The sequence below is a fragment of the Rhizobium sp. BK112 genome (assembly GCF_014193215.1).
Lineage (GTDB): Bacteria > Pseudomonadota > Alphaproteobacteria > Rhizobiales > Rhizobiaceae > Rhizobium > Rhizobium anhuiense.
The window spans coordinates 455946-506660 of record NZ_JACHYZ010000002.1; the positions used below are offsets into that span (position 1 = coordinate 455946).

Sequence of the window (50715 nt, forward strand, 5' to 3'; positions counted from 1 at the left end):
GGGCCGGGATCGATGACCGCGACGGAAGAGGAGCCGACGATATAGCTGTTGGTGCCGAAAAAGGTGAAAGGGCCGGGATTGTTCACTGTCACCCGCTCGACCCCTGAAACCACCGGCACGGCCTGCCCATAGGCCGGCTCGAAAGCGAGGTCGAATGCGGGACTGTCCATGAAGGAATGATCTCAGGCCGATGACGTCGCCAATTCCTAGCACGACGGCGGGTGCTGCGCAGCGCATAAATCTGCGCCGGGTTAAACTTAGTCATTGTGACAGGCGAAGAGCTTTGCTAATCAGGCGTCGATTTGAGCAAGCGGTTTCCGCTCAAGCTCTGGTGGGGCGTCGCCAAGCGGTAAGGCAACGGTTTTTGGTACCGTCATCCCTGGTTCGAATCCAGGCGCCCCAGCCAGTTTCATCTGTTCCCATGCAAGAAGCTTGAAGGTCTGCGGGACCTTCAAGCTATTTCTAAATTGCCTACAGGGTCACGCCTCGGCTGGCCAGATAATCGGTTGCTAGCGCGGATGTCTTTTTCATCGTCATAGCGCAGCTCTCTGCCAACGTGTTGTGACCGGAGCTGCTCTTGCGAGAGTTATATTGTTTCAGAATTTCGGAGCACGATCGAATGATTGCTACCAAGTCCCCCGTCTCCAAATCTCCTACTCGACGTTCTAGAAAAGGCAGGTAGTTCTGTGCAACACGATAAGGGTTATTGCTTAACGGTTCGTCAGTCATCTGTTTTACGCAAATAGCATGAGCTCTATTAAATGCAGTCATGTAGTCGGTATAGTCATTAGACTTTGTTCTGCTCTCCAAAAGAAAGCGGGCAAATTGATTGTTCAAATGCCTGTTTTCTCGAAAACCAGACCGTTTCGAAAATGCGTAAGCGACATCGAAAAGCCGTTGCGCTTCCGGAAACTGATTCAGCGATATTCGACACATCGCATACTGTAGCCAGAATAGGGGATGCTCACGAGAATGATTTAATTCCTTAATATCTTCAAAATACTTCACCATATGTATAAGGCGTTTGTCGGACGATATGGCGCTCTCGACGAAACGAAACCTTGAGAAATTCTTATAAATGTATTCATACTGCTGGTCATTATTATGGATAACGTCGAGGTGCCTCATCGTCTTTGTCATTATGTCAATTACGAACGATGTTTCGATTAGCTTTTTGATGACATAATCCGAAAAAACAGACGACCTAATCGATATCTGCCCGCCACGGACCAGCGAAAAATCTCGTAGTTTTGCGGCGTGATCAGCGATTGCTGTTCGGGCATCGAATTGCACAAGTTCGCTGATAAGCGACAAGTCAGATCGCACCTGGGCGAGATTGAGCAGCTGAGAAATGACCAAAACAGCGCGTATTCGGTCTCGTTCTTCAGGGGAGCCTTTGAAATCCAAGATTTGCTGAATGCGCGACTTTATGGTGGGTGAGTCTAAAACCTCCAATATTACGAATCGCAACTCTCCGGAACAATCTTTCTCAATGAATCGTTTCTTTTGCTCAAATGGTAGCGCTTGCCTCGTACCCCACAGGGCATACTTATCAAGAAAAGTAATACAAGAAGTTACCTCGCCAGACTTCAGTTGATCTAGGCTGAAGAGCTCAAGCGTGTTGTCAAAAGCGTGTCTAATTTCACCTTCTTGAAGTTCTGTCTGGGATGTTCTGGCCGTTGCGATAATATAAATATCCTTCCGGCCGAGAGATAGAAGAGCCTTTATGGTGTCAATATGAGAAAATGCGTCATCAATAAGCAGAACAATCCTTCCATCTACATTTTTTAGTATAGGAATTTCCTTCAATAATAAGGATGAATTAGACGTTGCCCGATAAACAGAAAAATTTCGCGAGGCCAATTTATAGCCAATCAAATCTAAGAAAGTCGTTTTGCCATTGCCGGCATTCGAATATACAAGGACGTTGGAGATATTGGACTTAGAGATATTTTCTACAATATAATCAGAATCTTCTCTGTTTAGAGTATATGAGTATTGCTTTTTTATAATGTCGGATGCGAAAAGCTCATAATCCAGGCTTCCTGCCATCATGAAATTTGCAACGTCAATGTCGCGTAGCGGTTTCGCTGGATTGCTTGGACTCGTCACTTTTTCCCAGGCTGAAAGATAGTCAACCTTGGGAAATAACGGGCTTTCGTCAATTTCGTCTATTAAGTCTGCTAAGCCGTCAATGCCAAATTCGATGATCGTTCCAAATTGCTGCAGCTTCTTTTCTAGCGAGCGGCTAGGTTTTCCTTTTAATACAAAAAATATTCTATCCTTCATTCCTTCAAACGTATTCAATACGCGAGCTACATCCAGGTCAAAAAGCGAATATCCAGCAAAAATAATACATGGAGAAGTAATTATGTCATTACGGAATCGTTCTCCCCAAGGTGATCTGGAGAAATCGTCTGCAAAATATTGAGAGTCTGTAAGCTTTATTTCCTTTTTGAACTCAACAAAGCTCGCAGATTGAATGTATCCGTTAATGTGTATAACGGGAAGCGTGCGATAATCAACGTCAGCGGGCTGTTTAAGAGGGGAGTAAATAGCATTTTGCTTTCCGCTTTTCCCCAGAGAAGTTTCCAGGACGTTATCGTAATTGGTAGTATAAATCTCCTTCCAGTTGAACTTGCATATTTTCTCCTGGGCCGACGTCACTGAGTGCACAACGTAAAAGGCCTTCAAGAGATTGTAGAGGCCATGTTCACCATGTTCGTCTTCATAGAGATCAGCCAGTGAGGAAAGATCGTTGCTGTCTTCTCCCAAGACGTCTTGAAAGTATTCAACTAATTTTTTGCCAGATGGAACATCGATCTCGTTGCCTTCAAGGTCGCGGCTCTTTGCCGTCGCCGAAAATCCCGCGCCGACAAAAAGGACACATTGCCGATTGCGATAGCTTCGCAATAAATTTTTAAGATTTTGAATGTGCTCCATTTCCTGAACCTTTAATTTGATATCCAGATAATAAGTTAGACCGACAATCTTGCTGTGAGCGTGGCCTCTTTTCAAGCCTGTGGTTGCGAATGAAGAGAAGCAAATCAATCCATACTGGTGTTGCGCGATATGTTCAAGTAGAGCATTATTGCTTATGTAGCGCATCCTGAAACGCAATGTCATTCACCCCCGGCTCGGCCTCTTGCTGCTGCCGATGACACCAATACTCACCGCTCCTTTCGCTGCTCCCGTATCGCTTGTCGCAAGCCAGGTCTGGGTGAGGTGCCCCATCTCCAGGTCATCGGGCGCGCCAGCGCCGCCCATTTTTGTCGGCACCCAGCCGGGGTCCACGGCGTTGCTCAGCACATCCGGCCAATGGCGGGCGACGGCGGCTGGACAGCGCTCTGGAAGCGACTACAAATTGCAACCAGTGTGATTCACATATGAGAGTGACGTGAGCGACATAAAGATATTTGAGGTTCGCGCGGGAGGTTTGACAGAACTGCCAGGTGCAGCTGTGCAGGTTGAGAAATCCCTCCAGGTTCTATTCGAGGCGAACCTTGAAACACTTCTCGGCATTCGCTTCCTGGCAAGTGAGCATTCTACCGGTCCCGTCCATGGTGGCCGGATCGATACGCTCGGGCTGGACGAGGACAACTCGCCAGTCATCATCGAATACAAGCGCGCAGTCAACGAGAATGTCATCAACCAGGGTCTCTTCTATCTCGACTGGTTGCTCGACCATCGCCGAGAGTTTCAGTGGCTGGTGATGGAGCGTTATGGAGCTGAGGCGGCCACGGCGGTCGACTGGTCGGCGCCTCGACTACTTTGCATTGCAGGCGACTTTACCCGTTACGATGAGCACGCGGTCAAGCAGATTGCTCGAAATATCGAGCTCATTCGATATCGTCGATTCGGCGAAGATCTCTTGATGATGGAGCTTGTTCACGCTCCGAAGACAGCCAGGGTGGTTGCACCGGAGGTTCGAAAAAGCGCGGGAGCGGAGAGTTCGTCAAAGGAAGAAGTGGATGAAGCCGATCCCTATTGGAGGAACCGGATGAGCTACCGCCTCTCTCAAGCTTCAGCAGAACTGAGGGATATCTACGACGCCGTGCAGCAATTCCTCGTGGGACTCGGCGACGACGTGCAGGTCAAGGAATTGCAGCAGTATACGGGCTTCAAGCGCATCAAGAATTTCGTTTGCTTGCAGGTCCACCCGCAGGACCGAATTGTAGTCGCCTACCTCAAGCTCGACCCTTCCACGATGGAACTTGAAGAAGGGTTCTCTCGCGATGTGACGAATATTGGCCATCACGGGACTGGCGATTTGAAGCTATCACTCAAGTTGATGGCGGATTTCGAGAGAGCACAGCCTCTGCTGCGGCGGGCGTATGAAGTGGGATAGCCTTGCACACCAGCTTCACCTCAATCGTCGGCTTTGACTCAGCCTGGACTGACAATCCAAGGGCTCCGGGAGCAATCTGTGTCATTCGACTAGATGGAGACGGCGCTCATCTGCATCTCGCGCCGCGGCTCGCCTCGTTTGCGCAGGCCCTGGATGTCATCGAGAGCGAGCGCAGCGATGCGCAGAAGTGCCTTATCGCACTAGATCAGCCAACAATCGTCCCGAACCTTACCGGCTCGCGTCCGGTCGACAAAGTGGCCGGATCTCTGATTTCCTGGATCGGAGGCGGCGTTCAGCCTGCGAGCCGGTCGAAGAAGGGTATGTTTGATGATGCCGCACCGATCTGGCGCTTCAAACAGACGTTGGGCGCGCAGGAGGAGCCGGAGTTGGCACGAGTGGCATCCAACGGTCTCTTCCTGATCGAGGTTTTTCCGGCGTTAGCACTGGCCGCTATTGAGGGTGCCTTTTGTTCAAGGCTTGCAGCTCCGAAATACAATCCTGTCAACCGGAGGCGCTTCAAGATTACCGATTGGCAGGCAGTGGCAGAAGCGGTCAGGCGTTTCGGCACGCTGAACTCGCTGCGGCACTTGGAGGACTGGTGTTCGGTAGCGGCGAGCTTTGAGGCGCCGAAGAAGGCCGACCAAGATAAGCTCGACGCACTAATCTGTGGCCTGATCGGGTTGCATTGGCTTGTTGCCCCGCGAGACCAATCGGTGATGATCGGCGACCTGGAGAGTGGCTATATGATTGCGCCTGCGACGCGAGGCGTGCATGAGAGATTGCGCGCTGCGGCGGGACAAAGGGGCGTGCCGATCGCGTGACTCTCGCGCATCTGCCATGGGTCTAAACGCGCTCTTCGAACAGCCGGACGCCAGTCAACTCCGCAAGCTTCTCGATCAACGCTTCCTGAAACCCAAGATCGCCAATCTCCGCCGCCGCATCCCGCCGCTGCCGATGATACCAATACCCGCCGCTGACCTTCGCGGCTTCGTCCTCGCTCGTCGCAAGCCACGTCTGCGTAAGATGCCCCATCTCAAGGTCATCGGGCGCGCCGGCGCCGCCCATCTTTGTCGGCACCCAGCCGGGATCGACCGCGTTGCTGAGAACATCCGGCCAATGGCGGGCGATGGCGGCGGCGAGGGTGGCGATGTAGAGCTTGCTTTCCGAGTAGGCCTGGCTGGCGTTCCACGGCCGCTTCTTCCAGTCGATATCGTCAAGGGCGTTGCTGCCGCTGCGATGCATGCCGCTGCTGAGATAGATCAGGCGATCAGGGCGGGTGATCCAGGCGGTGAGCAGATAGGGGGCAAGCACATTCACCGCCAGCGTCTTGGCGTGACCTTCCGACGTTTCGCCCCGGCTCCGCTCGAGGTAGATGCCGGCATTGTGGATGACGGCGTCCATGCGGCCGATGGCGTTGACCTGCTCGGCGATCGAGCGCGTTTCCGTGGCGCTGGCGAGATCGCCGATGACGATGCCGAGGGCGGTGGGCGAAATCTCGGCGAGGGCGGCGGCGCGCTCGCTGGAGCGGGCGTGCAGCACGACGTCGTGGCCCTCCTTCATCAGGGTGCGGGCGGCGGCGAGGCCGAGGCCATCGGTGGAACCGGTGATGAAGATGCGGCTCATGGGGTCTCCCTTCGCGGTGGTGTGGAGGGCAGAGAGTGCTTGGGTAGGGGTGCTTGGGTCAAGGTGGGATGGTGGACAAGTCCGCCAGCGAGTGGGTGCGGTTTTGCAGATTGGTTGCCACCTATTCCGTCATCCTCGGGCTTGACCCGAGGATCCATACGCAGCACTCGACGTACATGAGTTCACGCATAGGATGCCCCCTGCCGCTCCGTCTGTCGACGGCGAGCACAATGCTCGGGGCATGGATCCTCGGGTCAAGCCCGAGGATGACGGAGGAGGTGGTGGGGCTCGGCGAAAAACGGCGGCGCCATGGATCCCAGGCTCAAGGCCTGGGATGACGGAGTGTGTGGTGATGCGGCGGCCAAACCACGGTTTGTTGCCTCCGCCCCTCACTCCACCCAGCGCCACCTCACATACTCTCCCGCCGCCGTTCCGCCCCCGCCGCGATCGTCTGCACCAGCTCATCCACCTCCCGCGCCAGCCGCTCCAGCGGCAGGCCGACGAAGCGGCCTTCGAGGCTGATGCTGACGACGCCATGCACTGCGCCGAAGAGGGTGCGGGCGCGGATGGCGCGGTCTTCGGGGGGCATGTCGGGTTGCAGTTCGGCCAGTGGTTCGGCGATCACGTCCATGAGGAAGAGGTGTTCGTCGAGGTGCCATTGCGGCGTCGGGCTCGATTCCGGCGGGAAGTGCTCGAACAGCGCCTTCCAGAGGTTCCGGTGCTCGACGGCGAAGTTCAAGTAGCCCTGCGCCAGGTTGCGCAGCCGGTCGGTCGGCGGCCGGTCCTTGGTTTCATCAAGGGTGAGCCTCGCCTCCAGCGCTTTCAGCGTTCCCGAATTGACGTGGATGACGAGCTCGGCGAGGTCTGAAAACACCGTGTAGAGGCCGCCGAGCGCGCAGCCGGCATCCTGGGTGATGTCGCGGGCCCGGAGATTGGTGAGCCCGTCCCTGGCGATCCGCTCGCGCGCCGCCTCGATCAGCCGGGCCTTCAGGTCTTCGCGTTTTTCTTCTCGTCTGCCGGCCATTAACCATTCCACTTCGATTTTTTGAACGTCGTTCAAAATTTATCTTGAACGACGTTCATGATTCTGGCATAACACCTCTCGTGAACAACGTTCATAAACCGGAGGAAGGAAATGTTCAAACTGATTTCCATTTTGTTGCGGGGCAGGGCGCATGATGCCGAACAGGTTTTCGCCGACTGCCACGCCGTGCCGCTGCTTTCCCAGCAGATCCGCGATGCCGCCCAATCGATCCAGTCGGCCCGCCGCAGCGTCGCGGTCGCCATCGCCCAGAACGAGCAGGAGAAGGGGCAGCACGCAACGATCGTTGCCCGCATCGCCGATCTGGAGACCCGCGCCACCGCAGCCCTTGCCAAGGGCAATGAGGGCCTGGCCCGCGAGGCGGCCGAGGCGATCGCCTATCTCGAAGCCGAGCGCGATGCATCTGAGAAGGCGCAAGCGCAGTTCACCCAGGCGATCGACAAGCTGAAGGGGATCGTCCGGGCCTCCGAGGCGCGGCTGCAGGAGCTGCAGCGCGGCGAGCGGCTGGCCCGGGCGACGCAAGAGGCGCAGAAGCTCGATGTGTCAGTCGCCGGCCCGGGTTTTGCCACGCTTGACGATGCCGAGGAGACGCTGGCGCGGCTTCGCCTGCGCCAGAGCCAGAATGAGCTGACGGCCGCGGCGCTGAAGGACATGGAAGGCGCCATCCGCCCGGCCGGCATCATCGAAAAGCTTGCCAATGCCGGCTTCGGCGCGCCGCTGCGCTCATCCGCCGATGATGTGCTGGCGCGGCTGAAGAGCCGCATCACGCCTGCTGCCTGAAATTGCATCCATCCAACCATTCATCCATCGAACCATAGGGACCACTGATATGAACGACAGTTTCCAGAAACATTCCGCCAGCTGGGTCAGCTTCTCCTACATCTCCTTCGGCTCGGCCGCCTTCATGCTGGCGCTCGGCCTCTACATGATGCCGCTCGATCTCTGGGGCAAAGGCTATCTCGCCATGGGCATTCTGATGCTGGTGCAGACCACGGTGAACATCACCAAGACGCTGCGCGACAATGCCGAATCCGAGAAGCTGATCCGCAAGGTCGAGGATGCCCGCACCGAGAAACTCCTGGTCAAGTTCAATCGTAACGATGAAGATTGATCTTGGTTAACCACAGCGCAGAGTTGTTACCGCATTCAACTTTTGCGTAACAACTCTGTGGCCTTCTCTGCCAGTCGAAAGAGGGACGAGCCCGTGCAACACAATCTGATGACCTCCAGGAAATTCGCGCCGCTGTTCTGGACCCAGTTCCTGACGGCTTTCAACGACAATTTCCTCAAGAACACCCTGGTGTTCCTCATTCTCTTCAAGATGTCGGCCAGTGAAGGCGCCGCCCTGGTGACGCTTGCCGGCGTCATCCTCATCGTGCCCTTCCTGCTGCTCTCCGCACTCGGCGGCGAACTGGCCGACAAGCATGACAAGGCCAGGATTGCCGAGCTGCTGAAACGCTGCGAGATCGCGGTCGCCGCCCTTGCCGTTATCGGCCTGGCATTCTCTTCGATTTTTGTGTTGATGGCGGCGCTGTTCGGCTTCGGCATCGTCTCGGCGCTGTTCGGGCCGATCAAATACGGCATCCTGCCCGATCATCTCGAACGCCGCGACCTGCCGAAAGCCAATGCCTGGATCGAGGGCGGCACCTTCATCGCCATCCTCGCCGGCACGATCATCGCCGCGCTCGCCTTCTCGGGCGGCGACAATGTGCTGATCTTCGGCACGATGATGATGGGGCTTTCGGTGCTCTGCTGGCTGGCCAGCCGGATGATCCCGCCCACCGGCTCCAAGGCGCCGGATCTCGAAATCGACCGCAATGTCATCCGCTCCAGCTACACGCTCGTCAAGGAAATCCGCGAGGATAAACGCCTGTGGCGTTCGGCGCTGATGAACTGCTGGTTCTGGCTGGTCGGCGCCTTCGTTCTCTCCATCCTGCCGACCATGGTGACCGAGCTGCTCGGCGGCTCCGAGCTCGTCGTGCCGGCCTATCTCACCGTCTTTGCCATCGCCGTCGCTGTCGGCTCGGCCATTGCCGCCTGGATGTCGTCCGGCCGCATCGTGCTCTTGCCGGCCCCTGTCGGCACGGCGCTGCTCGGCCTCTTCAGCCTCGATCTCGCCTGGAACCTCTGGGGCCTGGCTTCCACAAGCCATGCAACGACGATCGTCGGTTTCTTCGCCGGCCAGAATACCATCCGCGTCGCCATCGATCTCGCCGGCATGGCCATATCAGGCGCCTTCATCGCCGTGCCCACTTTCGCCGCCTTGCAGACCTGGGCGCATGAGGACCGCCGCGCCCGCGTCATCGGCGCCGCCAATGTGCTGTCGGCGCTGTTCATCACCGTCGGCCTCGGCCTGGTCGCCGCGATCCAGGCGCTCGGCGCGTCCATTCCTCAGATCCTGATCGGCCTCGGCATCATCAATTTCGCCGTTGCCTGGCTGATGCTGAAGACGCTGCCGACCAATCCCTTCCGCGATTTCATCTCGATCCTGTTCCGCGCCTTCATGCGGCTGGAGGTCGAAGGGCTGGAGAATATCAAGAAGGCCGGCCGCGCGCCGATCATCGCGCTCAACCATGTCAGCCTGCTCGATGGCGCCCTGGCGCTTGCCATTACCGAGGAAGAGCCCACCTTTGCCGTCGACTACAAGATCGCCCAGGCCTGGTGGGTGCGCCCCTTCCTGAAGATGTGCAAATTCCTGCCGCTCGACCCGACCAAGCCGATGGCGACGCGCTCGCTGATCAAGGTGGTGCAGGATGGCAGCCCGATCGGCATCTTCCCCGAAGGCCGCCTGACGGTGACCGGCACGCTGATGAAGGTCTATGATGGCGCCGCCATGGTCGCCGACAAAACCGGCTCGATGGTCGTGCCGGTGAAGATCGACGGGCTGGAGAAGAGCTATCTCTCCTATCTCGACAATGGCAAGATCCGCCGCCGGCTGTTCCCCAAGGTCAAGGTCACCATTCTCGAGCCGGTGAAGCTCGAAGTGCCGCCGGAGCTGAAAGGCCGCAAGCGCCGCACGGCGGCCGGCGCCGCGCTCTACCAGGTGATGTCGAACCTGTTGTTCCGCACCGCCGATACCTCGTCGACCGTGCTCGACCGCGTCATTCAGGCAGGTGGCGAATTCGGCATGGGCAAGCTTGCCGTCGAAGATCCGGTCACCGGCCGGCTGACCTATGGCAAACTGCTCACGGGGGCGGCCGTGCTCGGCGCCAAGTTCCGCGCCCGTTTCCCGGAAACCAACCTCGGCGTCATGCTGCCGAATGCCAATGGTGCCGCCGCCACCCTTCTCGGCGTGATGACCGCGGGCAAGGTGCCGGCGATGCTGAACTTTACCGCCGGCGCCGCCAATATCCTCTCCGCCTGCAAGGCCGCCGAAGTCAGGCATGTGCTGACCTCGCGCGCCTTCGTCACCCAGGCCAAGCTCGGCCCTGTCATCGAAGAGATGGAAAAGCAGGTGACGATCGTCTGGCTCGATGATCTCCGGGCCGAAATCGGCCTCAAGGACAAGATCCTGGGTTATCTCAGGAAGGCACGGCCGCTGGTGAAGCGTAAGCCGGATGATCCGGCCGTCATCCTCTTCACCTCCGGCTCCGAGGGCACGCCGAAGGGCGTGGTGCTGACCCACCGCAACATTCTGTCGAATGCCGCCCAGGCCGCCGCCCGCATCGATTTCCACAGCGGCGACAAGGTGTTCAACATCCTGCCGGTGTTCCATTCCTTCGGGCTGACGGCCGGCACGGTGCTGCCGCTGATCTCGGGCGTGCCGGTCTATTTCTATCCGTCACCGCTGCATTACCGCATCGTGCCGGAGCTGATCTATGTCTCCAACGCCACGATCATCTTCGGCACCGATACCTTCCTCAACGGTTATTCCAGGACGGCGCATCCTTACGACTTCCGCTCGATCCGCTATATCTTCTCCGGCGCCGAGCCGGTGAAGGCCGCAACCCGCCAGACCTATATGGAAAAATTCGGCCTGCGCATCCTGGAAGGTTACGGCGTCACCGAGACCGCGCCTGTGATTTCGATCAACACGCCGATGTACAACAAGTCGGGCACGGTCGGCAAAATCCTGCCGGGCATGGAATGGAAGCTCGAACCGGTGCCCGGCATCGATGAGGGCGGCCGGCTGCATGTGCGCGGCGCCAATGTCATGGCCGGTTATCTCCGTGCCGAAAATCCCGGCGTGCTCGAGCCGCTCGCCGATGGCTGGCACGACACCGGCGACATCGTCACCATCGATGAGGACGGTTTCGTCAAGATCCGCGGCCGCGCCAAACGCTTCGCCAAGATCGGCGGCGAAATGATCTCGCTCGCCGCCGTCGAGACGCTGGCCGCCGAACTCTGGCCCGGCGCTCTCTCGGTCGTCTCCTCGCTGCCCGACGCCAAGAAAGGCGAGCGGCTGGTGCTCTTGACCGACGCCCCCACCGCCACCCGCGCCGAATTCCTCGCCTTCGCCAAATCCAAGGGCGCCATGGACATGATGGTCCCGGCCGAGGTCAATATCGGCAAGGTGCCGGTGCTGGGCTCCGGCAAGGTGGATTTCGTCGCGGCGCGGAAGCTGGCGGAAAGCGCGGTGCAGGCGGGGGAGGCGGCGTGAGGGCGTAGGGTTCGGGGGTCTCGCGTGGCCCCCGCTGGCCTGCCGGCCCTCGTGGCTCGACCTGGGATCCATGCGGCTGGCACTGGTGGACTGGGATGGCATCCAACTGGGGTAAATTTTGAAGCCGCGCGCTGGGTTGTGGATCCCAGGGTCAAGCCCTGGGATGACGGAGTTTGGGGAGGGCGATTGGCAAGAGGCGGGACGTCGGGATGAATTTCAGCAAGGTGCACGAGCCGTTTTGCATTGGCATGGCGTAAATCGGCAATCCGATAAATGCTGCACACTTCGCTATTTGTCGCACACGTTTCCCCCACCCTCCGTCATCCCAGGGCTTGACCCTGGGATCCATGCCCAGAGCACCCAGAAGACGCAGCCGGCATCACCACAACGTAAGATAAAGATCGTCCCACTCGGGATTCATGGCTTCGACCAGGTCGATCTTCCATTGCCGGTACCATCGCTTCAACGACTTCTCGCGCTGGATCGCACTGCCGATGTCCCAGTGTTCCTCATATCAGACGAGACGGGTGCATCCGTATTTCCAGGCAAAGCCCGGCGTCAGCCCCTCGCGATGCTCATAGATGCGGCGCTCCAGATCGGATGTTACGCCGATATAGAGCGTGCCATTTTTCTGGTTGGTGACGATGTAAACATATCCCGCCATTCCGGCAGAGTGCGTGGCTGTGGATCCCAGGGTCAAGCCCTGGGATGACGGAGTTTGGGGAGGGCAATTGGCAAGAGGCGGGACGTCTGGATGAATTTCAGCAAGGTGCACGAGCAGTTTTGCATTGGCATGGCGTAAATCGGCAATCCGATAAACGCTGCACACTTCGCTATTTGTCGCACACCTTTCCCCGCCCTCCGTCATCCCAGGGCTTGCCCCTGGGATCCGTGCGGCACGCGGCGCGGGCGGTGGCCTATGGCGTCGGCCCGCTTGCCGCGGTCGGCGCCGGATTCTTCAGCCTGAGAGCAAGAATGAGCGGCACGGCCAGCCCATAGACGGCGACGACCGAGAGCCAGATCGCGCCCGGCCATGCCTGGCGGACGAGGAAATAGACGCTGGAGAAGCCAAGCGGCGCCACGATCGAGGCGAGGCTGACGACCGAGGCCAGCACACCCTGGAACTGGCCTTGCCGGTTTTCATCCACCTGCCGGCTGGCGAGCGACTGCAGCGCCGGCACGCCGATGCCGCCGAGCGTGAAGACCGGCATGATCGAAAAGATCATCCAGCCCTGGCCGGCAAAGGCCATGACGGTGAGCGCCATCGCGGCGCCGGCGATGCCGGTCAGGATTGCCCCGCGTTCGCCGAGCAATTTGACCGCCGGTCCCGGAAGGAAGGCCTGGGTCAGCGTCTGGCAGATGCCGAAGGCGCCGAGGGAAAGGCCGATCGAAAGCCCGCTCCAATGGAAGGCGTCGCTGCCCCAGAGCGCCCAGCAGGTGCCGTAGGCCTCGCCGGTGGCGCTGAAGATGAAGAAGAGGGTGACGACAGGCAGCAGGCTTTTGACCTCCAGCACCGCGTGCAGCGGCTTCAGCGGATTGAGCGCCGAAAGCGCGATCTTCTCCCGGCTGCCGGGGCGCGATTCCGGCAGGACGAAGAAGGCGAGCAGCAGGTTCAAGCCATTGAGCACGGCGGCCGCCATGAAGGGCAGCCGCAGCCAGTAATCACCGAGGATGCCGCCGGCGACCGGGCCGATGATGAAGCCGAGGCCGAACATGGCGTTGAAAAGCCCGAAGCGGCGGGCGCGCTTCTCCTCGGGCGAAATGTCGGTGATATAGGCGGTCGCCACCGACACGTTGGCGCTCGTCAGGCCGGCGATGGCGCGGCCGAGAAACAGCATCGGCAGATCGGCCGCAAAGGCGAGGAACAGATAGTTGACGGCAGCGCCGGCGAGCGAAATCAGCAGCACCGGCCGGCGGCCGATCCGGTCGCTGAGGGCCCCGAGCACCGGCGCGAAAATGAACTGCATGACCGCATAGAGCGCGGTCAGCGTGCCGATATAGGCCGCGACGTTTTCGGCATGGGTGATATCGCGCAGCAGCGCGGGCAGGATCGGGAAGATCAGGCCGATGCCGACGGCATCGAGGACAATGGCGGTGAAAATGACGATAAGGGATCTGGTCATGGCGCGTTCCGGGTCGACGCAAGCGCACGAGCGCCGTTCGAGCGCCAATGGACTCACGATGAGGCCTGAGCTGATCAGGCGTTTGGTTTCTGGGAGGTGCTGGCCGATCCATGCTGCAAAGGCATGAATGGCGTGTGCTCGACCACCTGGACGACCATTCGTCCACCTGTTTACTCCGCCACTGAGCGGATCAAGGGAGGCAGCCGCTTTTCGCGACGGGCAATAGATACGCCGGAGGGCGGAATGCGACAAGCCCCTTTTTGCGCCGGATCCGGCTGCGGGCTGTCGGGATATTCGGAGCGGGGAGTCGATGGGCCATCCGCTGCAACGGCGGACCTGGCGGAATCTGCTCTTCGTGCAGAAGCCGGCTTGCGGCAGAAGCAGCCGCCGCGAACGAAAACAGGCGGCACTCGGGCCGCCTGTGAGCTGCTTCAGACGAAGCGTCCGTTACTTCTGTTCCGGCGCCAGGAACTCGGCGCAATAGGACGGGCCGTTGACGCCAGGGATATCGGCGACGGTGCGGATGTCGCGGATCGTGTAATCGGAGCTGGTGGTGATTTCCGCCTGGCAGCGCAGATAGGCGGTGCGGGCGGACGCGATCTGCTTGCCGCGCTTGCCGTCGGCGCCTTCGGCGTATTTCGCCGGAATGCGCACGGTCTTGTAGCCGCCGCGCCAGGTATAGACGGTGGTCGAGCCTTGCTCGCTGTCGCTGATCGGCGGCCCGTAGGCGGCAAAGAAGATGCCGGCCGATTTGCCGACCCAGCGGGCCTCGATCGGATTGCCGGCGGAAGGAATGGTCGTGCATCCGGCAAGCGCAATTGCAAGCCCGGCCGCGGTCATGGTGCGGAAATTCATCGTGTCGTCCTGATCTCTAGCGCATTGGCTGCGAAGCCCGCCCTCGTGAGCGGTTTCGCCTGTCCCGTCTGCCCTTTAGCGCGGAACCCGGCAAAAGAAAATTGCCCGTTTGAGACTTCCGTTCGATTTGCGGGAAGTGTGGCTTTTTGCTGCAGCCGCGCGAGCCCGCGCCTGTCACAACCCCGTCAAAAATTCCGCCGGTTTTTTGGAATTTGGTGCTTGTGCAACCAGATAGGCTGTTCTATAGAAGCGCCGCTGGTCACGGAGTGTAGCGCAGTCTGGTAGCGCACCACGTTCGGGACGTGGGGGTCGAGTGTTCGAATCACTCCACTCCGACCAGTCTGAACCATTGAAAAAGTTCATCATTTTCCCGAAACTTCGAATTCTCAGATACTTGCCATATCATGCAGCGGACCGATTGCGGACCGATTGCCCTGCGGACCGGTTAGAATGCGTTCGCCGCCTGCTTCTGAAAGTCCGGGCTGGCGTGTGCATAGGTCCGTTCGAATTCCTCGGCTGTCATGCCCAGGGATGCTGCTGCCTGCTCGGTTTCGACGCCGGCTTGCGCCAGCCAAGTCGCACGCGTGTGGCGCAGAACGTGCGGCGTGACATCCTCGCCGAGGCCGGCGATCGCCCGGATCGATCGGAAGCCCTTATGCGGCTTGACGATCTTCTCCCCTGAATAATGCACGGCGTAGCGCAGTGTCACCGGCCGGCCTTGTTCGTCGATCGCGGTGTCCGCCTTATGCCAGTAGCGCAGGAAGCGCAGAAGGCGAGGTGGGATCTTTACGGGCGTCTTGCGCTTGTTGTGCATGCTGCGCTCGCCCTGGGCCTTGCGGTAGATTACGCCGCTGTCCAGGTTGATGTGGCCGCCGGTCGTGCTCGGCATCCATTGCAGGCCGAGGGTCGCACTGAGGCGCGTGCCGGTGTAGAGGCCGATCATGATCAGCCGGACGAGATGCGGGTAACGCCAGCCGGTTCGCTTCCACTTAGTCGGTTCGCGGGTTTCGACGTCATAGACAACAGGAACCCAGCCCATTGCTGCGAGCAGCAGCTTTGCGATCTCGCGCCTCGTCAGCCAGCTCTGTCGCGGTTCGCCCTTCTCCGGCAAAGTCACTCTCGGCACCATGTCGAGGGTTTCCTCGGCGTGGTAGTGGTTGATCGCCGCTCTCAGGACTTCCAGATCCCGGCGGGCGCCGCCGAGATTGCCGCGATCGGCGGCATATTCACGGTAGGTCTGTCCCCGTAGTTCGGTCAGCAGCATGTCGCCGAAGAAATCGGTGACGCGGTCGAGCATGGCGAATGTTTCCTTCGGCCTGGCCGTCGACGGCGCCTTCTCCTCGGAATAGACGATGACGACGTCGGCTACCGTGACTTCAGCTGCACGACTGGAGCGCTGCGGCCGGTATTGACTGGTGATGTAGTCGGCAAGCATTCCCTGAGCTGCCTCAACCTCAGCTTCGCTGCATTCCGTGGGGACACGCTTGTCTCCGTCCTTGATGAACCATGTGCCAGTGTCTGGTCTGAGCCAGAGCCTTGCGGGGCGGCGCTTTTGCGGCATTTCTCAATCATCCTTTTGATCCCGTTCTTGGTGACAAAATCCTTGTTGGCAATCTGGAAGATTTCCAGATTGCCCTTCCTGGCCTCGGTGCGCAGGGAGGATTTCGTCAGCTCGCCACGAAACAACAGCTTCGCGGCCTTCGCAAGCGGGATTGGGTCATCGGGGCCGTAGTCGTCGATATCATCGGGCATGGTGATCACCTGAAAGAAACATGCCGACGAGGATCAGCGCGAAAAACACAAACCAGGTCCATGTCGGCGGCGCGAAGCGAAAGCCTCCGGTCATCCATTCTATTTCGAAGCCGCAGGGCTCTGTGAGAAAGTCGAGGAGGCGCTTGAGCAGGTGGGTCATTGTCCTCTTCTCCATCTCTCGAAATCGGAGCGCAGGGAGTTCCAGCGCGCCGCGGCGGCTGTGTCGGTGTCCAGCTCGTTCAGTGATTGAACGTTGAGGATCGAATGCATGCGGGTCTTGATGCGCTCGAAATCGGTTGCGTCGCGCAGCTCGTGGCAATCGATCAGGTATTGGCGGAAGGCCTGGTCGCTCTTGCACTTCATCGCGCATTCGGCGGCATAGCGCTTCGGTTTTGGCTGTTTGCCGGCAAGCTCGCGATAGGCGCGGCCACAGCGATCAAGCAATTCAAGCAGGAACCGCTGGCGCTCGCCGGCGCGGATCAGGAAATCCTGGAAGACAAAGGGCGCGTCTGCCGCGACCGCGGCGATCGCGCGCGGCTTGTCGTCGACCGGATCGCGTACGACGAGGGCGAGGCCAACGCCGTCTGCCTCGACCGCCCAGTCGGCGCCGACCGTGGCGAGGTCCTGCCGGATCTGCTCGAGCTTACGCTTTTCCGCCTCGGTTGCCATCAGGGAGCCTTCGCCTCCTGTGAGGGAGCGGGGGCGTTGCTTTTCTTTACAGGCCGCCACCAATCCGGACGATCTTCCTCACACCAATTCTCTTGAACGGGGCAACCACGCTTGCGGCAGTTTTCAGAGTATTCGGGAAGGACTGCGCCGCAGCGTTCGCACCAGTCGTATTCTCCCCAATATGAGGAGGCGAGGTGATCGCATCCCCTCGGCACCTCCAGACGTAGATCCTGGGGATCAAGAAAGCCCTCGAAAAGGTGAATGACGGCGCCTGCCTGTTTGGGAGACAGTTTTGCCGCATCGAAACTGATACCTGCCGTGGGCCTGCCTCGCATGACTTCGTAGAGTTCTTCCATGCGGGCTCGGTAGTAATCTCCGTTCCAGCGGCTTGGATGAACCGTCAAGGTTTTCAGCCCATGCCAGAACGCCTTCGCATCATCAGGGGTGATCTCTTCGCCATTCGTGACGGGGTCTTTTGCCCACTCTTCCAGGCGGTCGTAAAACCAGTGAACCCACCGGTTGTGGTCTTCGACGCCTTTGCAGAGGTCATCATCCTTCAGGTCTGAGGAAGGCCATCCGTGAGATTTCCAATGCACCTGGTTGTCACGATATTGCTCTCGCTCAAGTTTTAGACGGCGTTCGATGTCTTCGACATGTGCGATGACAGAAGCTTTAGTCCCCTTCGGCGCCATGACAGAGCGAGAGAGGCCTTGCGAAAAATTGAAAAAGACATGGTAGCTCATCAGTCGTACCCCCACGATTTCGCGATGGCGACGAAGCGATCATACTTCGGCCGATCGGGATGCAAGGGTCCGACAGCGCGGCCGGAAAGTTCGGAAACGGGTGTGCCTACCGGTTCGTCAGGATCGCGACTGCCGGCGAAGGAAATCGAGACATCGCCCTCGCAGGGTTCGTAGCCGCTCCAATCGTGCGGCGCATCATTGCCGCACTCGACGCAGAAATGACGGCGCTCGCAGCGGTCATATTCATAGTCGGGATGTTCGCAGCAGTTGATGCAGATCGCAGCGCCGGGATTGTATTCGTTCCATGTGCAGATTTCGGCACGATCGCCGCAGACACGGCAGGGCGGGCTGTAGTGTCCGAGCTGGATCATGAAGCCGGGCACATAGAAGATCGCGCCCATGCCGATCCGGACGACATCTGGTCGCCAGCGCCAATAGAGCATGCGTCGGATCTTAAGCATCGCCGCTGCCTTCCGTTGCGGTGGCAAGGTCGAGCACCAGGCGAGCCGATTGGTCAGCACGGTCCTTGATGGTCATGTCCGACGAGAAAAGCGCGAACTTGAGTTCCTCGACAACTTTGCGAAGCTGATTACGCTCGATCTTAAGCGTGTCAGCAGCTGCGCGTGCGGCGTCCCTGCTTCCTTCGGCATCGCGGCGTTGGCGCCACGCCTCGGCGCGATCCTTCTTCAACCGCCCGAGCTGTTCGAGGCGCGCATGCATGTCGCGATCGTGCTGCGCCTGCAGGTCAAAGACGCCGTTCTTTTTGTCGTCGTCCCGTCGGTTGAGTGCGACCGCGCCCCATCCCATGCCTTGGCGACGGATGTAAACGCAGGTGTTACCGAACCTGTCGTGGATGGCCTCAAGCTGACTGATTAGATCCTCGATCTGGATCATGTGATCGTCATCGCCACCAAGCCCATGGGGAGGGGGCGATGTGGTGGAATCCGCGAGCTGCTGCTTCGCCAGAGCGAGGCGGCGGTATGACATGATGACCTTCTCGTAGGACGCGATCCACGCTTCACGATCGGTCGTCGCCTTCTCCTGCATCTCTGCCAGAGCGAGTTCGGCAAGCCTGCGGATTTCTTCCTTTGACGGGAAGAGTTGTATGGAAGAGCCGGCGAGCGCTGCTTCAAGAATCCGCCGAACTTCGCCCTCGTTCGCTTCATTGCGATAACGCTGCTGGGCTTCGCAGCCAGCCTGGATCATGGCCTTGGTGATCTGGCTCATCGGCGATCCTCCGTTGCGCAGGTGGCCGGCACGACGTGAAAGGCGGAGCGCCGATCGCGCGCCTGATTGAGCCGGTCTCGCTGTTCGGGATCGCCCATCACCCACGGGTACAGTTCTCCGGCGTCGACACGATCCTGCGTTAGCCGCCTCGCGCGAGCGAGAGGGCTTTCGGGTCGCTGATCGACGCACGATTTGCACTGGCACGGCTGGCAGATGCAGGAGTTCTCCGGGCCGCAAATTTCGCAGGGCAGATCACCCATTGATCTTGCCCTCCGTTGCAGTGGCGGCCTTGAGCTTGAAGAAGTCGTCGGCCGCGACGGTTGCGCATCCGAGGCTGTGAGCGAGGCTCATGATGTTCTCAGATGATGGCTTGCCGGAATAGACGGTGAAGAGGTGCGCAGCCGCCGTCAGCAGCATCATGATAGCGTCGGCCGGGTCGGTCCCGGCTTGCTGGCAGATGGCCTTTGCTGCCGCTTCTATTGCCAAAACCCGGCCTTGCGGATCTCCGGGCAGATTGCCTTTGATCTCAATCTGCATCGGCGTCGCCCCTCAGCGGGATTGCTGCGACCACTATGCGATCCGGGGAGACCTTTTCGGCCAACTCCGACATCGGATCGATGCGTTCGTGCTCGGCGATGGTCATGAGCGGCACGGCGATTTCATCGCCATAGCGATCTTTCCATTTTGCCAGCCAGTCGAAAACATTTTCGGGATTTACCTGCTCCGATTCTTCGATGACCGGTTCCAGGTGCGGGTGCATCGCAAGAATCACCGGAACGGCTTCGCGGCTCAGGCGCGGGATTTGATGAGTGAAGACGGTCTCCCCAGTCATCCAATTCAAAACTTCGTAAACGCCGGCGATGTGGTTTTCGGAAACGAGAACGCCGGTCACGACGGATAGGACGGCGCCAGTCGGAAAGCTCTTCGTTTTGCGGTCAGTCATTCTTGATCTCCTTGGTGGCGGCGCGGTCGATGCGCTCGATTTCGGCAATGAGGAGGGCGGCCGATCTCACCAAATCGCGCCTGCGCGTCTTTGGTGTCCACCAGCCCCAAGACCAAGATTTCGGCCATATGAATTGGATCACGGCCAACAGGCGGTCATCCTTGCCGCGCTGGCTTTCATCTACTGCGCCCGACGTAGCGTAGCAGGCAGCGGCAAATGCCATCTCTCCAGCGGTGTGCGTGTCATCGTGTTCGAAAGTGAAGCCTTCGGCCTCTACCTGCCGGCGACGTTCGGCAGCAACATCTAGCAAAGCCTCCGACGCGCTGCGGCGGTTCCACTGGCGGATGGCCTCATTCGCGCCAGGCTCTTCCTCGTTTTCGCTTTCTTGGCAAGCTACCGGGCCTCGGGCCGAGCATGCGTTGCAGAACACGTAGGCCGAAGAAAAGTCTGCGCGCTCGACGAAGGCGTCGAGCTTGCCGCAGTATGCGCATGGTTCGGTGATCTCTTCGGTCGTCGGAATGAGGTCGTTATCGTCCTCTTCGAGGTCGTCGGAACGGTCGTTCATCGGACTATCTCCCGTGCATTCTGAAATATGATCGGCTGCTGGTCGCGCGCGATGCGGTGGACGCCGCGGGCCATCGGGTGTTTGGGAAAGCCGTCCTTCGTCAGGCCGAGGCAGACGAGGTCGACGAGCTGCTGGCGGGCGCGGTGCATGAACCACTTGTCGCGGCCGAGGTAATCGCCGCCGTTGCCCCATGCGGCCAGGACGGGCGTGTTCTGATAACGGGCGATGATGAAGGCGCCGTCGATGAACTCGTTGCAGCGCGGACCGATCGAGTCCTTGGCGCGCATCATCTCCTTCGGCGATGGCGAGCGAAAGGCGTGAAGATTGACGATGATGAGGCCGCCGTAACCCCAGAGCTTGGCAAACCAGATGAGGACACGGACCGTGGGGTCGTTGCGCAGATGATCGGCGTCCGACGGGTTGAGCATGCAGACGACCAGGAAGGGCTTGGTGCTATCCCAGACGCGGCGCAGCTCGTCGCGATAGAGGGTGCAATCGGAGATCGCGGCGAACATCTGCATTTCGGATTTGAAAAGGTCGAGGGTCACCGCTGCTCCTCCAGGAAACAATCCACGGCGCCGCGAAGGTTCTGCATTGCCTCATTGTATCCCTCGCGGAAACCGGCCGGCTTCGCGTCGAAGATGTTGTCGGCCTTGGCCTGGAGTTCCGTCACGGTCCAATTCTCGGCGCACCAGGCGGCAAACTCCTCCATCTTCAGTCGGAACAGCTCTGCGACCTGATATTCAAGGTTTATGGTCATTCGCGCTCCTTCCCCGTGATGACGAAGACGGCGCCGCTCGGCATGTGCAACTCGACCTCGTCGCCGCGCTCGATGCGCGTGAAGATCGCCTCGAGGTCGCCTTCGGCGTCGATGAGGAAGCTTTCCAGTGTCGAGACCTTGGCGCGCAACTCCTCGATCAGCAGGCGCTCGCGGCGATATTTCGCGCGGCTATCCGGATGGTGGATGTTGATGTGGTCAGGCATCGCCGACGGCCTCCTCGTTCGAAAGAAAGGTCTGGCTGTTCAGAGGGAGGCCGAAGAGGCTGTCGCCAGCCTCGACGATCGGGCTGTCAGATGCGGAGAGCAGTTTCATCGCCAGCTTGTCCGGGATGACCTGATGTGGCTGCTCGAACCACCAGACGCGGCGCCCGTCAGTGAACTGCATGTGCAGTTCGTCTCCGGCGCGGATGCGTGCGATTATGTTCTCAGCCTTCAGCATGCGGCCGTCCTCGCCTTGCTCGCTGCGATAGCGCGCTTGAACGCTTCCTGGCCTGCGATCAGCTGGCGCAGGCAGTCGGCGGCTTGACGGATGGACTTACGGGCGCGCAGCTGCGCCAGGCGGATGCGGTTCGGCCTGGTGTCGAACCAGCCGCGCACGGCGTACATGAGGATGTCGAACTCGGGCTGAAGCGGCTGCGAGTCCCAGACAGGGATTGGCCCCATCATCACAGTGGCGCCGTGGCACCAGAGATCACGGAACATCTCCAGCACGGTGCACTGAACCGGCGGCTGGCCCGTGCTGAAGTAATCCGGCTTATCGGGATCGTTGAAGCCAAAGAAGCAGATCAGACCGGTGTCATGATTCCACATCGAAGGATGGTTCAACGTTCCTTCCCACGTACCGGCATGCGTCCAGAGCGTCACGCCGGCGAGATCGCCGAGCAGCTCGGGAATGCCGGGCACGACCTTCAGGAGGTCCGTGTCGAAATCGTCGCACCACATCGGGCGCATGGCTGGAGATCCTGTCCGGTCCATCAGTTTGACCTCGCCTTCCGATAAGCGGCCGCCTGAGCGGCGTGGGCCTCGAGTTGCTTCGGCAACTTCTCGATGATGATCTCAAGCGCTTCGGCATGGTTTGCAGGCGGCAACATGGTGCCGATAATGGCTGCGCACGCGTCGCCGCATGCGGCCATGGCCTCGACCGCGGTCAACACATGGGTGCGAACGCCATCGGCCATCATCTCGACGATCAGGTCACGGATCTTGTTCTGCGCTTCCTTGCTCATAGCAAGCTCCCTCGTTCCCGCGACTTGCGGCAGTCCGGGCAGAAATGCTGCCAGCTGCCGGCGTGGCGTTCGATCAGCCAGCGGGCGATCTTGGCGACGCGGACGGCTTTTTCGCGCGCGGCGCGGGGATCGGCGTCCATCACCGAGTCCATAGATGTCGGGCAGCTGTCACAGCCGATGCGCGCGGTGCCGGCGGTCGTGTCGGTTTTCAGCATCGGCCTTGCTCCTTCAGGACGGCGACGAACATGCTGATGCCGGGAAGCGAAAAGGGTCGATCGGCGACGCCGCCGTGGTCGCCGGCGACGACGCGGCGGATCGTCACTACCTTGGCCGGCAGGACGATCTCGCGCCGGCGCTGGGCGAGCAGGAGCGGGCGGCCGGAAAGCTTGCGGACGTGGACGGTCATGCGCCCCTCCAGTTCCACAGGCCCTGCAGGCCGCTTGCGGGCACGGGCGGCTCCAGCATCTCGATGTCAGTCAGTGGCCAGCCCCAATTGAAGGTGCCTTCGCGATCGCTGTCATTGCCGGCGTCGTCGCCGAATTCGCGGGCGCATTCCACGCCGCTCTTCGGTTCGCCGACAACCGCGGTGCAGAGCACGTGCGACAGCGGCAGGAAAGTCGGGACGGCGCTCTTCGGTTGCTCCAGGATGCGATCGAGCAGCGGGATGGCGAGATCGGGTTTCAGGCAGGGCGTTGGGTAGCTGCCGGGACGGGCGAGATTGATGCGCAGCGCCAGAACCTCGGAGCGCTTCATCGGCCTGGCGCCGGCGTGGATGGCGATGCGCTGGCCGATCAATGATGCCGGCGGCCGCCAGCCGCGAAACTCATACGGCTTGGCGCCGATCGTGATCAGGCTCGTCCATGGCTGCCAGACGGTGAGGGCTTTCATCATCATCGCGAGACGATCTCCTGAAGCGGGGCGTTGGCGACCTCGAGGAGGACATCGGCGTGGCAGGGCTCGCCCGGCTTGCACCAGCAGGCGAGGTTGAAGCCGCGCAGCGCCTTGGCGATATCGACCGGCGTCGGGACGGGGTAAATCCGGTGGTGATTGTGCGGGCCAGTTGTGCAGATATCCGCGCGATAGCATGCGATCGCGTGTTCAACGGCTTCCTGTTTTGTCGAGCAGCTCTTGACGATGGTGCCGCGCGCGAAAACATCCCATACCGCCGGCTTCGCAAATGGATCTTTGCTGAAGGCATAGTGATTGCCGAAGGGCGAGGTGCGATCGACCTTGATGGCGTCGAGACCGTTGGCGGCGCGCGACGCGGCCTGAAGGTTGAAACCCTTCTGGCGCGACAACTGGATGCGGATAGGCTGTGTCACTGGATATCCCCCTTGCGCGGGATATTGGGATGGACGACGCCGTTGGTCTCCCATTGCGACCTGATGGCGATGCCATCGCGGACGCGTCTGGCGAGTGCTGCCGGCAGGCCCTCGACGACGGCTTCAACCAGGACCTGGTGTCGCTCGATCGGCGCTACGCTGATGGCGTAAGCAGCAAGCCGCACCGCCATCTCGCCGCAGAAGATTTCGTCGTAGGGCAGGCATTCGTTGAAGACGACTTCCATGCATGTGCGCATCGCATTCTGCGCGGCGATGATCTTATCGATATCGGCGTGGGTCTTTGTGCCCGTCCGGCCGAGCTGCTCCGCGACGAGCCGGTCGGTGTCCTGGCGAATCTTGGCGAAGACGCGCCGGATATTGGCGCGGTCCTGGTTGGTGATGCTCATGGGCTGAGCCTCGCTTCGCTCCGCTGCAGCCGCGCGGCTGCGAACATGCTGATCGGCGGCAGGCTGATCGCCATGCGGACGGTGCGGGCGCTTCCGCTTTTGTCCGTCGCGGTGGCGGTGATGCCGATGATGATCTTCTCGTCGCGGATTTCGAGATCGGGGATTTCGGGAATGAGGCCGTGGCTGCGGCAGAAGCACCAGGCGCAGCCGATGGTCCTGTTGTAATGGCGGTCGATCTCGGAATAGCTCATGCCGTTGCGCAGCATCTGCGTCACGGCTTGGACCGTGAACGACCGGCGCTCTCCCGCTTCAAGGGCAACTGCATCCGCGAGGCCGAGCTCGATCAGCTTCTGCGAGAGCGTGGTGCGGTGCACCTTGTAGCGCATAGCGATCGCCGCGCGCGTCAGACCTTCGGCAACCAGCTGGCGCAGGGTTTCATCATCCGGGAGCTTTCTCGGTTTCGTCATTGATCGGCACCTTGCTTGAAGTGGGCGGGAAGGGGCGGATAGCCGTTGTGCTCGACGCCATCGAGCAGGCGGCCCGCGCGCGATTTGGTGACGCGGAACATGCCGATCGGCTCGCGCATGCCGTCGCAGCTGGGCTTGGCCTGGCGGCCGTCGACGTCGAGCCAGATGGCGTCGTTGGTCGCCATGGCGCTGTCGTAATGGCCGTTGTCGTGGCTGGCGACGATCCAGTTGCCCCACTGCTTGAAGAGGAAGGGAGCGCCGGCGTCGTAGCACTGGTCGCGCAGTGCATGGGCCCAGTGCGGATGCATGGGACGGCAATCGGTACCGCTCTCGCCGCCTGCGACGATCCAGTCGAGGAAAGGAAGTCCGCAATCATAGGCGCTGGCGCTCTGACTGTTCTCGACCCAAGCCTCACCGGTCAAGGCGTCGTAGCGGATCTCCGCATCGCCATCCGTGAAGCAGATATTGTTGAGGTCGATAGGTCCTAGCATCGGCTCTGCACTGATCCAGCGTATCGCCGCCGGCGTGTCGAGCAGGATCGGGATGCGCTCGTCGGCGCGCTTCTGATCTTCGACAGAGACACCAAGCCAGACATTAGGGAGCGGATACGCCCGGTCCTCGATCGCGCCGGCAGCGCAGGGAGAGCCTGCCGCATCCGCCGCCGCCGCGCCCCATCGACGGCTGAACTCCCGATGGTCGTCTTCAAAGCAGCGCTGCATCTCGCGAACATAGGTCCGCATCCGCTCCGGTCGCTTAGTCAGCACCTGAAAGATGTGATGCTGCGAAAGCGCCATGACGGCGAAGACCCTATCGATCCAATCGTCCGGCACACCTTCGGCGAAGAGATCACCGTGGGCGCAGACGAAGATCATGCGCGGGCGCTTCCAGCGCAGCGGCTCGTCGAGCCACTGCTCGTTAAAGCGGACCTCACCGGTCCAGACCGGCCCGGCTTTGGTATCGCGCGTCAGGCCGGCGCGGCTTGGGATGTGCTTCAGGCGCGTGCCGGCCAGCTTCATGGCGTAGCAGTTGGTGCAACCGGGCGAGACGACGGAACAGCCGGTGATCGGGTTCCAGGTGGCGTCGGTCCATTCGATCTTGGTTCCGTCAGCCATGGGCGCCTCCTTCGGTCTCGCCGGCAGGTGAGGCGAGATCGCCATAGCGGTACGTATCGGGCTTGCCGTCGAGCGGCTCGCCGGTTTCAAGATCGACCGTCGGCGAACCTTCCAGGCAGGCGGCGTGACAGGTGCCGAGTTCGATATCGGTGGCGCAGATATCGTCAGCGGTGATCGGCTTGGCGCAGATATCGCAGTGACCGTGCCCGGCATCCTCCTCGAGCATGGTCTGCCAGAGGCGGAAGCCGGCGAGCTTGCGCTCGAAGCGCGCCTGGTCGAACTCGTCACCGATCAGGTCGCGCAGCCACTGGGTCGCGGCGAGGACGTCGGCGATCTCATCGAAAAGCGCCTGGCGGTTCGGTTTGCCTGAAACCGGCTCGCTGCCATTCAGTCCCTGGATCGTGCAGCGAAACAGGATCGAAGCGAGCTCGCCGGCTTCCTCGCCGGCTTTGCCGAGCGCCTGGTGGATGAGCACGTCCGGCTCGGGTTTCCAGAGGGTGATGTCAGCCATTTTGTGCCGCCTTCGGTTTGAATGCCGAATAGAGGTCGCGAAGAATGGTGGTGAAGCGCTCCTTTTCCTCACTCGTCGCCGACACAAGCTCATCAAGGAATGGTGTTACTGGCCCGTCGCAAGCCAAAGCGCGGCTTTCGATCAGGTCGACGAAGGAGATAAACCGGGCCGACGGAGGGGCGCGGACGATGCCTTCACTTTCCATGCGCCGACGGACCATATCTGCCACGGCTGGAAGGTCATCGCCGGTCATGCAGAAATCCGCCGTCGGCTTGTCGGGGAATCGAACAAGGACGGTGATCTTGGCATCCGGTTTGAAGTTCTTGAGGATGGCGTCCATGTGGTCCTGGACGTCTGCCGCGACACGGTGAAGGAGGTCTGTCATGCCGCCACCTTCGATCCGGAAAAATGCCGGCCGAGGATCATGCGCGTGCCATGCTGGATCGCGGCGATCTGGAAGAAGGCTTGATGCCGATACTCCCGGCAGATGCACGGTTCACTGTCGCTGAGATCGCGCCAAAGAAATTCAGCAGCGTCATGCTCGGTCTCGAAGTGATGTTCGACTTCGTCCAAGATCGCGCGTCGGTCGCTCGCCTTGGTGTAGTCGTATTGCTCCTGATAGACGCTGACGAACTCGGTGACCTGCTTCCAGCGGTCCCAGCAGTCGCGGTCTTTGTCGTCGAAGGCGGTCAGCGGCCGGTTTTCAAGCCAGGCCTGTTCGTCCTCGCCCTCTTCATTGAGCTGCCCTTCAAGAGGCCGCTGTTTGATCCAGGCGCGCAGCTCCTGAATGTCACCGTTGTCGCGTCGCTTGTCTTTACCCCAGCCGGGTGTGCCCAGCAGATGGTCAATCACGCCTTCGTTCAGCTCCCTCTTGAAATGATCAAGGGTTGCGTCCCTGTCATATTCCTGCTGCTCGTTGGTCTTGGAGAGCAGATAGTCGAAGTCGCAGGATTGTAGCCACCTGCAGGCCTCTTCGAGCGTCTGCATGGCGTGATAGTGGACCACGGTCAGCTGGCCGAGATCGCCGACGATCGTCATGTGACCGGGTGTCCAGGTCAGCGTATAGGCATAGGTGGAGTTATAGGCGAACTTCGCGGCCTCGACCGGCGGCAGGATGCGAAGGAACGGGTAGGAGCCTTCCTGCCTCTTCGTCACCTTCTTGTCGATGTAGTGCATGTGAAAGCGGAACGACTTGACCGGCTCCTCGATCATGACGTGGTTGGCAAGATACTTTGCAGCATCCGCCGTCGCCTCGTCGCGGCGCTGTTTGTATTCCCGGCCCATCATCCGTTCTCCCTGATACGCTTGATCTTCCGGATGATGCCGTCGCTCTGGGCCTCGGCGTTCTTGCGGGCGCTGGTCGTGTCAGTCGCGTGAACATCGAGCTTGGTGCCGTCCTCGAAATGGACGCGGAAGAGTGTGTCAGCCATTGCCAGCCTCCGGCAGGAATCCGGCATGGACGTTGATCGCGAGCAGCAGCAGCTCGGCGATGTCGCGGACCTCGGCGTCGGAACGCTCGCGGTTGACGTCGACGACGAAAACCATGTTGCCGTCGGCATCGGCGATCGTGCCGCAGTGGCTCTCGTCGTGATGCAGGGGCAGGCGGATCTTGAGATGGCCAAGCGCGACAGAGAACAAGGTCGACGCGTCGACGGCGGGGTGTGGCCGGGTGGCGAGGGCGCTAGTTGCCATGATAAACGCCCTCCCGTTCGGCGATCGCCTTGGCGGCGGCATTGCGCAGCGGCCGGTCGTCGTTTCGGCAACCCTTGGCGTCGATGACCGATATCAGGGCGTGGCAGAGGCCGATGATAGTCTCCTCGCTGACCAGGTCCGTCACGTCATCCTGCCGGCTGAGCAGGATCCTGTTGACGGCGATCAGTTCGCAATTGGCCGAGGCCATATGGTCCAGGGCCGCGGCGATGTGCCTGAGGCCTTCGCCCTTCAGTTCGGCCGCGACGAGGTCGTCGACGTCGCCGACGAGGCGGAGGGCCGGGCGGGGCGCGGTGCGCGGGAAATGCAAAATCTCTGCCATGTCAGTAGCCCTCCATGGTGCGGAAGTGGGTGAGGAAAGAAGTCCACTCGGGATAATCGCGCTTCAACGCGGCCTGTTCGCCGTCGATGAAGAGGCGCAGGAACTGGCGCTGGCGGAAGAGATCGAGACCGAGCGCATACTCGATCGCGGCAATCATGTCCTCGTGGCGCCGCTTGTCGCGGCGCACCATCCAGACGAGAAAACCGAGGACGGCGGCGGTCTGGATCGCCGCGAGCACAGTCAGGGTCGGGGTGATCGCCATCATGGCTCAGATCCCCAGTGCGAAGGAGAAGGCGAGCGTGAAGCCGACCGCTAGCAGCAATGCGGCCTCGGCGCAGCGCTGGGTCTTGCTGCGCATGCGCATCGTATCCAGCATCCGCTCTTCAAGATCGCGGCGGCTGTCATCGGAAGTCAGGATATCAGCGAGGCTCCTGCGGGCCGTCGCGACTGGCATGACGTGGTTCATCGGATTTCCCCTTGTTCATCCGCTTGGGAAACCGCCCCGTTCCTGGTCGGGGCGGAGACCGAAGCCGGATCCTCTGTTCGGGCCAGAGGACTAGGCGGCCTCGGTGAGCTTGACCTGCTCGGCGACCCACGGGACGTTGCGGGCCTGGCTTTCGAGGCTGATGCCTGCGGCAAGCAGGGTCTTTTCGGTCTGGGGGCCGCGGTCCTGATAGAGACGCAGCATGATGCTACGGTCGCGCCGATCAGCGGCAGTAATCTCGCTTTTGGTTTTCATGATCATCTCCTTTGATCCCGACCACGCCGGCCGCCGCTTCTTCGGGAGGAGTGTGAAGCGGCGGCTGGCTTTTGCGGTCATCCGGGGAAGGGAGGAGGATCGCCGGACGAGATGGAAATTAAATCTACATTCAAACGGCGTCAATAGGGAGATAGAAATAAAATCTATGTTAGTGATTCGACTCGACTCCAGGCGCGTTCTCGGGATTAATAAGAACTAAAGGAGAACGGCATGCAACTTTTGATCAGCGAAGTATCACGCGAATTTGAGCTGCAGATCAGATGTGAGAACTGCATGCGGGAGAGCACAAGGCTCATTAAGGTGCCCAGGATTGATGAGGCGCCGAGCGACGTAGAGGAGCTATTGGAGAGCGGCCTGCTGGGGAATTTGCGGTTCTCATGCGCTAAATGCGATAGCGCTATAGGCCTTCTCGTCAGCGCCTCGCTCTGCGGCGTACATGACGCGCGCGCTGACGGAACCTAAAATGGGAGGTCGTTGACAACCCTTCTAACCAGGCCAATGATCTCGACTAGCGTGCCAGTGTCGGCATCCGGATCACGCGGCACAACGATAGGCTTATGCTTTGGGTTCGTAGATCTCGGATGATATTCGGTTCTGTCCTGGTAGAGCTCGATTTGCTTCACAGACCATTCGCGTGTTTGTCCGCCGTCGCGCGATCGCTCCACGACCACCACCATCCCATCGCGCAAGGGCGCCTCGTGGGCAACATCTTCATAGGAAACGCAGATGACGCGATCTCCCGGAAGAATGGGTCGCGGCCGCAGCTCGTTCATGGAATCGCCGGAGACGTCGAAAGCCATCAACCTGGCGCTCGGAAACCGATCGTCGGCCGGCAGAGAAAGTAGTTCTCGTTCTGACTGGTCCATGTCGTCAACTTCGCGGAACGTGCCCGCTTCGACCTTTCCGACAACGGCGACCGGCAACAGACGGCCTTCAATGGGGGCGGCTTCGACGTCGCTAAGCTCAAGCCCGTCTCGCAACCACAGCGCTGACTTGCCGATAGCTGATGCCAGCTTTTGCATTTCTTCGCCGCGCGGCTGCTCAATCTTGCCGTTCAGATATTTGTTTATGTTCGCATAGGGAATACTCGCGCGCCGTGCAAGTTCCGCACCGCTCCATCCGAGTTCTATCCGCCTGTGGTCAAGTCGCTTCCACCAAGTCATGAAACGCATATTAAATCCGGAATTTTTTTCTGGTGTAGATTTCCCATGGCTTGAAGCTAGATTTAAAATCTAGTACAGCTGCGTGCATGGAAGCGGAAATCACTGTCACAAAGATCATCAAAGAAGCCGGCGGCGTGGCTGCGGTAGAGCGCGCCTGCATTGGCGCCGGTGTCGTGATTACCCGTGACGCAATTTACAAGTGGCGGCTGACGGGTATCCCCGACCGTCACTGGCGCGTGCTGATTCCGCTTACGCCATTTGGGCCTGAAGAATTCTATCGGGCCAACTGCGCCGCCCGCGACATTCCCTATCCGGAAACGAGCGAGGCCGCCGAATGATTTTTCCCCCGCGCCGCGAAGGTAGTGATCGCCGCGCCAACTCGCGCCGGGCGGGCGGACCTTTATCGTCCGGCGCGCCTTCTTTTCGTCGTTTGTGTTTTGCCCAGGCATGCGGTCCCCCGTGATCTGCTAACGGGCTGAGTTTTCACAGGTTCCAGCGTTTCCCACTACGGGAAAAACCGCCCGGATTTCCCGGCGCGGGAAAGGATTTGTCATGTCTTCTGATGCATGGTTTCACCGGATCAAATCCGCACAGCGGGACTTGATCAAGCTGGTCGGCGGCATCGAGCGCGCCGCCGAGATTTCTTCCGTTTCTCCCAGCCATATCGGCCGCATGAACAATGCCCGCGACATCGACATGATGCCGCTGTCGGTGGTCTACGCGCTGGAAAGCGAGTGCGGCGTTCCAGTCGTCACGCAGGCGATGGCGGAACTCTCCGGCCGCCGGCTTTCCGATCCCGAGGCCGAGCAAAAGGCCAATATCGGCGTGCTCGCCTCCTATTCCGAAGTTCTGCAGAAAGCGGCGGCGCTGATGGCGACGGGAGCCGCTGCCATGGCCGACGGCAAAATTACGCCGGCCGAGGCGCATGCGATGGACCGCGAGGCCAACGAGCTGGAGCGCGAAATGTCCAGCTTCCGCCAGGCGCTCGCCGTGATCAAGGCCGCCGGTGGCGGCAGGGCCGACCTGAAAGTGGTGGGGGAGTGATGGACGGAGCCTCATTGCCTGCAACGGCCAATATCTCCGCGCGGCCAGTCGCCGCGCTCGACTTTCCGGATCTGCCCCGCGCGGGAATTCCCGACTGGATGCCCGAGGTTCGCCTCGCCGATCCGGCCTCCCTCGTCGTCGACGAGGGATATCAGCGCGGCCTCTCCGATCGGTCGATACGGCTGATCCGCAAGATCGTCGCCGAATGGAGCTGGCTCGCCTTCAAGCCGCCGATCGTCGTCGACGTCGGCGGCATTCTGCATGTGATCGACGGCCAGCATACCGCGATCGGCGCGGTGACTCACGGCGGAATACCGGTGATCCCGGTTCTTGTCGTTCGGGCCGAGGCGCTGGCGCAGCGGGCCTCGGCCTTCGTCCGTCACAACCGAGACCGGATCCAGGTGACGGCGACGCAGCTGCATGCCGCCCTTGTCGCCGCCGGCGACGAAGACGCGCTGACCATGGCGCAGGTCTGCGACCGGGCCGGCGTCAAGCTCCTGAAGAACCCGCCGCCCATGGCCCGCTTCAAGCCGGGGGAGTGCATGGCAGTGACCACGATCCAGGCGGTGATCTCCCGCCGGCATGCCAAAGGCGCACGCGAGGTGCTGGAAACCTGCGTCAAGGGCGGGGCAGCCCCCGTCGGCGCGGTGCTGATCCGGGCGGTCGAGCATCTGATGTTCGACAAGGAATATAAGGGTCAGATCGAGCCCGAGCGCATCTCCGCGCTGATCTCCGCCATGCCCGACCAGATCGAAAGCGAAGCCAAGCGCTTTGCCGCCGAGCGCAAGGTGCCGCTGTGGCGCGCCATGGCCTCCGTGCTCTTCATGAACCGGAGGAAGGCGCGTGTCTGACGACCTGGTTGGCATTTTGCGGGAAGGGAACGCGACGCTTCGGGAGCGCGTCCGGCAGCTGGAAACGCTGCTGGTGCCTGATGACGTCGTGGTTCCCGCGGAATGGCAGCTGGCCAATGCTGAGCGACGGATCTTCTCGGCGCTCACGCGGCGCGACGTCGTCACCAAGGAAACGCTCTATCAGGCGCTCTACAGCGACCGGCTCGACCTCGACAAGGAACCGGATTGCAACGCCGTCGAGAGCCACGTCAGCAAGCTGCGCAAGAAGGTGCGGCCGTTCGGCGTCGTGATCATCAGCAAGCGTTTCACCGGCTACAGCCTGATGAACCGGCAGAAATACACCCATACCCCCCCCGTGACCGAAGCGAAGGCGGCGGTGCGGCATGGATGAGCTCGTCGACCTGCAGCGCGACCGCATCGCCTTCCTCGAAGAGCGAATCCGCCAGCTTGAGGAGGCGCTGATGCCTTCGAGCGTGAGCGCGCCGATCGAGTATCAGTTGACGGCGCAGGAGGCGCGCGTCTTCGCGCATCTCGCCAGCCGCGATTTCGGCACGAAGCAATCGATCATGATGGCGCTCTACAGCGACCGGGCCGAAGAGCCGGAGATCAAGATCGTCGACGTCTTCGTCTGCAAGCTACGCAAGAAACTTTCCCGCTTCGGCGTCCGCATCGAAACGATCTGGGGGCAGGGCTATCGGCTCGCCCGGCAGCCAAACGAGGTGGCGGCGTGAAGAGACGGTCTCAAGAGTCCCAGCAGGCCAGCGTTCATGTCATCGATCCTCCGATCGGGCCTGACGGCCGGCAGCTGCTCTACCGGGCAGCGCAGTTTTCCCGGCGGCATGGCCGCGCCTATCCGCTCGCGCTGGAGAGTGACCGCCGGGGAGCGGTGAAAGCTGTCGACGGCGGCTATGTCGAGCGCCTGGCCGACGATCCGCATTTCGTGACGCTAACCGATAAGGGCCGCGGCTATCTCGCCGCGCTGATGAGGGCCGAGTGATGGAGCGCGGGTTTGACGATACGCGCGTGACGATCACCGCCGGCGGCAAGTCGGTGGAGACGACGGTCGGCGTGCTGGAAGCGATCGGGAACGGGCGCGCAATCGATGTTCCGGCGCCGGCCCGCGCTGACGCCTCCAATCTTGCCGCCACGATCGACCGCGCCCGCTCGCTCTTCAGTGAGGGCGATTACCAAAATGCGCTGTGGCTTTCCGAGGCAGTTTACGATCAGGCGAAGGCGGCGGCGAGCTATGCCAAGCGCATGAAGCTTAGCGACGAACTGATCGGCAAGGCGCGCCGCATGCAGGGTGACGCCCTGCTGATCGAGACGCGGGCGAAGATGGCGCTGGCCGATCAGTTCGACGAGGCGCAGAAGGCTGGCGTGGTGGCCGCGCCCGGGCGCCCGAAAAAGGTTTCGGACGAAAACCTTTTTCGGCTTGAGGATGTCGGCCTTTCCAAGGGACAGGTTCACGAAGCGCGCAAGCTGCGCGACGCCGAGACGAAAGAGCCGGGGCTGGTCGAACGGGCGATCGCGGCGCGCATCCAGGCGGGGCTAGAGCCTAGCCGTGCGAACCTCCGCGCGGCCGTCGGAACGGCCTCGGCCAACAAGGAAGAACGCGGCGACAATTTTTACCAGACGCCCGTCGTTGCCACGCGCACGCTGCTCGCCTTCGAAAGCTTCTCGGGCACGATCTGGGAGCCGTCGTGCGGCCTCGGCGCCATTTCGGCGGTGCTCGAGGCGGAAGGCTATGACGTCATCCTCTCCGATCTCGTCGACCGCAACACGGTCACGGCGCATGGCGAGCTGCAGGCGGTAGGCGACTTTCTCGCCAGCCAGCCGGAGGCGCCGGGCGAGGGGCCGGATATCGTCACCAATCCGCCTTATGGCGAGGTGTTGAACGATTACGTGGCGCATGCACTGCGAGCGCACAAGCCGCGCAAGATGGCGCTGCTACTCAACTGGAATTTCTTCTGCGGCTTCGATGACGACGACCGCAATTTCGCAATGGATGATAACCCGCCGGCCCGCGTCTACGTGTTTAAACGTCGCCTGCCGATGATGCATCGCGAGGGCTACGAGGGGCCGAAGGCGTCCAGTCGGATGAATACCGCCTGGTTCGTCTGGGAGCGGCAGGAGGACGGCAGCTACGGCGACACGACCGTCGTCAAGCGCGTCGACTGGAAGGAATTCGAGGATGCGGATGCGCTGGAGCCCGGCGAGGGCGGCAATGCCAGCGGCGTGCACTTCGACGAGTTCAAGCGGGAGACGCCGCGGAAGACGCTCGACGAGCGCGTCGAGGAAGAATTCGTCCGTGCCTTCGAATGGATGAAGGATCTGGAGCCCTTCGACGTGGTGAAGTTCCGCCAGGGTGTCGGGCTTCGCCAGAGCGTCGCCGCGGCGCTGATCGATGCGCTCGCGGCCAATGGGCTGATCGAGCCGACCAGTGACGGGCAGTGGCTGCCGACCGGCAAGGGCATGAACATGATTGCGACAGTCGGCGCGGTCGAGGCGACGAAGAAGCTCAGGGCCGGTGCGCCGCTTGCGGAGGTGCTGGGATGAGCAACGCCTCAGATCAATTCGATGAAGCTATGGTCGCGTATGTCCGTGCGCTGGCCAAACTGCCGCATACGAATGGTGACGATTCTGTGGAGGCCGCGGTCAAGGCTGCGCCGAAGAATCATCCTGTCCATAGGATGTCGCTGCGCAGCTATCGCTGCAATGGCTGCAAGAGGCTCGGCGTTCTTGCTGACGTCATGCTGGATATCGGAACCGGCGGCGCTGAATGCCCCGTCTGCTTCAGTGATGATCTCCACCTTGTTCAGGAGGGCGTCGCTTGAGCGATCATCATCAACTGCCGACGACCGATTTCTCACCGCTCATGCTCAAGCAGTTCATCGCCCTGCGGGTGGCGATGATGGTGCGGCTCGATTTCCCGTCGCAGCCGCGCAATGGCGAGAAAGCGGCGCTGGCGAATCTGCGCAAGCGTTCGGGTCTGACGCGCGAAGAGTTTGATCTCGCCTGCAAGGGGAAGCTGAAGACCGGCGCTACGCGGGCGAAGATCTGGGCCGCGCTTTGGATCGATCCGGCAAGCCTCGGCATCCTGCTCACCGACGATGGCGGACAGGAGGGCGGCAATGCGGGCTGAATTCGATAGCAGCGCCTTCGCGCGCGATGTCAAGCGTTGGCTGGAGCGCAAGGGCTGCTCCTACCGGGCGGCGGCTGCGGAACATCCGCTGCTGAACCTGCCGATGCTGTCGCGGGCAGTGCATGAGCGCAAGCTTTCGGTCGTCAATGTGCTTGTGCTTTGCCGCGTCGTCGGGCTCGACCCGATGAATTACCTGAATATGGCAACGGAAAACGCAGCGAAATCAAACTGTTTCAGCAATCGGCAAACGTGAAACGTTTGTCGCGAGGGCATGCCTATGGGGGCGACATTGGAATTTAGCAACTGGATCGTGCCGCTACTGGTGACGGTCGTGGTCTTCGGCCTGGCCGCAGGCTCGCTCCGGACGCGCGCGCCGGAATATGCGCGGCTGGCGAACCGCATCGTCAATCTGCTTCTCCTTGCGCTGGCGGCAATCGCCTCACTGGCCGTCTGGCTCGCCTGGGCACTGGTGGCGCGATGAGCGGGCTCCTGCCGATCGTCGAGCAACTGATGGACGCGGCGAGCGATGCAGCGTGCGCCGATTGGCTGCTGCGTTGCCCATACGGCGTGCTCCATCGCGAGCAGGTGCCGATCCGCGCCATCCTCCAGGGCAATCGCTTCCAGGCGGGCGTCGCCTATCTCGACGCCCTGCTGTCCATGACCAACGCAACGCGGCTGGCCGACGGCCAGTTGCCGCAAACGATCGTGCTGGCGGTCCACATCGCCGCGGGAAATCTCAAACTGGCGGCGCTGGCGGGCGCCGAGGGGGCAATATGAATTCGATCTCAATGCCGAGGAGCTTCGGGCTCGACAACCGCATGACCGTTGTTCTTTTCGCTGGCATGGGCGGCGGCTGCGACGGGCTGGAGGATGCGGGATTCCATGTTCATCTCGCCGTCAACCACGATCCGCTGGCGATCGCCATGCATGAGAAGCGGCACCCGCATACGAAGCACCTGCGCTGCGACGTGTTCGAGGTTGACCCGAAAGCGGCGACGCGCGGTCGCGGCGTCCGCATCCTGCATGCCTCGCCGGACTGCACGCATTTTTCCGTCGCCAAGGGCTCCAAGCCCGTCAGCAAGCGGCGGCGTTCGCTGGCGTGGGTGATCCCGCGTTGGGCAGGGCAGGTGCGGCCCGAGGTGATCACCATGGAGAACGTCCAGGAGATCAAGACCTGGGGGCCGCTGATCTGCAAGCGCGATCCGAAGACGGGCAGGGCGCTGCGCCTCGACGGATCGGTCGCCGCCAAGGGCGAGCGGATCCCGGTGCACGAGCAGTGGCTGATCCCCGACCCCAAGCACAAGGGCCGGATCTGGCGCGCCTGGCTGCAGCATATGCTCGGCCTCGGCTACAGCTTCGAGCATCGCGTTCTGATCTGCGCTGACTACGGGATTCCGACAATCCGCAAACGCTTCTTCGGCGTGGCGCGCGCCGACGGCGGGCCGATCTATTGGCCGGAGCGGACGCATGCGCCGCGCGACAAGGCGAAGGCGATGGGGCTCAAGCCATGGGTTGGCGCGGATACGATCATCGACTGGTCGCTTCCGGTTAAATCCATTTTCGACCGCAAGAAGCCGCTGGCGCCGGCGACGCTGAGGCGGATCGCGCGGGGCGTCATGCGCTATGTCGTCAACGCGAAAAAGCCGTTCATCGTGCCGATCACGCATGCCGGCGGCGACCGCGTGCATGCGATCGACGAGCCGTTGCGGACGCTGACAACGGCGCATCGTGGCGAGCTGTCGTTGATCGTGCCCTCCATTGCCGGCGTCGGCGGCAGGATGGGGCAGTCGGTCGAGCGCTCGGTCGAGGAGCCGATGCAGACGGTGACCACAAAGCCAGATTCCGTGCTGGTATCGGCGCATCTGACGAAGTTCCGCCAGGGCTCGGCCGGCGCGGACCTGGAAGAGCCTTTGCCGACCTATACGGCGAACAATTTCCATAAGCGGCCGGGCGGCGCGCCGCCGCTCGGCGTCGCCTCGGTGCACATGTCGACGATGCGCAATTCGCAGAAGCCCTTCGGCGCCGCCGACGAGCCGTTGCATACGGTGACCGCCGGCGGCGCGGGTATTTCGCTCGTCGCGGCCACGATGGTGCAAACGGGATATGGAGAGAGGGAAGGCCAAGCCCCGCGATCACTCGACATCGAAGAACCACTCGGGACGGTGGTGGCCGGAGGCTCGAAGGTTGCGCTCGTCGCGGCTCTTCTGGCGCAACACAACAATGACGCCAGACGGGATGGCGGCGTTCATCCCGGCCGGGATATCGAGGAGCCGCTGGCGACGCTGACTGTCAACCCGCAACAGGGTGTCGTCGCTGCTGCCCTCGGCCGACTGCGCGGCAATGACAAGGACGGGCAGGGTGTCGACCATCCTCTCCCGACGCAGACCTGCGGCGGCGGTCATGAAATGCTGATTCTTCCGTTCCTGCAAACCTACTACGGCTCTGGCGAGAATAGCCACGATGTCCGCGACCCCCTTCACACGCTCACCGTCAACGACCGCCACGGGCTGGTGACGGTCGAGGTCAACGGCCAGACCATGGTCATCACCGACATCTGCATGCGCATGCTCGACCCTCTGGAAGGCGCTGCGGCGCATGGCTTCGACCCCAAGAGCTTCGACCACGTGATCGAATACGTCGACGAGCGCGGCAAGCTGGTGAAGCGCAAGCCGACAAAGACCCAGCTTGGACACCTCGTCGGCAACAGTGTTCCCAAGAAAATGATCAGGCTGCTCGCCGAGTGCAACGGGCGCTACGAATTCGTCGAGGCGGCAGAATGATGCCTTTCCGTCTAGGCCGCCTCCAGCCCGATCACCAGGCGCTTGCCCATGGCGGCAAGAGCGCTTACCAGCAACGGCAGCTTCGTGATGACGTCAGGATCCAGCAGGCGGCGCGCCTCCTTCTCGTCCTTGCCTATGCGGCGGGCAAGCTCGCTGCGCGAAATCCCGGCCTCGCGGAACGTCTCGATGACGGCGATCTTCATGGCGATCTCCGGCTCCGGCGAGATCATCGTTCCAGCCGTCGCCGGCTCCGGAAGCGGGCGTCCCATCTCCAGGTATGTCAGCAGGGCGACGCCGAGTGCATCGGCCGCCATGGCGCGGGCGTCGGCCATATCGTCGCCCTCGGTAATCGCCTCCGGCACGTCGGCGAAGGTCACAGTAAAGCCGCCTTCTTTTTCGGTCGGCTCGAAGGTTGCCGCGTAAGCGTAAGTCTTCATGGTTCGGTCTCCTATGCGGCCACAATCGGCCTTGTTCGACATGGGCAAGCGGTCTCGCCACGAAGGTCCGGGGCTCAGATGAGCCGCAGACCCTTTCTTATCTTCGCTGCCGTCTTCGGGTCTATCTCCCGGCTCGGGAGGGTCGTGAAGCGGTCCCCTAACCAGACCGTCGCATGCCCGCCCTTGCCCTTCGATTTGCTGACCCGGAAGGAAAGGCCTCGCTCTTTTGCTTCCTCTCTGAGTTCAGCGATGAAGCGATCCCGCTTGTCCATGTCTGTCTCCGTTTCAATGAACACATATTCGGATATTTTTGTCCGAACGTCAAGCGAATTCGGATATTTTTATCCGAATTGTGAGGTGCTGCTATGACCGCGCAACCGTTCCTCTTTGGCGAGGGGTGGATCGAGGTGCGCGACGGGAATGACACCGCGCGCGCGATCTTCGACCGCCACTACAGCCGCTACCTTTATGCGGACGGGCGAAAGCCGAAGTTGTTTGTCGGGCCAGGCGAGAAGATGGTGCTTCTCTCTGCCGACGCCCACGCGATCTGCGTCTGGCGCCGCTTCATCAGCGGTGATGGACAGGAGGGGGTCAATTGCGCCGTGTTCCGTCGTGAGGCTGGGGACGTCGCCAGCGCCATGCTGGGCAAAGCCTGTGATCTCGCGTGGCTACGATGGCCACGGGCGCGCCTGTATACCTATGTCGATCCTTTCGGCGTGCAGCCCACGTTCAGGGCGGGCCGCCCGACCTGGGGTCATTGCTTCTATCAAGACGGATGGGTGTTTGAGGGACTGACGAAGAAGCGGCTTCACATTCTCGCCCGCTATCCCGATTTGGGAGGTGGTGCTCCATGAGTAGCCCTCGATTCTCCATCATTCCCGCGTGGATCGTCACCGATGGCCGCCTGAAGGGCAGCGATCTGCGCGTCTTATGCCTGCTCGGCACCTATACCAACAAGGAAGGCTGGTGCCGGCGCAGCCAGGTGAAGATGGCCGAGCAACTCGGCTGTGGCCGCTCGACGGTGCAGGATTCGCTAAATCGGCTTTCGGAAATAGGCGCTGTCGAAAAGCAGAAGGTGGCGAGCGCCGACGGTCGAGACAGCGCGCATTGGTACCGCGTCGTGCTCGATCGGGCGGTCACCAGCAATGCATTTGCCGCATGGGACGGCGAAGATGAAGAGGAATTCGGTCCTATCGATGTCGAGAAAACCGGCACCCCCCCTGCCGGTATACCGGCACCCCCTGCCGGTCCTAGGGCGGCACCCCCTGCCGGTCCAGAACCGGCACCTATTAACGACAGTAATTTAACTCCCCCTGTTGAACGAAGTGAGAGAGACGCCGCGCTTGGCGGGGAAGAGGAAGAAAATCCCAAAGCGCTGGAGCGGAGGTTCAGGCGGTGGTGGGCCACATGGCCGACATACGCCGTGGACACGGAAACGACGGCCCGCCGCGCCTGGCTGGACCTGACGGCAGAGCAGCGCCGGGCATGCGAGGAGCGGACGGCTGACTACCTCGCCACCGTGAAGGCCTCGGGCCGCAAGTTCTCCAAGGCGGCGGCGACCTATCTCAGCGAACGAGCCTGGGAGCGGCTGGGAGAGAAGGATGCGCAGCATTCCGGCCAGTCGCCGGAGCCGTACACGGCCTATTCCAGGGCAGGGCGCGGCCTGTTGCTCGCCGAGCTGCTGCGCCCGATGCGACAGCTGCAGCTCAACAAAGTCGAGGAAACCATCATCGAGGCCAGCCCGGAAAAGAGCGGCATGATCTGGCGCGACAAGCGGGAAAAGCAGGGATGGCCGGAAGCCGTGAAGCTGATCGAGACGACAGTCCAGCGCCGGCGCTTCCACGTGCCGCAGCGCCTCGTCGAGCTTTCGAAGGATTTCGACAAGGTGAAGGTCGGAAGCGATGTCTGGGAGGCGTGGCGGCGTCTGCACTTCCGTCGGTTCTGGCCGTGGCTGCCAGCGCCGGACGGACTGGAATGGATGCAGTTCCCCCGCATCGCCGCCCATGGCGAGAGCGAGGCGGATCTCGACGATGCAGTCGAGCGGGCATTGGAAGAATTTGCAGGCAGGTTGAACGAGGGCAGGGGCGATGACGATGCAGCATAGGAAAGGTGATTTCAGCGCCAACATGATCGTCATGAGCGCCGAAGCTTGGTCAAGGCGGGACAAGGCTGCAGGCGCGAACCGTCTGCGAATCGATCACCTGAATATGGCCTCGCGTGGTGCAGTCGAGCGGCTTGCTCAGGACACATCAGCGCCAAAGCCTGGATGGTTTTGCCTTCGCGTGATGACCGGCCGCGAAAAGGCGGTTGAAAAGTGGTTGAATGCTGGTGATGTGGAATCACTAGTTGTGATGACTAATGAATGCAAAGTCGTCAGGCGTGGACGCGTCAAGATCGTCCCGCCAAGGCCCGTCATTAGCGGTTATGTCCTTGTTTTCTGCTCACCTATCCCGGCTGCGATGATGGGGCTGCTTCACGTTAATGAGGTGATTGATGTCGTCGGTGGGGCCATACGACCATATCGGGCTGATGACAAATCCATCATGAGATTCAAGGCGATGGCGAGCGAAGGCAAGTACGACGCCAACGTTCGGAAGGCGCATGCCTTCATGTTGGAAGAGAACGTCCGTGTCGCTGATGGGCCATTCGCTAGCTTCCCCGGAACGATCACGGAAATCGATGACGATCATCATCGTGTGAAGGTCGATGTGATGATTTTCGGGCGACTAACTCCGGTCGATCTGGATATTGACCAGATCGAAAAGATATGAGCATGAATCCCGCCGTGGACGATCCTAGATCCCAGCGTGGGCTTTGAGTCGGTGGCGTGATCACCGGCAAACGGGGCGAAAGCTTCGGAGCTGCTTACCGGTAGGACCCCACTCTGACAGCCTCCTGATGAGGCGCGCCGAGTCAGGGTCAGTGCTACTGCTTTGGAACAGTGACAGGCGACCTTCGGGTCGCCTTTGTCGTCTCTAGAGTATGCGCATTGCACATCGCCTGTTGAGACTATCGGCCATCGTTCTGGGCATCTTTGCCTGGATAGTGGTCGCCTCGGCTCCTCTCTGCGTTCTCGCTCTCGGGCTCCACTGATCATGAAAATGAAGATGGCAGCATCGACCCTGATAGCGATGGACACGCGGAGCGTGCGGCCGCCTGAAAAGAAAGCCGATGCCTTTTATCTGACGCCGGAGTGGCGCGCGCTGATGGCGATGATCATCAAGGAGCGCGGACGGATCTGCGAAGATCCCCATTGCGACGGCCGAACGCACAAGAAGGGCATGCGCGTCTTCGGCGATCACATCGTCGAACTGAAGGATGGCGGCGCCCATCTCGACCCCAAGAACGTGATGCTCCGATGCGGGGCGTCCCACACCCGAAAGACGGCGGCAGCTCGCGCGAAGCGGCTCGCCGAGCGGTTCTAGTCCTCAGACAAAATCGAGAACCTTGATGGCCATTGGCATTGCATTCGTTCAGCCGAGCGGCAACATCGCCAAAGTCAGGGTGGATGTAACCTTCTTGGCTGAGTTTATCGGTCTGGCGAAGCTCGCTTGCCTCCATATCGTGGGTAGCTGCGATAGCGACGATGGGCGCACGGTCGGCTTGCTCGTCCAAGGAGAGATAGTGCCGGCGGCGTCCGACTGTGTAGTCGAGATCAGCCGAACGATCACCGGTTCGGTCAGTGGGAACCCCGGCGCCTCGGTCTCGATCGTGCTCAAGCCCCTGCCGACGGGGGCACCGCGCGGCGACGTGGTCGCGAGGGCCGAGGGGTAGGGGGTTTAAAACTCCATGGCTCCACTAGGGGGCTAACCGCATGGGTCTCACTTGCATCTTTTTTTTCTGGCCGGCGAGTTTTTCCCATCGGTCGACTGAGGATCAAGCGAAACGCGCGATATCGGCTCTGGTGACAATAGAGAATTCAACGGCTTAGCTGCTCGTCGTGGTGCGAGAAGGCCGAAATTGACCGAGTTTTTCCCATTTCACTTGAACGGGACATGGAACAGGATCTTGACCTCTTCGGGAACCCATATGAGCGAGGTCGCAGCGAAGGCCGGCCTTCGCACGTCCCGTCGGAGGAGAGCATCATCAATGTGATGGTGCTTGTGGCTGCTGGGCAGACGAACAAGGAAGTGGCCGGAACCTTAGGTCTCGACGTCAAGACATTGCGCAAGCACTACGATCACCTGCTCAAGCAACGCAACGTCATGCTGGCACGGTTGAGGACGAAATTGCGCACTGCGCAGATCCAGCAGGGCCTGGCAGGCAGCGCCGCGGCTCTCTCTGGAGCGCTGAAGATGCTGGATGCCGTCAGCGCCGAGAAGGCCAGTCGGGAACTGCAGAGCCGGGCGGCGAACAAGCCGGCGCCGAAGGGCTATGTCTCCAAGAAGGAGCAGAGGCTCGACAATGCCAGGGCGATCGGTGGGGGCGGCCGGTATGCCGTTCCCGTTGGGCCGCGGCTCATAGCCAACAATGGCCAGTCGGTTGCGAGCGGCGAAGAGGTCTAGCGTGATCCGGCCCGGCGGTTTCCGGGCTAACCACCGAACATTGTTTTCACCCAGAAAGGAAAAAGCATGGCTTACCGCAGTCTGACCTTTGCGACCATCGGTTCGGTGATCGCCAACTTCGTCTCGCCTGTATTCATCACCCTCTACAGCGCTCTGGAAGCGTTTTTCCGGGCGGTGATGCTCGTCGCTGCTCCCTACGCCTGGCGTTCGGCGCACGAGATCGGTGTCGCCGCATTCCGCAAGATCGCCGACCTGAAGCCGGTTTATCGCGAGAGCTATGACACGCACGGCCTCAGCCTCGGTCATCGATGGCGCGCCTGCTGACCAATAGAGGAGGCGGGGCGTACAGCGGCCCGCCTCCATTCGATGTTCATTTCTGCTTCCTCGATCGAGGGCGAAGAAATCAACATGCTCAAGAAGGAGACCGACAATGGATAACCGTCAACAGGCGGCCTTCACAAAGGCATCCAGCCCGTATCCTGGCTACATCAACGTGACCCGAGAGGGTGATGATGTGACCGTCACCGTTCGTGGTGACGCTCGGGACAACGGCGATTGCGGCCCTCTCGCCACGCTGAAGCTGACGTGGCAGGAATGGCTGACGTTCTTCGACACGGTGAAATACCAGCTTTAGGAGAAGGCGAGATGCACTTCATCCGGGCCAGCCGGTAGGGTTATGCGGTTTTCGACAGCATGTCCCGACTGGGAGCGCCGGATCGTTGCGGGTGAAAGCCTGATCCCGATCCCTCCGCTCTTCCCCGAAGAGGCCGCGGCCGCGCTCGAGGTGTTCAAGTCGTTGCAGGTCTGCGATATGCCGCAGGTTTTCGACCGCAAGACCGGCCTCTATCGACATCCGACCTTCGGCGAGGTCTGCGATGAGTTCGTCTTCGATTTCGTCGAGGCTGTTTTCGGGGCTTACGATCCGGATTCCGCGCACCGGTTGATCGAAGAGTTCTTCCTGCTGATCAGCAAGAAGAACGGCAAGTCGACGATCGTCGCCGGCATCATGGTGACGGCTCTGATCCGGAACTGGCGACCGCACCAAGAGCTGGCCGTCCTGGCGCCGACGCGCGAAGTTGCCGAGAACTCCTTCGGACCAGCTGCTGCGATGATCCGCGCTGACCCTGATCTGTCGGTGCTGCTTCACATTCAGGACAATGTGAAGAGCATCACGCATACGGTCACCAGGGCGATCCTGAAGATTGTCTCGGCCGATTCAGGAACTGCCGCGGGCAAGAAAGCGGCATTCGTCCTTGTAGATGAGCTGTGGCTGTTCGGTAAAAAGGCGAGCGCTGCGGCAATGCTCCAGGAGGCGACTGGCGGCCTGATCTCGCGCCCGGAAGGGTTCGTGATCTACATCTCGACCCAGTCGGACGAGCCGCCCGCCGGCGTGTTCAAGCAGAAACTGGATTACTTTCGCGATGTTCGCGACGGGAAGATCAGCGATCCGCAGAGCATGGCAGTGCTCTATGAATTCCCGGACTCGATGATCGCTAACGAGGCATATCTCGATCCAGACAACTGGCACATCACCAACCCCAATATGGGACGATCGGTGCGCCGCGATTGGCTTGAGCGAAAACTGCTCGCCGTTCGATCGGGTGCGGATGAGGAAGGGGACACGGTTCAGAGCTTCCTTGCAAAGCATCTGAACATCGAGATCGGCATGAGGCTGCGCGCGAACCGTTGGTCCGGCGCCAATTACTGGGCGAGCTCAGTCGACGAGGAACTCGCTGCGCTCCCGCCATTCGAAGCATTGCACCGATTGCTCGATCGCTGCGAAGTGGTTGTCGTTTCGGCTGATGGCGGCGGTCTTGATGACCTTTTCGGATTGACGATCGTCGGGCGTGAGCCCGAAGAGTTCGAAATCAAGGTCAAGGTAAACGGTCGCGAGACGACGGTCTGGATGAAGCGGTGGTTGAGTTGGTCGCACGCCTGGTGTCACAGGGACGTGCTCAAGCAACGCAAGAAAATCGCGCCCATCCTGCTGGATTTCGAGAAGGCCGGCCATTTGACAATTATCGACACTGCCCTCGAGGACATCGCGGCGATCGTCGATATCATCAAGACGATCAAGGATATGGATCTTCTCAACTGTGTTGCCGTCGACCCCGCCGTCATCGGTGATCTTGTCGACGCGCTGGCGACGCCGGAGATCGATATCACGCAGGATAATGGCCTGCTAATCGGCGTGTCGCAGGGCTATGCGCTAATGAACGCGATCAAGACCGCCGAGCGCCGCCTGTCCAACGGCATGTTGCTACATGCGGGCGGTCCACTGATGAGCTGGTGCGTGTCGAACCTGAAGATCGAGCCGACGGCCACGGCGATCCGCGCGACGAAACAGACGGCCGGGGACGCGAAAATTGACCCCGTCATGGCTCTCTTCGACGCGGTGACCATCATGGTGAAAAATCCGGAAGCGAAGAGCGCGGCCTCGATCTACGAAACGCAGGATCTTTTGATTGTCTAAGGGGAAACTGATGCATCGGCTGATGCCTGCGCTGAGAATGGTGGCCTTCGCGCTGCTTGCGATCGCGAACTTCGCGTTCCGCCTCTTCGGCGCCCGCGATTATATGCTGTTTGCTGGCCTCGGCCTGATGGCCTACGGCCTGAAGCTCGTCTACGAGCCGGCGGCCTACATCGCCCCTGGCGTGGTTCTTGCAGCTGTTGCGGTCGCCATCTCCTTCAAGGGGGCCAACTGATGGGTTTCCTCGATCGGGCGCGCGAAGGGTCGGGATACGTCGAGAAGTCCAGTTCGGCCGGCGTGCCGTCCAGCGGGCTGCTTCCGACACTCGGCTCGATGTCGTCGGCGGCCGGCGTGACGATCAGCCAGGCGACGGCGATCACCGTTTCGACTGTTTATGCGTGCGTCATGGCCCGCGCCCTCGACTTCGCTCGGTGCACGCCGCGTATCCTCTCGATTAAGGATGGGCGCAGCGGCGAGCCGAATACGGCGCACGCGGCTGCAAAGATCATGAAGCGGCCGAACTGGGTGCAGACCTGGTTCGAATTCGCCGTGCAGATGGAGGCGGCTTATGTGCTGCGGAACAACGCCTATGCCATCATCTTGCGCGACGGCAGAGGTGTTCCTCAGTACATGCTGCCGGTCAACCCCGACAACGTGCAGGTCCTAGAGGCTGCTGATGGCGAGATCTTCTATCAGGTCAATCGCCAGGGCCTTTTCCAGATGTGGGCGCTCGGCCAGCTGCCGCTCGCCATTCCGGCGGAGGATGTGTTTCACCTTCGCGGGCTGACCTTCAACATGCTTGTGGGCATATCGACGATCGGCATAGCGCGCGATGCAATCGGCCTCGCAATGGGCCTGGAGCAACAGGCGTCGCGGTTCGTTGCCAACGGCGCCCGCCCGGGTGGGGTGCTGGAATCGGCGAAGAAGATCTCCGCTGACACGGCGAAAAGATTGCGTGAGCAGTGGGATTCGCTGCGTTCGGGCATCCAGAACGTCGGCCGTACCGCCATCCTCGAGGATGGCCTGCAGTGGAAACCGATGCAGTTGACTTCGGTCGAGCTGGAGTTCATCGCTCAACGCAAAATGTCGGTCGAGGACGTCGCGCGTTACATGCGCGTTCCCTTGTATCGCATTGGCGTCACGGGCGAACTTGGCAAGGCCAAGCCCGAGGATCTCGACACATCCTATGTCAACACGGTGATCATGCCGGATGTCGAAGCATGGGAACAGAAATTCGAGCAGATGTTCGATCTGGAGAAGGATGGGCTTCAGGCCGATCTCGACGAGCGAAACTTGCTGCGGGCCTCGGAATCGACACGGATCAACAATCAGCGCCTGGCGATCATGTCCGGCCTCGAAACTCAGAATGAGGCCCGCAAGGACAACGGCCGGCCGGCCAAGAAGGGTGGCGACGAGCTGCTGCGCCCGGTCAACCTCGCCGCCTCCGGCTCCGATATGTCGGGCACTGCGCCAGACGGCGCGGGGCGTCCCACTTCCGGCACTCTTCCCGACCCGGGTGCCGCCAACTCTTCCGAAGGGGAAGTCGAATGAATTTGCTGCGAAAGGTCTACAGCGCCCCAGTTGAGACGGTCGGCGACAGACAGGTTCGGGTGATCATCTCGACGGATGCCGTCGATCGCGACGGCGAGATCATCGAGAACAAGGGTATCGACACGGCAGCCTATATGGCGAGTGGCGCCGGAACGGTTCTCTGGAATCATAATCCGAACATGCCGATCGCCAAGTGCGTCGAGATCGCCAAGGAAGCTGGCCTGACGAAGGCCCTCGTCGAGTTTCCGCCGGAAGGCGAAGATAGCGAAGCGGATCTTTACTACAGCAAGATCAAGTTCGGGTCCGTTTCCGGCGTCTCGATTGGTTTCCTGCCGATCGACGCCGAGCCGCTCGATAAAGGCAACCCGAAGAAGGGGCCTCAGAAATATCTCAGCTGCGAGCTGATGGAATTCTCCTTCACGCCGGTGCAGTCCAACCGCGGCGCCGTCGTCGTCGCACGCTCCGCTAAACATGAGCCGGAAAACTGGAAGGTCGGCGCTTCCCGCAACCTGCCGGTGATCGAGGATTCCGAATGGGATGATGAGGTCGCCGAGAAGAGCATTCTCGCCCATGCCGATTTCGACGGCGACAGCCCGGACACGACCTTCGCCCGCAAGGGTTTCCTGGCCTATGACGCGGCCAATGCCGAAGAGGTCGGGGCCTACCGTGTCCCGTTCGCCAAGATGGTCGAGGGGCGCCTGACCGTCACCAGATCCGGCCTCAAGGCCGCTTCGTCCTGGCTCGACAAGGCCAGTCTTCCGGAAGACGTGACCGCGAAAGCGCGGGCCGTCATCAACCATTACGAGGCCAAGATGACCGAGAAAAGCACTCCCAAGTCTGTGATGAAGGCCGGCGCGCCTGTCAAAATCAAGGGGCTCTATCACGTCAGCGAGCTCGCGAGCATCTTCATGAACCTCGCCTGGTTGCGCGATTCCGTCGACTGGGAAGCGGCCTGCGAAGGTGATGGATCCTTGCTGCCTGCGCAACTGGCGGAGATCATGCACAACGTTGCGGACGCGCTGATCGCGATGACGGCCGAAGAGGTCGCCGAGGTCCTGGCGAAGCTTCCCGAGGATGGCGCTGATGTCACCAAGGGTATCTGCGCTGACAACGCCGCCCCGATCGTCAAGGCGATCGTCGGCATGAATATCAAGGCGGGCCGGAAATTCTCCGGCCAGTCGATTTCGACATTGCTGGATGCCTGCAAGTCCATCAAGGATGGGCACGACAAGATTTCCAGCATGCTTGACGAAAGCGCTTCCGACACGGAAGGCGCCGAAAAATCCGCCGCGGCCGACAGGGTCAAGGCAGCCGATCTCGCGCGGCAAAAACGCTTGCGCGAAGTCGAGGTCCTGCGGCTCGCCGCAGTCTAGTCCCCGGCGACAGGCTGGCATCCCATCACCGTTCAATTCCCGCGCTGCTGACGCTGCGCCCTGGAAAGGATTTACCCATGTCTAAAATTGCAGAGCTGCAGCAGAAGCGCAGCAAGGCTTACGATGCATTCAAGGCGATCGCTGAGAAAGAGGATTTCAATCCGGATACGGACAGCGCCGCATACGAAGAGGCCCGGAAGGCCGTTGCCTCCGCCGATGCGGAAATTGTGCGCGCCAAAGCCGTGCTCGAACTTTCTGCCTCGACCGCCCAGCCGGCGGCTGATCAGGAAAAGGTACCGGCAGCTGTCGAGACCGATCCTTACATCAAGGAAAAGTCTCTGATGCTGGGTGGCGTCGCCAAGATGATCGGCCGCGGTGGCGGTGACGTCTACAATGCGCAGCGCCACGCCAAAGAAGCCTATGGTGAAAACCACCCGGTGACCAAGGCGCTCATGGTTTCCACCGCCGGCGCCGGTGGCCTGCTTGTGCAACCCGACGTAATGAACGAGGTCATCCCGCTGCTGCGGGCGGCGGCCGTCGTTCGTGGCGCCGGTCCGCGCAATATTCCGATGCCGCGCGGCACGATGACGCTGCCCGGCCAGAACTCTGCCGCCACCGCTTCGTATGGCTCGGAGACGAAGACCATCGCCAAGTCGCAGCAGTCGCTCGGCCAGATCGTCGCCAGCTACAAGAAGCTGACTGCGCTGGTGCCGATCTCGAACGACATGATGCGCTATGCCGACCCGGCGATCGACGCCTTCGTGCGCGACGACCTGATCAAAGTCATGGCGCTGACCGAGGATCGCAACTTCCTGCTCTCCGACGGTGCCCAGGACACACCGCGCGGCTATCTCTCCTTCGCGAACGGCTGGGTCGCTCGCGGCGGCGGCACGGTCGGTGTCTTTAGCAAGACGGCCGCATCGACGCTCGCCGTGAATGGAGCCGATCCGCAGGATTCGACCGGCGGCAACTTCATCACGTCGAGCTCGTCCTATACACTTGCAACCGTTGCTGCCGAACTCGGTGGCGCGGTCAACCGTCTCGACACGGCCAACGTTCCGGATTCCAAACGCGTCTGGTTCATGCACCCGCGTTCGTTCAACTATCTGTTCAACGTGCAGAATTCTCTCGGCGTCTATGTCTACCGCGACGAGCTTACCCGCGGCACGTTGCTCGGTTATCCCTTCAAGAAGTCGACGCAGATCGGCGCGAATTATTGGGATGCCACCGGCACCAACAAGGACCTCTCGTTCGTATTCCTGACTGAGATGACCGAAGACATGATCCTCGATTCGATGCAGCTCGAACTCGCAGTGTTCCGCGAGGGCAGCTACGTCGACGAAAACGGCAACACCATCTCGGCCATGGCGAACGACCAGACGATCATCCGTGCCATCGCCGAGCATGATCACCAGATCCGTCACGACGCCGCCGTCGCCGTGATCCAGGCCGTCCGCTGGGCTCCGGCCATCTCGTAACCTCATGACGATCCCGCCGGCCCGGAAACGGGTCGGTCTCGTCCATCTTCACAAGGAAAATCGACATGACTTCGACGATTGTCACACAGCACAATATCGGCGGCCTTGGCTCGCTGAAGCGTCTCTCCGCCGGGGCTTCGGCAGTCGCTGCCGGCGCCGGCGACGCCACCACAACGACCGGCGTCACCATCGACCGCATGGGCTTCGGAATCGGCTCCATGCCGAACTCCTTGGCGGCGGCCGTGCTCTGGGATACGGTTCTTGCAACTGGCAAGACGCTTTCGATCGGCTATGCCGTGCAGGACAGTGCCGACGGCACCAACTTCTCGGACTATCAGACAGCCGCGGCCGCCGTGGTTGCCACGGGCTCGACCGGGGCATCTGCGCTCGCCGGCGAACTGCAGGTGGACGTGGATCTTCAGAGCGCCCGCCGGTTTGTCCGGTTCAACTCGCTGCCGGACCTTTCCGCGACGCAGACCGATACGGCCGTGACACGCGCCGCCGGCTTCTTCGCCGGTTTCGATCGCCTGCCGGCATAACAGAATGACGGCGCTCCCCGACGCGCTGGTCGGATCGGCCTCCATACAGGCCGATCCTCAGCTTCAAATCCGGCTCGATCGCGCCAGGTCGCGATCGCTGATGATCTGCACGCCGATCGCACGCAATCCGGCGTGGGAATATACAGCGAGCATCTGCTCGACCCTGCTGTTCCTTCGCGACCAGGGTATCAACTGCACGTTCCAGTTCGTTGTGGGCAGCTCGGTCGTGCACAAGGCGCGCAACGAACTTGTGGCTCACTTTCTAGCGTCTCCCT

Annotated in this window: 74 protein-coding genes, 2 tRNA genes and 2 pseudogenes (2 of these 78 running past the window's edge); 35 read left to right on the forward strand and 43 right to left on the reverse strand. The window is 61.0% G+C overall.

Annotated elements, in window-relative coordinates:
- Positions 1 to 170, reverse strand: partial view of an MBL fold metallo-hydrolase gene (locus FHT75_RS07390; protein WP_183844707.1) — the beginning only. 748 nt of this gene lie to the left of the window's left edge; only the first 170 of its 918 coding nucleotides appear in the window; its start codon is at positions 168 to 170; the stop codon falls past the left edge of the window.
- Between the two features lie 162 nt (positions 171 to 332).
- Here FHT75_RS07390 and FHT75_RS07395 point away from each other — a divergent pair.
- Positions 333 to 406, forward strand: a tRNA-Gln gene (locus FHT75_RS07395).
- A gap of 65 nt (positions 407 to 471) precedes the next feature.
- Here the strand turns inward: FHT75_RS07395 and FHT75_RS07400 are convergent.
- Complete coding sequence (locus FHT75_RS07400) at positions 472 to 3126, reverse strand: SIR2 family protein (RefSeq protein WP_183844706.1); 2655 nt, start codon at positions 3124 to 3126, stop codon at positions 472 to 474.
- A pseudogene (locus FHT75_RS35760) lies at positions 3089 to 3336 on the reverse strand (daunorubicin C-13 ketoreductase); the annotation flags it as partial. The gene FHT75_RS07400 and the pseudogene FHT75_RS35760, both read right to left, overlap by 38 nt.
- Positions 3337 to 3397: 61 nt before the next feature.
- Between FHT75_RS35760 and FHT75_RS07405 the strand changes: the two are divergent.
- Positions 3398 to 4348, forward strand: coding sequence for a DUF5655 domain-containing protein (locus tag FHT75_RS07405; protein WP_183844705.1), 951 nt, complete (start codon positions 3398 to 3400; stop codon positions 4346 to 4348).
- A complete protein-coding gene (locus FHT75_RS07410; protein ID WP_183844743.1) occupies positions 4345 to 5169 on the forward strand; it encodes a DUF429 domain-containing protein in 825 nt (274 codons plus the stop codon). The genes FHT75_RS07405 and FHT75_RS07410 overlap by 4 nt, the downstream gene beginning before the upstream one ends.
- A gap of 22 nt (positions 5170 to 5191) precedes the next feature.
- Here the strand turns inward: FHT75_RS07410 and FHT75_RS07415 are convergent, their stop codons facing one another.
- The gene (locus FHT75_RS07415; protein ID WP_183844704.1) at positions 5192 to 5971 is read right to left on the reverse strand and encodes an SDR family NAD(P)-dependent oxidoreductase; all 780 of its coding nucleotides are present in this window, start codon (positions 5969 to 5971) and stop codon (positions 5192 to 5194) included.
- A gap of 409 nt (positions 5972 to 6380) precedes the next feature.
- On the reverse strand, positions 6381 to 6995 hold the full coding sequence (locus tag FHT75_RS07420; RefSeq protein ID WP_183844703.1) for a TetR/AcrR family transcriptional regulator: 615 nt from the start codon (positions 6993 to 6995) through the stop codon (positions 6381 to 6383).
- Positions 6996 to 7106: 111 nt separating this feature from the next.
- Between FHT75_RS07420 and FHT75_RS07425 the strand changes: the two genes are divergently transcribed.
- From FHT75_RS07425 to FHT75_RS07435, 3 genes are all read left to right on the forward strand, one after another.
- Positions 7107 to 7793, forward strand: coding sequence for a PspA/IM30 family protein (locus tag FHT75_RS07425; protein ID WP_183844702.1), 687 nt, complete (start codon positions 7107 to 7109; stop codon positions 7791 to 7793).
- Positions 7794 to 7842: 49 nt separating this feature from the next.
- Positions 7843 to 8124 carry a YiaA/YiaB family inner membrane protein gene (locus FHT75_RS07430; protein ID WP_003546080.1) on the forward strand — a complete coding sequence of 94 codons (282 nt, stop codon included), beginning with the start codon at positions 7843 to 7845 and terminating at the stop codon, positions 8122 to 8124.
- A gap of 93 nt (positions 8125 to 8217) precedes the next feature.
- On the forward strand, positions 8218 to 11613 hold the full coding sequence (locus FHT75_RS07435) for an acyl-[ACP]--phospholipid O-acyltransferase (protein ID WP_183844701.1): 3396 nt from the start codon (positions 8218 to 8220) through the stop codon (positions 11611 to 11613).
- Between the two features lie 379 nt (positions 11614 to 11992).
- Here the strand turns inward: FHT75_RS07435 and FHT75_RS07440 are convergent.
- From FHT75_RS07440 to FHT75_RS07450, 3 genes and pseudogenes are all read right to left on the reverse strand, one after another.
- Positions 11993 to 12277 (reverse strand): annotated as a pseudogene (locus FHT75_RS07440) (GIY-YIG nuclease family protein).
- 253 nt (positions 12278 to 12530) lie between these two features.
- A complete protein-coding gene (locus FHT75_RS07445) occupies positions 12531 to 13736 on the reverse strand; it encodes a TCR/Tet family MFS transporter (RefSeq protein ID WP_183844700.1) in 1206 nt (401 codons plus the stop codon).
- Between the two features lie 447 nt (positions 13737 to 14183).
- Entirely contained in the window at positions 14184 to 14591 is a 408-nt protein-coding gene (locus FHT75_RS07450) for a hypothetical protein (RefSeq protein ID WP_028757099.1), read from the reverse strand.
- A gap of 262 nt (positions 14592 to 14853) precedes the next feature.
- On the opposite strand from FHT75_RS07450, the gene FHT75_RS07455 reads away from it, so the two are divergent.
- Positions 14854 to 14930: transfer RNA gene (locus tag FHT75_RS07455), tRNA-Pro, on the forward strand.
- Between the two features lie 106 nt (positions 14931 to 15036).
- On the opposite strand, the gene FHT75_RS07460 is transcribed toward FHT75_RS07455, so the two are convergent.
- From FHT75_RS07460 to FHT75_RS07620, 33 genes are all read right to left on the reverse strand, one after another.
- The gene (locus FHT75_RS07460; protein ID WP_246713304.1) at positions 15037 to 16026 is read right to left on the reverse strand and encodes a tyrosine-type recombinase/integrase; all 990 of its coding nucleotides are present in this window, start codon (positions 16024 to 16026) and stop codon (positions 15037 to 15039) included.
- A complete protein-coding gene (locus tag FHT75_RS07465) occupies positions 15957 to 16343 on the reverse strand; it encodes a hypothetical protein (protein WP_183851427.1) in 387 nt (128 codons plus the stop codon). Before FHT75_RS07465 ends, FHT75_RS07460 begins: the two co-directional genes overlap by 70 nt.
- Positions 16333 to 16503: a hypothetical protein gene (locus FHT75_RS07470; RefSeq protein ID WP_183851428.1), complete on the reverse strand. Its 171-nt coding sequence runs from the start codon at positions 16501 to 16503 to the stop codon at positions 16333 to 16335. Before FHT75_RS07470 ends, FHT75_RS07465 begins: the two co-directional genes overlap by 11 nt.
- The gene (locus FHT75_RS07475; protein ID WP_183851429.1) at positions 16500 to 17012 is read right to left on the reverse strand and encodes a hypothetical protein; all 513 of its coding nucleotides are present in this window, start codon (positions 17010 to 17012) and stop codon (positions 16500 to 16502) included. The genes FHT75_RS07470 and FHT75_RS07475 overlap by 4 nt, the downstream gene beginning before the upstream one ends.
- Positions 17012 to 17755, reverse strand: a complete 744-nt coding sequence (locus FHT75_RS07480) for a hypothetical protein (protein ID WP_183851430.1) — start codon at positions 17753 to 17755, stop codon at positions 17012 to 17014. The genes FHT75_RS07475 and FHT75_RS07480 overlap by 1 nt, the downstream gene beginning before the upstream one ends.
- Positions 17755 to 18216 carry a hypothetical protein gene (locus FHT75_RS07485; RefSeq protein WP_183851431.1) on the reverse strand — a complete coding sequence of 154 codons (462 nt, stop codon included), beginning with the start codon at positions 18214 to 18216 and terminating at the stop codon, positions 17755 to 17757. The genes FHT75_RS07480 and FHT75_RS07485 overlap by 1 nt, the downstream gene beginning before the upstream one ends.
- Positions 18209 to 18982 (reverse strand): hypothetical protein, encoded by a 774-nt coding sequence (locus tag FHT75_RS07490; RefSeq protein ID WP_183851432.1) that lies wholly within the window; start codon positions 18980 to 18982, stop codon positions 18209 to 18211. The genes FHT75_RS07485 and FHT75_RS07490 overlap by 8 nt, the downstream gene beginning before the upstream one ends.
- A 252-nt stretch (positions 18983 to 19234) precedes the next feature.
- Positions 19235 to 19519: a hypothetical protein gene (locus tag FHT75_RS07495; protein ID WP_183851433.1), complete on the reverse strand. Its 285-nt coding sequence runs from the start codon at positions 19517 to 19519 to the stop codon at positions 19235 to 19237.
- On the reverse strand, positions 19509 to 19925 hold the full coding sequence (locus FHT75_RS07500) for a hypothetical protein (RefSeq protein ID WP_183851434.1): 417 nt from the start codon (positions 19923 to 19925) through the stop codon (positions 19509 to 19511). Before FHT75_RS07500 ends, FHT75_RS07495 begins: the two co-directional genes overlap by 11 nt.
- The gene (locus FHT75_RS07505; RefSeq protein ID WP_183851435.1) at positions 19918 to 20490 is read right to left on the reverse strand and encodes a Lar family restriction alleviation protein; all 573 of its coding nucleotides are present in this window, start codon (positions 20488 to 20490) and stop codon (positions 19918 to 19920) included. Before FHT75_RS07505 ends, FHT75_RS07500 begins: the two co-directional genes overlap by 8 nt.
- On the reverse strand, positions 20487 to 21038 hold the full coding sequence (locus FHT75_RS07510) for a DUF1643 domain-containing protein (protein WP_183851436.1): 552 nt from the start codon (positions 21036 to 21038) through the stop codon (positions 20487 to 20489). Before FHT75_RS07510 ends, FHT75_RS07505 begins: the two co-directional genes overlap by 4 nt.
- On the reverse strand, positions 21035 to 21250 hold the full coding sequence (locus tag FHT75_RS07515; RefSeq protein WP_183851437.1) for a hypothetical protein: 216 nt from the start codon (positions 21248 to 21250) through the stop codon (positions 21035 to 21037). Before FHT75_RS07515 ends, FHT75_RS07510 begins: the two co-directional genes overlap by 4 nt.
- Positions 21247 to 21474 carry a hypothetical protein gene (locus FHT75_RS07520; RefSeq protein WP_183851438.1) on the reverse strand — a complete coding sequence of 76 codons (228 nt, stop codon included), beginning with the start codon at positions 21472 to 21474 and terminating at the stop codon, positions 21247 to 21249. Before FHT75_RS07520 ends, FHT75_RS07515 begins: the two co-directional genes overlap by 4 nt.
- Positions 21467 to 21709, reverse strand: coding sequence for a hypothetical protein (locus tag FHT75_RS07525; protein WP_183851439.1), 243 nt, complete (start codon positions 21707 to 21709; stop codon positions 21467 to 21469). Before FHT75_RS07525 ends, FHT75_RS07520 begins: the two co-directional genes overlap by 8 nt.
- A complete protein-coding gene (locus FHT75_RS07530; protein WP_183851440.1) occupies positions 21703 to 22221 on the reverse strand; it encodes a hypothetical protein in 519 nt (172 codons plus the stop codon). Before FHT75_RS07530 ends, FHT75_RS07525 begins: the two co-directional genes overlap by 7 nt.
- Positions 22222 to 22244: 23 nt before the next feature.
- The gene (locus FHT75_RS07535) at positions 22245 to 22496 is read right to left on the reverse strand and encodes a hypothetical protein (protein WP_183851441.1); all 252 of its coding nucleotides are present in this window, start codon (positions 22494 to 22496) and stop codon (positions 22245 to 22247) included.
- Entirely contained in the window at positions 22493 to 22711 is a 219-nt protein-coding gene (locus tag FHT75_RS07540; protein ID WP_183851442.1) for a hypothetical protein, read from the reverse strand. The genes FHT75_RS07535 and FHT75_RS07540 overlap by 4 nt, the downstream gene beginning before the upstream one ends.
- Positions 22705 to 22902 (reverse strand): hypothetical protein, encoded by a 198-nt coding sequence (locus FHT75_RS07545; protein ID WP_183851443.1) that lies wholly within the window; start codon positions 22900 to 22902, stop codon positions 22705 to 22707. The genes FHT75_RS07540 and FHT75_RS07545 overlap by 7 nt, the downstream gene beginning before the upstream one ends.
- The gene (locus FHT75_RS07550) at positions 22899 to 23390 is read right to left on the reverse strand and encodes a hypothetical protein (protein WP_183851444.1); all 492 of its coding nucleotides are present in this window, start codon (positions 23388 to 23390) and stop codon (positions 22899 to 22901) included. Before FHT75_RS07550 ends, FHT75_RS07545 begins: the two co-directional genes overlap by 4 nt.
- Positions 23387 to 23818: a DUF4326 domain-containing protein gene (locus tag FHT75_RS07555; protein WP_183851445.1), complete on the reverse strand. Its 432-nt coding sequence runs from the start codon at positions 23816 to 23818 to the stop codon at positions 23387 to 23389. The genes FHT75_RS07550 and FHT75_RS07555 overlap by 4 nt, the downstream gene beginning before the upstream one ends.
- Positions 23815 to 24225 carry a hypothetical protein gene (locus tag FHT75_RS07560; RefSeq protein ID WP_183851446.1) on the reverse strand — a complete coding sequence of 137 codons (411 nt, stop codon included), beginning with the start codon at positions 24223 to 24225 and terminating at the stop codon, positions 23815 to 23817. The genes FHT75_RS07555 and FHT75_RS07560 overlap by 4 nt, the downstream gene beginning before the upstream one ends.
- Positions 24222 to 24692, reverse strand: a complete 471-nt coding sequence (locus tag FHT75_RS07565; protein ID WP_183851447.1) for a hypothetical protein — start codon at positions 24690 to 24692, stop codon at positions 24222 to 24224. The genes FHT75_RS07560 and FHT75_RS07565 overlap by 4 nt, the downstream gene beginning before the upstream one ends.
- Positions 24689 to 25804, reverse strand: coding sequence for a phage Gp37/Gp68 family protein (locus FHT75_RS07570; protein WP_183851448.1), 1116 nt, complete (start codon positions 25802 to 25804; stop codon positions 24689 to 24691). Before FHT75_RS07570 ends, FHT75_RS07565 begins: the two co-directional genes overlap by 4 nt.
- Positions 25797 to 26315, reverse strand: a complete 519-nt coding sequence (locus FHT75_RS35765) for a hypothetical protein (protein ID WP_246713306.1) — start codon at positions 26313 to 26315, stop codon at positions 25797 to 25799. The genes FHT75_RS07570 and FHT75_RS35765 overlap by 8 nt, the downstream gene beginning before the upstream one ends.
- Positions 26308 to 26655, reverse strand: a complete 348-nt coding sequence (locus tag FHT75_RS07580; protein WP_183851449.1) for a hypothetical protein — start codon at positions 26653 to 26655, stop codon at positions 26308 to 26310. The genes FHT75_RS35765 and FHT75_RS07580 overlap by 8 nt, the downstream gene beginning before the upstream one ends.
- 41 nt (positions 26656 to 26696) lie before the next feature.
- Positions 26697 to 27599, reverse strand: a complete 903-nt coding sequence (locus FHT75_RS07585) for a hypothetical protein (protein WP_210299025.1) — start codon at positions 27597 to 27599, stop codon at positions 26697 to 26699.
- Positions 27599 to 27745, reverse strand: coding sequence for a hypothetical protein (locus FHT75_RS07590; RefSeq protein WP_183851451.1), 147 nt, complete (start codon positions 27743 to 27745; stop codon positions 27599 to 27601). Before FHT75_RS07590 ends, FHT75_RS07585 begins: the two co-directional genes overlap by 1 nt.
- On the reverse strand, positions 27738 to 28007 hold the full coding sequence (locus FHT75_RS07595; protein ID WP_183851452.1) for a hypothetical protein: 270 nt from the start codon (positions 28005 to 28007) through the stop codon (positions 27738 to 27740). The genes FHT75_RS07590 and FHT75_RS07595 overlap by 8 nt, the downstream gene beginning before the upstream one ends.
- Positions 27997 to 28347 carry a hypothetical protein gene (locus FHT75_RS07600; protein ID WP_183851453.1) on the reverse strand — a complete coding sequence of 117 codons (351 nt, stop codon included), beginning with the start codon at positions 28345 to 28347 and terminating at the stop codon, positions 27997 to 27999. Before FHT75_RS07600 ends, FHT75_RS07595 begins: the two co-directional genes overlap by 11 nt.
- A 1-nt stretch (position 28348) precedes the next feature.
- Complete coding sequence (locus FHT75_RS07605; protein WP_183851454.1) at positions 28349 to 28612, reverse strand: hypothetical protein; 264 nt, start codon at positions 28610 to 28612, stop codon at positions 28349 to 28351.
- Positions 28613 to 28615: 3 nt separating this feature from the next.
- Positions 28616 to 28813 (reverse strand): hypothetical protein, encoded by a 198-nt coding sequence (locus FHT75_RS07610; RefSeq protein WP_183851455.1) that lies wholly within the window; start codon positions 28811 to 28813, stop codon positions 28616 to 28618.
- Positions 28814 to 28903: 90 nt separating this feature from the next.
- On the reverse strand, positions 28904 to 29086 hold the full coding sequence (locus FHT75_RS07615; RefSeq protein ID WP_183851456.1) for a hypothetical protein: 183 nt from the start codon (positions 29084 to 29086) through the stop codon (positions 28904 to 28906).
- A 479-nt stretch (positions 29087 to 29565) separates the two neighbouring features.
- Positions 29566 to 30279, reverse strand: a complete 714-nt coding sequence (locus FHT75_RS07620) for a LexA family protein (protein WP_246713307.1) — start codon at positions 30277 to 30279, stop codon at positions 29566 to 29568.
- A 77-nt stretch (positions 30280 to 30356) separates the two neighbouring features.
- On the opposite strand from FHT75_RS07620, the gene FHT75_RS07625 reads away from it, so the two are divergent.
- The 13 genes from FHT75_RS07625 (at position 30357) to FHT75_RS07685 (ending at position 38087) form a co-directional block, all read left to right on the forward strand.
- Entirely contained in the window at positions 30357 to 30608 is a 252-nt protein-coding gene (locus tag FHT75_RS07625) for a hypothetical protein (protein WP_183851457.1), read from the forward strand.
- A gap of 214 nt (positions 30609 to 30822) precedes the next feature.
- The gene (locus tag FHT75_RS07630) at positions 30823 to 31314 is read left to right on the forward strand and encodes a phage regulatory CII family protein (RefSeq protein ID WP_183851458.1); all 492 of its coding nucleotides are present in this window, start codon (positions 30823 to 30825) and stop codon (positions 31312 to 31314) included.
- Positions 31314 to 32165 carry a DUF6551 family protein gene (locus tag FHT75_RS07635; protein ID WP_246713308.1) on the forward strand — a complete coding sequence of 284 codons (852 nt, stop codon included), beginning with the start codon at positions 31314 to 31316 and terminating at the stop codon, positions 32163 to 32165. Before FHT75_RS07630 ends, FHT75_RS07635 begins: the two co-directional genes overlap by 1 nt.
- The gene (locus FHT75_RS07640) at positions 32158 to 32556 is read left to right on the forward strand and encodes a helix-turn-helix domain-containing protein (RefSeq protein ID WP_183851459.1); all 399 of its coding nucleotides are present in this window, start codon (positions 32158 to 32160) and stop codon (positions 32554 to 32556) included. The genes FHT75_RS07635 and FHT75_RS07640 overlap by 8 nt, the downstream gene beginning before the upstream one ends.
- Complete coding sequence (locus tag FHT75_RS07645; protein ID WP_183851460.1) at positions 32549 to 32896, forward strand: helix-turn-helix domain-containing protein; 348 nt, start codon at positions 32549 to 32551, stop codon at positions 32894 to 32896. The genes FHT75_RS07640 and FHT75_RS07645 overlap by 8 nt, the downstream gene beginning before the upstream one ends.
- Positions 32893 to 33162: a hypothetical protein gene (locus tag FHT75_RS07650; protein ID WP_312865767.1), complete on the forward strand. Its 270-nt coding sequence runs from the start codon at positions 32893 to 32895 to the stop codon at positions 33160 to 33162. The genes FHT75_RS07645 and FHT75_RS07650 overlap by 4 nt, the downstream gene beginning before the upstream one ends.
- Positions 33162 to 34721 carry a hypothetical protein gene (locus tag FHT75_RS07655; protein ID WP_246713309.1) on the forward strand — a complete coding sequence of 520 codons (1560 nt, stop codon included), beginning with the start codon at positions 33162 to 33164 and terminating at the stop codon, positions 34719 to 34721. Before FHT75_RS07650 ends, FHT75_RS07655 begins: the two co-directional genes overlap by 1 nt.
- Positions 34718 to 34999: a hypothetical protein gene (locus FHT75_RS07660; protein WP_183851461.1), complete on the forward strand. Its 282-nt coding sequence runs from the start codon at positions 34718 to 34720 to the stop codon at positions 34997 to 34999. Before FHT75_RS07655 ends, FHT75_RS07660 begins: the two co-directional genes overlap by 4 nt.
- A complete protein-coding gene (locus FHT75_RS07665; protein WP_183851462.1) occupies positions 34996 to 35307 on the forward strand; it encodes a hypothetical protein in 312 nt (103 codons plus the stop codon). The genes FHT75_RS07660 and FHT75_RS07665 overlap by 4 nt, the downstream gene beginning before the upstream one ends.
- Entirely contained in the window at positions 35297 to 35560 is a 264-nt protein-coding gene (locus FHT75_RS07670) for a hypothetical protein (protein WP_028757454.1), read from the forward strand. The genes FHT75_RS07665 and FHT75_RS07670 overlap by 11 nt, the downstream gene beginning before the upstream one ends.
- 36 nt (positions 35561 to 35596) lie before the next feature.
- Positions 35597 to 35788, forward strand: coding sequence for a hypothetical protein (locus FHT75_RS07675; RefSeq protein WP_183851463.1), 192 nt, complete (start codon positions 35597 to 35599; stop codon positions 35786 to 35788).
- A complete protein-coding gene (locus FHT75_RS07680; protein WP_183851464.1) occupies positions 35785 to 36084 on the forward strand; it encodes a hypothetical protein in 300 nt (99 codons plus the stop codon). Before FHT75_RS07675 ends, FHT75_RS07680 begins: the two co-directional genes overlap by 4 nt.
- Complete coding sequence (locus FHT75_RS07685) at positions 36081 to 38087, forward strand: DNA cytosine methyltransferase (RefSeq protein ID WP_183851465.1); 2007 nt, start codon at positions 36081 to 36083, stop codon at positions 38085 to 38087. Before FHT75_RS07680 ends, FHT75_RS07685 begins: the two co-directional genes overlap by 4 nt.
- A gap of 11 nt (positions 38088 to 38098) precedes the next feature.
- On the opposite strand, the gene FHT75_RS07690 is transcribed toward FHT75_RS07685, so the two are convergent.
- Positions 38099 to 38524, reverse strand: a complete 426-nt coding sequence (locus tag FHT75_RS07690) for a type II toxin-antitoxin system HicB family antitoxin (protein WP_183851466.1) — start codon at positions 38522 to 38524, stop codon at positions 38099 to 38101.
- Positions 38525 to 38598: 74 nt separating this feature from the next.
- Positions 38599 to 38796 carry a hypothetical protein gene (locus FHT75_RS07695; protein WP_183851467.1) on the reverse strand — a complete coding sequence of 66 codons (198 nt, stop codon included), beginning with the start codon at positions 38794 to 38796 and terminating at the stop codon, positions 38599 to 38601.
- A gap of 93 nt (positions 38797 to 38889) precedes the next feature.
- On the opposite strand from FHT75_RS07695, the gene FHT75_RS07700 reads away from it, so the two are divergent.
- The 15 genes from FHT75_RS07700 to FHT75_RS07770 form a co-directional block, all read left to right on the forward strand.
- The gene (locus FHT75_RS07700; RefSeq protein WP_183851468.1) at positions 38890 to 39378 is read left to right on the forward strand and encodes a hypothetical protein; all 489 of its coding nucleotides are present in this window, start codon (positions 38890 to 38892) and stop codon (positions 39376 to 39378) included.
- On the forward strand, positions 39375 to 40628 hold the full coding sequence (locus FHT75_RS07705; RefSeq protein WP_183851469.1) for a helix-turn-helix domain-containing protein: 1254 nt from the start codon (positions 39375 to 39377) through the stop codon (positions 40626 to 40628). Before FHT75_RS07700 ends, FHT75_RS07705 begins: the two co-directional genes overlap by 4 nt.
- A complete protein-coding gene (locus tag FHT75_RS07710; protein ID WP_183851470.1) occupies positions 40612 to 41295 on the forward strand; it encodes a transcription termination/antitermination protein NusG in 684 nt (227 codons plus the stop codon). The genes FHT75_RS07705 and FHT75_RS07710 overlap by 17 nt, the downstream gene beginning before the upstream one ends.
- A 336-nt stretch (positions 41296 to 41631) precedes the next feature.
- The gene (locus tag FHT75_RS07715) at positions 41632 to 41949 is read left to right on the forward strand and encodes an HNH endonuclease (protein ID WP_246713310.1); all 318 of its coding nucleotides are present in this window, start codon (positions 41632 to 41634) and stop codon (positions 41947 to 41949) included.
- 25 nt (positions 41950 to 41974) lie between these two features.
- Positions 41975 to 42298, forward strand: coding sequence for a hypothetical protein (locus FHT75_RS07720; RefSeq protein ID WP_183851472.1), 324 nt, complete (start codon positions 41975 to 41977; stop codon positions 42296 to 42298).
- 221 nt (positions 42299 to 42519) lie between these two features.
- Positions 42520 to 43029, forward strand: a complete 510-nt coding sequence (locus tag FHT75_RS07725) for a hypothetical protein (RefSeq protein WP_183851473.1) — start codon at positions 42520 to 42522, stop codon at positions 43027 to 43029.
- Between the two features lie 66 nt (positions 43030 to 43095).
- Positions 43096 to 43353: a hypothetical protein gene (locus tag FHT75_RS07730; RefSeq protein ID WP_183851474.1), complete on the forward strand. Its 258-nt coding sequence runs from the start codon at positions 43096 to 43098 to the stop codon at positions 43351 to 43353.
- Between the two features lie 106 nt (positions 43354 to 43459).
- Entirely contained in the window at positions 43460 to 43663 is a 204-nt protein-coding gene (locus tag FHT75_RS07735) for a hypothetical protein (protein ID WP_183851475.1), read from the forward strand.
- Between the two features lie 42 nt (positions 43664 to 43705).
- Positions 43706 to 45502: a terminase large subunit gene (locus FHT75_RS07740; protein ID WP_183851476.1), complete on the forward strand. Its 1797-nt coding sequence runs from the start codon at positions 43706 to 43708 to the stop codon at positions 45500 to 45502.
- A gap of 10 nt (positions 45503 to 45512) precedes the next feature.
- Positions 45513 to 45734, forward strand: a complete 222-nt coding sequence (locus FHT75_RS07745; RefSeq protein WP_183851477.1) for a hypothetical protein — start codon at positions 45513 to 45515, stop codon at positions 45732 to 45734.
- A complete protein-coding gene (locus FHT75_RS07750) occupies positions 45734 to 47050 on the forward strand; it encodes a phage portal protein (RefSeq protein ID WP_183851478.1) in 1317 nt (438 codons plus the stop codon). Before FHT75_RS07745 ends, FHT75_RS07750 begins: the two co-directional genes overlap by 1 nt.
- A complete protein-coding gene (locus FHT75_RS07755; RefSeq protein ID WP_183851479.1) occupies positions 47047 to 48423 on the forward strand; it encodes a hypothetical protein in 1377 nt (458 codons plus the stop codon). Before FHT75_RS07750 ends, FHT75_RS07755 begins: the two co-directional genes overlap by 4 nt.
- A gap of 77 nt (positions 48424 to 48500) precedes the next feature.
- Complete coding sequence (locus FHT75_RS07760; protein ID WP_183851480.1) at positions 48501 to 49901, forward strand: phage major capsid protein; 1401 nt, start codon at positions 48501 to 48503, stop codon at positions 49899 to 49901.
- Positions 49902 to 49966: 65 nt separating this feature from the next.
- Positions 49967 to 50440, forward strand: a complete 474-nt coding sequence (locus tag FHT75_RS07765) for a hypothetical protein (RefSeq protein ID WP_183851481.1) — start codon at positions 49967 to 49969, stop codon at positions 50438 to 50440.
- 4 nt (positions 50441 to 50444) lie between these two features.
- On the forward strand, positions 50445 to 50715 hold the 5' end (the start) of the coding sequence (locus tag FHT75_RS07770) for a hypothetical protein (RefSeq protein WP_183851482.1). Its footprint extends 515 nt past the window's final position; only the first 271 of its 786 coding nucleotides appear in the window; the start codon lies at positions 50445 to 50447; the stop codon falls past the right edge of the window.

Excerpts from the sequence above, each read along its gene's own strand:
- FHT75_RS07400 (WP_183844706.1), bottom strand. The coding sequence starts at position 3,126 with ATGACATTGCGTTTCAGGATGCGCTACATAAGCAATAATGCTCTACTT.
- FHT75_RS07415 (WP_183844704.1), bottom strand. The coding sequence starts at position 5,971 with ATGAGCCGCATCTTCATCACCGGTTCCACCGATGGCCTCGGCCTCGCC.
- FHT75_RS07420 (WP_183844703.1), bottom strand. The coding sequence starts at position 6,995 with ATGGCCGGCAGACGAGAAGAAAAACGCGAAGACCTGAAGGCCCGGCTG.
- FHT75_RS07425 (WP_183844702.1), top strand. The coding sequence starts at position 7,107 with ATGTTCAAACTGATTTCCATTTTGTTGCGGGGCAGGGCGCATGATGCC.
- FHT75_RS07430 (WP_003546080.1), top strand. The coding sequence starts at position 7,843 with ATGAACGACAGTTTCCAGAAACATTCCGCCAGCTGGGTCAGCTTCTCC.
- FHT75_RS07445 (WP_183844700.1), bottom strand. The coding sequence starts at position 13,736 with ATGACCAGATCCCTTATCGTCATTTTCACCGCCATTGTCCTCGATGCC.
- FHT75_RS07450 (WP_028757099.1), bottom strand. The coding sequence starts at position 14,591 with ATGAATTTCCGCACCATGACCGCGGCCGGGCTTGCAATTGCGCTTGCC.
- FHT75_RS07460 (WP_246713304.1), bottom strand. The coding sequence starts at position 16,026 with ATGCTTGCCGACTACATCACCAGTCAATACCGGCCGCAGCGCTCCAGT.
- FHT75_RS07465 (WP_183851427.1), bottom strand. The coding sequence starts at position 16,343 with ATGCCCGATGATATCGACGACTACGGCCCCGATGACCCAATCCCGCTT.
- FHT75_RS07470 (WP_183851428.1), bottom strand. The coding sequence starts at position 16,503 with ATGACCCACCTGCTCAAGCGCCTCCTCGACTTTCTCACAGAGCCCTGC.
- FHT75_RS07475 (WP_183851429.1), bottom strand. The coding sequence starts at position 17,012 with ATGGCAACCGAGGCGGAAAAGCGTAAGCTCGAGCAGATCCGGCAGGAC.
- FHT75_RS07480 (WP_183851430.1), bottom strand. The coding sequence starts at position 17,755 with ATGAGCTACCATGTCTTTTTCAATTTTTCGCAAGGCCTCTCTCGCTCT.
- FHT75_RS07485 (WP_183851431.1), bottom strand. The coding sequence starts at position 18,216 with ATGCTTAAGATCCGACGCATGCTCTATTGGCGCTGGCGACCAGATGTC.
- FHT75_RS07490 (WP_183851432.1), bottom strand. The coding sequence starts at position 18,982 with ATGAGCCAGATCACCAAGGCCATGATCCAGGCTGGCTGCGAAGCCCAG.
- FHT75_RS07495 (WP_183851433.1), bottom strand. The coding sequence starts at position 19,519 with ATGCAGATTGAGATCAAAGGCAATCTGCCCGGAGATCCGCAAGGCCGG.
- FHT75_RS07500 (WP_183851434.1), bottom strand. The coding sequence starts at position 19,925 with ATGACTGACCGCAAAACGAAGAGCTTTCCGACTGGCGCCGTCCTATCC.
- FHT75_RS07505 (WP_183851435.1), bottom strand. The coding sequence starts at position 20,490 with ATGAACGACCGTTCCGACGACCTCGAAGAGGACGATAACGACCTCATT.
- FHT75_RS07515 (WP_183851437.1), bottom strand. The coding sequence starts at position 21,250 with ATGACCATAAACCTTGAATATCAGGTCGCAGAGCTGTTCCGACTGAAG.
- FHT75_RS07520 (WP_183851438.1), bottom strand. The coding sequence starts at position 21,474 with ATGCCTGACCACATCAACATCCACCATCCGGATAGCCGCGCGAAATAT.
- FHT75_RS07525 (WP_183851439.1), bottom strand. The coding sequence starts at position 21,709 with ATGCTGAAGGCTGAGAACATAATCGCACGCATCCGCGCCGGAGACGAA.
- FHT75_RS07530 (WP_183851440.1), bottom strand. The coding sequence starts at position 22,221 with ATGCGCCCGATGTGGTGCGACGATTTCGACACGGACCTCCTGAAGGTC.
- FHT75_RS07535 (WP_183851441.1), bottom strand. The coding sequence starts at position 22,496 with ATGAGCAAGGAAGCGCAGAACAAGATCCGTGACCTGATCGTCGAGATG.
- FHT75_RS07540 (WP_183851442.1), bottom strand. The coding sequence starts at position 22,711 with ATGCTGAAAACCGACACGACCGCCGGCACCGCGCGCATCGGCTGTGAC.
- FHT75_RS07545 (WP_183851443.1), bottom strand. The coding sequence starts at position 22,902 with ATGACCGTCCACGTCCGCAAGCTTTCCGGCCGCCCGCTCCTGCTCGCC.
- FHT75_RS07550 (WP_183851444.1), bottom strand. The coding sequence starts at position 23,390 with ATGATGATGAAAGCCCTCACCGTCTGGCAGCCATGGACGAGCCTGATC.
- FHT75_RS07560 (WP_183851446.1), bottom strand. The coding sequence starts at position 24,225 with ATGAGCATCACCAACCAGGACCGCGCCAATATCCGGCGCGTCTTCGCC.
- FHT75_RS07565 (WP_183851447.1), bottom strand. The coding sequence starts at position 24,692 with ATGACGAAACCGAGAAAGCTCCCGGATGATGAAACCCTGCGCCAGCTG.
- FHT75_RS07570 (WP_183851448.1), bottom strand. The coding sequence starts at position 25,804 with ATGGCTGACGGAACCAAGATCGAATGGACCGACGCCACCTGGAACCCG.
- FHT75_RS35765 (WP_246713306.1), bottom strand. The coding sequence starts at position 26,315 with ATGGCTGACATCACCCTCTGGAAACCCGAGCCGGACGTGCTCATCCAC.
- FHT75_RS07580 (WP_183851449.1), bottom strand. The coding sequence starts at position 26,655 with ATGGACGCCATCCTCAAGAACTTCAAACCGGATGCCAAGATCACCGTC.
- FHT75_RS07585 (WP_210299025.1), bottom strand. The coding sequence starts at position 27,599 with ATGGGCCGGGAATACAAACAGCGCCGCGACGAGGCGACGGCGGATGCT.
- FHT75_RS07590 (WP_183851451.1), bottom strand. The coding sequence starts at position 27,745 with ATGGCTGACACACTCTTCCGCGTCCATTTCGAGGACGGCACCAAGCTC.
- FHT75_RS07595 (WP_183851452.1), bottom strand. The coding sequence starts at position 28,007 with ATGGCAACTAGCGCCCTCGCCACCCGGCCACACCCCGCCGTCGACGCG.
- FHT75_RS07600 (WP_183851453.1), bottom strand. The coding sequence starts at position 28,347 with ATGGCAGAGATTTTGCATTTCCCGCGCACCGCGCCCCGCCCGGCCCTC.
- FHT75_RS07605 (WP_183851454.1), bottom strand. The coding sequence starts at position 28,612 with ATGATGGCGATCACCCCGACCCTGACTGTGCTCGCGGCGATCCAGACC.
- FHT75_RS07610 (WP_183851455.1), bottom strand. The coding sequence starts at position 28,813 with ATGAACCACGTCATGCCAGTCGCGACGGCCCGCAGGAGCCTCGCTGAT.
- FHT75_RS07615 (WP_183851456.1), bottom strand. The coding sequence starts at position 29,086 with ATGAAAACCAAAAGCGAGATTACTGCCGCTGATCGGCGCGACCGTAGC.
- FHT75_RS07620 (WP_246713307.1), bottom strand. The coding sequence starts at position 30,279 with ATGCGTTTCATGACTTGGTGGAAGCGACTTGACCACAGGCGGATAGAA.
- FHT75_RS07625 (WP_183851457.1), top strand. The coding sequence starts at position 30,357 with ATGGAAGCGGAAATCACTGTCACAAAGATCATCAAAGAAGCCGGCGGC.
- FHT75_RS07630 (WP_183851458.1), top strand. The coding sequence starts at position 30,823 with ATGTCTTCTGATGCATGGTTTCACCGGATCAAATCCGCACAGCGGGAC.
- FHT75_RS07635 (WP_246713308.1), top strand. The coding sequence starts at position 31,314 with ATGGACGGAGCCTCATTGCCTGCAACGGCCAATATCTCCGCGCGGCCA.
- FHT75_RS07645 (WP_183851460.1), top strand. The coding sequence starts at position 32,549 with ATGGATGAGCTCGTCGACCTGCAGCGCGACCGCATCGCCTTCCTCGAA.
- FHT75_RS07655 (WP_246713309.1), top strand. The coding sequence starts at position 33,162 with ATGGAGCGCGGGTTTGACGATACGCGCGTGACGATCACCGCCGGCGGC.
- FHT75_RS07660 (WP_183851461.1), top strand. The coding sequence starts at position 34,718 with ATGAGCAACGCCTCAGATCAATTCGATGAAGCTATGGTCGCGTATGTC.
- FHT75_RS07670 (WP_028757454.1), top strand. The coding sequence starts at position 35,297 with ATGCGGGCTGAATTCGATAGCAGCGCCTTCGCGCGCGATGTCAAGCGT.
- FHT75_RS07680 (WP_183851464.1), top strand. The coding sequence starts at position 35,785 with ATGAGCGGGCTCCTGCCGATCGTCGAGCAACTGATGGACGCGGCGAGC.
- FHT75_RS07685 (WP_183851465.1), top strand. The coding sequence starts at position 36,081 with ATGAATTCGATCTCAATGCCGAGGAGCTTCGGGCTCGACAACCGCATG.
- FHT75_RS07690 (WP_183851466.1), bottom strand. The coding sequence starts at position 38,524 with ATGAAGACTTACGCTTACGCGGCAACCTTCGAGCCGACCGAAAAAGAA.
- FHT75_RS07695 (WP_183851467.1), bottom strand. The coding sequence starts at position 38,796 with ATGGACAAGCGGGATCGCTTCATCGCTGAACTCAGAGAGGAAGCAAAA.
- FHT75_RS07700 (WP_183851468.1), top strand. The coding sequence starts at position 38,890 with ATGACCGCGCAACCGTTCCTCTTTGGCGAGGGGTGGATCGAGGTGCGC.
- FHT75_RS07705 (WP_183851469.1), top strand. The coding sequence starts at position 39,375 with ATGAGTAGCCCTCGATTCTCCATCATTCCCGCGTGGATCGTCACCGAT.
- FHT75_RS07710 (WP_183851470.1), top strand. The coding sequence starts at position 40,612 with ATGACGATGCAGCATAGGAAAGGTGATTTCAGCGCCAACATGATCGTC.
- FHT75_RS07715 (WP_246713310.1), top strand. The coding sequence starts at position 41,632 with ATGGCAGCATCGACCCTGATAGCGATGGACACGCGGAGCGTGCGGCCG.
- FHT75_RS07720 (WP_183851472.1), top strand. The coding sequence starts at position 41,975 with ATGGCCATTGGCATTGCATTCGTTCAGCCGAGCGGCAACATCGCCAAA.
- FHT75_RS07725 (WP_183851473.1), top strand. The coding sequence starts at position 42,520 with ATGGAACAGGATCTTGACCTCTTCGGGAACCCATATGAGCGAGGTCGC.
- FHT75_RS07730 (WP_183851474.1), top strand. The coding sequence starts at position 43,096 with ATGGCTTACCGCAGTCTGACCTTTGCGACCATCGGTTCGGTGATCGCC.
- FHT75_RS07735 (WP_183851475.1), top strand. The coding sequence starts at position 43,460 with ATGGATAACCGTCAACAGGCGGCCTTCACAAAGGCATCCAGCCCGTAT.
- FHT75_RS07740 (WP_183851476.1), top strand. The coding sequence starts at position 43,706 with ATGCGGTTTTCGACAGCATGTCCCGACTGGGAGCGCCGGATCGTTGCG.
- FHT75_RS07745 (WP_183851477.1), top strand. The coding sequence starts at position 45,513 with ATGCATCGGCTGATGCCTGCGCTGAGAATGGTGGCCTTCGCGCTGCTT.
- FHT75_RS07750 (WP_183851478.1), top strand. The coding sequence starts at position 45,734 with ATGGGTTTCCTCGATCGGGCGCGCGAAGGGTCGGGATACGTCGAGAAG.
- FHT75_RS07755 (WP_183851479.1), top strand. The coding sequence starts at position 47,047 with ATGAATTTGCTGCGAAAGGTCTACAGCGCCCCAGTTGAGACGGTCGGC.
- FHT75_RS07760 (WP_183851480.1), top strand. The coding sequence starts at position 48,501 with ATGTCTAAAATTGCAGAGCTGCAGCAGAAGCGCAGCAAGGCTTACGAT.
- FHT75_RS07765 (WP_183851481.1), top strand. The coding sequence starts at position 49,967 with ATGACTTCGACGATTGTCACACAGCACAATATCGGCGGCCTTGGCTCG.